The sequence below is a fragment of the Serratia sp. CY76391 genome (genome assembly GCF_052166695.1).
Taxonomy (GTDB): Bacteria; Pseudomonadota; Gammaproteobacteria; order Enterobacterales; family Enterobacteriaceae; genus Serratia; species Serratia nematodiphila.
In genome coordinates, this window is the sequence record NZ_JBJNOJ010000009.1 from 1 (window position 1) to 56429 (window position 56429).

54 protein-coding genes (1 of these 54 running past the window's edge) are annotated in these 56429 nt (G+C 60.6%); 13 read left to right on the top strand and 41 right to left on the bottom strand.

Annotation, left to right across the window (positions count from 1 at the left end):
* Nucleotides 1–171: 171 nt before the first annotated feature.
* The 5 genes from hemG to ACJ8PN_RS17170 form a co-directional block, all read right to left on the bottom strand.
* Nucleotides 172–705, bottom strand: a complete 534-nt coding sequence (hemG, locus tag ACJ8PN_RS17150; RefSeq protein ID WP_004934493.1) for a menaquinone-dependent protoporphyrinogen IX dehydrogenase — start codon at nucleotides 703–705, stop codon at nucleotides 172–174.
* Nucleotides 706–726: 21 nt separating this feature from the next.
* On the bottom strand, nucleotides 727–2178 hold the full coding sequence (gene trkH, locus ACJ8PN_RS17155; protein WP_004934492.1) for a Trk system potassium transporter TrkH: 1452 nt from the start codon (nucleotides 2176–2178) through the stop codon (nucleotides 727–729).
* A 35-nt stretch (nucleotides 2179–2213) separates the two neighbouring features.
* Entirely contained in the window at nucleotides 2214–2828 is a 615-nt protein-coding gene (locus tag ACJ8PN_RS17160) for an IMPACT family protein (protein ID WP_004934489.1), read from the bottom strand.
* A complete protein-coding gene (gene pepQ / locus ACJ8PN_RS17165; protein ID WP_004934485.1) occupies nucleotides 2828–4159 on the bottom strand; it encodes a Xaa-Pro dipeptidase in 1332 nt (443 codons plus the stop codon). The genes ACJ8PN_RS17160 and pepQ overlap by 1 nt, the downstream gene beginning before the upstream one ends.
* A gap of 112 nt (nucleotides 4160–4271) precedes the next feature.
* Nucleotides 4272–5468 carry an MFS transporter gene (locus tag ACJ8PN_RS17170; protein ID WP_442535114.1) on the bottom strand — a complete coding sequence of 399 codons (1197 nt, stop codon included), beginning with the start codon at nucleotides 5466–5468 and terminating at the stop codon, nucleotides 4272–4274.
* Between the two features lie 233 nt (nucleotides 5469–5701).
* On the opposite strand from ACJ8PN_RS17170, the gene fadB reads away from it, so the two are divergent.
* Both fadB and fadA read left to right on the top strand, forming a co-directional pair.
* On the top strand, nucleotides 5702–7891 hold the full coding sequence (gene fadB / locus ACJ8PN_RS17175) for a fatty acid oxidation complex subunit alpha FadB (protein ID WP_075685260.1): 2190 nt from the start codon (nucleotides 5702–5704) through the stop codon (nucleotides 7889–7891).
* A gap of 10 nt (nucleotides 7892–7901) precedes the next feature.
* Nucleotides 7902–9065, top strand: coding sequence for an acetyl-CoA C-acyltransferase FadA (gene fadA, locus ACJ8PN_RS17180; RefSeq protein ID WP_004934476.1), 1164 nt, complete (start codon nucleotides 7902–7904; stop codon nucleotides 9063–9065).
* 172 nt (nucleotides 9066–9237) lie between these two features.
* Here fadA and fre read toward each other — a convergent pair whose 3' ends face one another.
* The 3 genes from fre to pepE all read right to left on the bottom strand — a co-directional run bounded on the left by fre (nucleotide 9238) and on the right by pepE (nucleotide 12298).
* Nucleotides 9238–9939: an NAD(P)H-flavin reductase gene (gene fre, locus ACJ8PN_RS17185; protein ID WP_004934474.1), complete on the bottom strand. Its 702-nt coding sequence runs from the start codon at nucleotides 9937–9939 to the stop codon at nucleotides 9238–9240.
* 50 nt (nucleotides 9940–9989) lie between these two features.
* Nucleotides 9990–11510 carry a 4-hydroxy-3-polyprenylbenzoate decarboxylase gene (gene ubiD, locus ACJ8PN_RS17190; protein ID WP_048326642.1) on the bottom strand — a complete coding sequence of 507 codons (1521 nt, stop codon included), beginning with the start codon at nucleotides 11508–11510 and terminating at the stop codon, nucleotides 9990–9992.
* 62 nt (nucleotides 11511–11572) lie between these two features.
* Nucleotides 11573–12298 carry a dipeptidase PepE gene (gene pepE / locus ACJ8PN_RS17195; RefSeq protein ID WP_033631520.1) on the bottom strand — a complete coding sequence of 242 codons (726 nt, stop codon included), beginning with the start codon at nucleotides 12296–12298 and terminating at the stop codon, nucleotides 11573–11575.
* A 244-nt stretch (nucleotides 12299–12542) separates the two neighbouring features.
* On the opposite strand from pepE, the gene rfaH reads away from it, so the two are divergent.
* On the top strand, nucleotides 12543–13031 hold the full coding sequence (gene rfaH / locus ACJ8PN_RS17200) for a transcription/translation regulatory transformer protein RfaH (protein WP_004934466.1): 489 nt from the start codon (nucleotides 12543–12545) through the stop codon (nucleotides 13029–13031).
* 45 nt (nucleotides 13032–13076) lie between these two features.
* Here rfaH and hemB read toward each other — a convergent pair whose 3' ends face one another.
* The 12 genes from hemB to udp all read right to left on the bottom strand — a co-directional run bounded on the left by hemB (nucleotide 13077) and on the right by udp (nucleotide 23843).
* Nucleotides 13077–14099, bottom strand: coding sequence for a porphobilinogen synthase (gene hemB, locus ACJ8PN_RS17205; RefSeq protein ID WP_351107938.1), 1023 nt, complete (start codon nucleotides 14097–14099; stop codon nucleotides 13077–13079).
* 14 nt (nucleotides 14100–14113) lie between these two features.
* Nucleotides 14114–14896, bottom strand: a complete 783-nt coding sequence (gene tatD / locus ACJ8PN_RS17210) for a 3'-5' ssDNA/RNA exonuclease TatD (RefSeq protein WP_351107941.1) — start codon at nucleotides 14894–14896, stop codon at nucleotides 14114–14116.
* 53 nt (nucleotides 14897–14949) lie between these two features.
* Nucleotides 14950–15720 carry a Sec-independent protein translocase subunit TatC gene (tatC, locus tag ACJ8PN_RS17215; protein ID WP_351107944.1) on the bottom strand — a complete coding sequence of 257 codons (771 nt, stop codon included), beginning with the start codon at nucleotides 15718–15720 and terminating at the stop codon, nucleotides 14950–14952.
* Between the two features lie 3 nt (nucleotides 15721–15723).
* Nucleotides 15724–16275, bottom strand: coding sequence for a Sec-independent protein translocase protein TatB (gene tatB / locus ACJ8PN_RS17220; protein ID WP_049276958.1), 552 nt, complete (start codon nucleotides 16273–16275; stop codon nucleotides 15724–15726).
* A 3-nt stretch (nucleotides 16276–16278) separates the two neighbouring features.
* Complete coding sequence (gene tatA, locus ACJ8PN_RS17225; protein WP_004934452.1) at nucleotides 16279–16542, bottom strand: Sec-independent protein translocase subunit TatA; 264 nt, start codon at nucleotides 16540–16542, stop codon at nucleotides 16279–16281.
* A gap of 80 nt (nucleotides 16543–16622) precedes the next feature.
* The gene (gene ubiB, locus ACJ8PN_RS17230) at nucleotides 16623–18254 is read right to left on the bottom strand and encodes a ubiquinone biosynthesis regulatory protein kinase UbiB (protein WP_004934451.1); all 1632 of its coding nucleotides are present in this window, start codon (nucleotides 18252–18254) and stop codon (nucleotides 16623–16625) included.
* Nucleotides 18251–18859: a ubiquinone biosynthesis protein UbiJ gene (ubiJ, locus tag ACJ8PN_RS17235; protein WP_351107947.1), complete on the bottom strand. Its 609-nt coding sequence runs from the start codon at nucleotides 18857–18859 to the stop codon at nucleotides 18251–18253. Before ubiJ ends, ubiB begins: the two co-directional genes overlap by 4 nt.
* A 13-nt stretch (nucleotides 18860–18872) precedes the next feature.
* Complete coding sequence (gene ubiE, locus ACJ8PN_RS17240) at nucleotides 18873–19628, bottom strand: bifunctional demethylmenaquinone methyltransferase/2-methoxy-6-polyprenyl-1,4-benzoquinol methylase UbiE (RefSeq protein ID WP_171453175.1); 756 nt, start codon at nucleotides 19626–19628, stop codon at nucleotides 18873–18875.
* Nucleotides 19629–19706: 78 nt separating this feature from the next.
* Nucleotides 19707–21254, bottom strand: coding sequence for a DNA recombination protein RmuC (gene rmuC, locus ACJ8PN_RS17245; protein WP_351107952.1), 1548 nt, complete (start codon nucleotides 21252–21254; stop codon nucleotides 19707–19709).
* Between the two features lie 140 nt (nucleotides 21255–21394).
* Entirely contained in the window at nucleotides 21395–21925 is a 531-nt protein-coding gene (locus tag ACJ8PN_RS17250; RefSeq protein WP_004934438.1) for a DedA family protein, read from the bottom strand.
* A gap of 79 nt (nucleotides 21926–22004) precedes the next feature.
* On the bottom strand, nucleotides 22005–22787 hold the full coding sequence (locus ACJ8PN_RS17255; protein ID WP_004934435.1) for a tyrosine-protein phosphatase: 783 nt from the start codon (nucleotides 22785–22787) through the stop codon (nucleotides 22005–22007).
* A 294-nt stretch (nucleotides 22788–23081) separates the two neighbouring features.
* Nucleotides 23082–23843: a uridine phosphorylase gene (udp, locus tag ACJ8PN_RS17260; RefSeq protein WP_004934432.1), complete on the bottom strand. Its 762-nt coding sequence runs from the start codon at nucleotides 23841–23843 to the stop codon at nucleotides 23082–23084.
* A gap of 494 nt (nucleotides 23844–24337) precedes the next feature.
* Between udp and ACJ8PN_RS17265 the strand changes: the two genes are divergently transcribed.
* Nucleotides 24338–25165, top strand: a complete 828-nt coding sequence (locus ACJ8PN_RS17265) for a dienelactone hydrolase family protein (RefSeq protein WP_171453172.1) — start codon at nucleotides 24338–24340, stop codon at nucleotides 25163–25165.
* An 86-nt stretch (nucleotides 25166–25251) separates the two neighbouring features.
* Here ACJ8PN_RS17265 and metE read toward each other — a convergent pair whose 3' ends face one another.
* Nucleotides 25252–27540 carry a 5-methyltetrahydropteroyltriglutamate--homocysteine S-methyltransferase gene (gene metE, locus ACJ8PN_RS17270; RefSeq protein WP_351107956.1) on the bottom strand — a complete coding sequence of 763 codons (2289 nt, stop codon included), beginning with the start codon at nucleotides 27538–27540 and terminating at the stop codon, nucleotides 25252–25254.
* Between the two features lie 90 nt (nucleotides 27541–27630).
* Here metE and metR point away from each other — a divergent pair, with 90 nt between their 5' ends.
* Nucleotides 27631–28575, top strand: a complete 945-nt coding sequence (gene metR / locus ACJ8PN_RS17275; RefSeq protein ID WP_171453170.1) for an HTH-type transcriptional regulator MetR — start codon at nucleotides 27631–27633, stop codon at nucleotides 28573–28575.
* A gap of 15 nt (nucleotides 28576–28590) precedes the next feature.
* On the opposite strand, the gene ACJ8PN_RS17280 is transcribed toward metR, so the two are convergent.
* The gene (locus ACJ8PN_RS17280) at nucleotides 28591–29451 is read right to left on the bottom strand and encodes a carboxylate/amino acid/amine transporter (protein WP_042783467.1); all 861 of its coding nucleotides are present in this window, start codon (nucleotides 29449–29451) and stop codon (nucleotides 28591–28593) included.
* Between the two features lie 151 nt (nucleotides 29452–29602).
* Between ACJ8PN_RS17280 and ACJ8PN_RS17285 the strand changes: the two genes are divergently transcribed.
* Nucleotides 29603–29932, top strand: a complete 330-nt coding sequence (locus ACJ8PN_RS17285; RefSeq protein ID WP_440484743.1) for a hypothetical protein — start codon at nucleotides 29603–29605, stop codon at nucleotides 29930–29932.
* On the opposite strand, the gene ACJ8PN_RS17290 is transcribed toward ACJ8PN_RS17285, so the two are convergent.
* The 12 genes from ACJ8PN_RS17290 to ACJ8PN_RS17345 all read right to left on the bottom strand — a co-directional run bounded on the left by ACJ8PN_RS17290 (nucleotide 29913) and on the right by ACJ8PN_RS17345 (nucleotide 42322).
* Nucleotides 29913–30869: an AEC family transporter gene (locus ACJ8PN_RS17290; RefSeq protein ID WP_033631513.1), complete on the bottom strand. Its 957-nt coding sequence runs from the start codon at nucleotides 30867–30869 to the stop codon at nucleotides 29913–29915. The two genes, ACJ8PN_RS17285 and ACJ8PN_RS17290, sit on opposite strands and share 20 nt — an antisense overlap.
* A gap of 60 nt (nucleotides 30870–30929) precedes the next feature.
* Nucleotides 30930–31667 (bottom strand): glycerophosphodiester phosphodiesterase, encoded by a 738-nt coding sequence (gene ugpQ / locus ACJ8PN_RS17295; protein WP_049186115.1) that lies wholly within the window; start codon nucleotides 31665–31667, stop codon nucleotides 30930–30932.
* Nucleotides 31667–32737: a sn-glycerol-3-phosphate import ATP-binding protein UgpC gene (locus ACJ8PN_RS17300; protein ID WP_442535115.1), complete on the bottom strand. Its 1071-nt coding sequence runs from the start codon at nucleotides 32735–32737 to the stop codon at nucleotides 31667–31669. The genes ugpQ and ACJ8PN_RS17300 overlap by 1 nt, the downstream gene beginning before the upstream one ends.
* 5 nt (nucleotides 32738–32742) lie before the next feature.
* Nucleotides 32743–33588 carry a sn-glycerol-3-phosphate ABC transporter permease UgpE gene (gene ugpE, locus ACJ8PN_RS17305; RefSeq protein ID WP_442535116.1) on the bottom strand — a complete coding sequence of 282 codons (846 nt, stop codon included), beginning with the start codon at nucleotides 33586–33588 and terminating at the stop codon, nucleotides 32743–32745.
* Entirely contained in the window at nucleotides 33585–34472 is an 888-nt protein-coding gene (ugpA, locus tag ACJ8PN_RS17310) for a sn-glycerol-3-phosphate ABC transporter permease UgpA (protein ID WP_015376293.1), read from the bottom strand. The genes ugpE and ugpA overlap by 4 nt, the downstream gene beginning before the upstream one ends.
* Nucleotides 34473–34550: 78 nt before the next feature.
* Nucleotides 34551–35870 carry a sn-glycerol-3-phosphate ABC transporter substrate-binding protein UgpB gene (ugpB, locus tag ACJ8PN_RS17315; RefSeq protein WP_004934396.1) on the bottom strand — a complete coding sequence of 440 codons (1320 nt, stop codon included), beginning with the start codon at nucleotides 35868–35870 and terminating at the stop codon, nucleotides 34551–34553.
* A 310-nt stretch (nucleotides 35871–36180) separates the two neighbouring features.
* Nucleotides 36181–37368, bottom strand: a complete 1188-nt coding sequence (locus ACJ8PN_RS17320; protein ID WP_351107966.1) for an aminotransferase-like domain-containing protein — start codon at nucleotides 37366–37368, stop codon at nucleotides 36181–36183.
* Nucleotides 37369–37412: 44 nt separating this feature from the next.
* Nucleotides 37413–38114: a high-affinity branched-chain amino acid ABC transporter ATP-binding protein LivF gene (gene livF / locus ACJ8PN_RS17325; protein ID WP_004934391.1), complete on the bottom strand. Its 702-nt coding sequence runs from the start codon at nucleotides 38112–38114 to the stop codon at nucleotides 37413–37415.
* 1 nt (nucleotide 38115) lies between these two features.
* Complete coding sequence (livG, locus tag ACJ8PN_RS17330; protein ID WP_015376291.1) at nucleotides 38116–38886, bottom strand: high-affinity branched-chain amino acid ABC transporter ATP-binding protein LivG; 771 nt, start codon at nucleotides 38884–38886, stop codon at nucleotides 38116–38118.
* On the bottom strand, nucleotides 38883–40166 hold the full coding sequence (locus tag ACJ8PN_RS17335; RefSeq protein ID WP_049241602.1) for a high-affinity branched-chain amino acid ABC transporter permease LivM: 1284 nt from the start codon (nucleotides 40164–40166) through the stop codon (nucleotides 38883–38885). The genes livG and ACJ8PN_RS17335 overlap by 4 nt, the downstream gene beginning before the upstream one ends.
* A complete protein-coding gene (livH, locus tag ACJ8PN_RS17340) occupies nucleotides 40163–41089 on the bottom strand; it encodes a high-affinity branched-chain amino acid ABC transporter permease LivH (RefSeq protein ID WP_015376290.1) in 927 nt (308 codons plus the stop codon). The genes ACJ8PN_RS17335 and livH overlap by 4 nt, the downstream gene beginning before the upstream one ends.
* Before the next feature lie 117 nt (nucleotides 41090–41206).
* Nucleotides 41207–42322 (bottom strand): branched-chain amino acid ABC transporter substrate-binding protein, encoded by a 1116-nt coding sequence (locus ACJ8PN_RS17345; RefSeq protein WP_442535117.1) that lies wholly within the window; start codon nucleotides 42320–42322, stop codon nucleotides 41207–41209.
* 405 nt (nucleotides 42323–42727) lie between these two features.
* Between ACJ8PN_RS17345 and panM the strand changes: the two genes are divergently transcribed.
* The 3 genes from panM to ACJ8PN_RS17360 are packed head-to-tail and all read left to right on the top strand — an operon-like array spanning nucleotide 42728 to nucleotide 46396.
* Entirely contained in the window at nucleotides 42728–43120 is a 393-nt protein-coding gene (gene panM / locus ACJ8PN_RS17350; RefSeq protein WP_015376288.1) for an aspartate 1-decarboxylase autocleavage activator PanM, read from the top strand.
* The gene (locus tag ACJ8PN_RS17355) at nucleotides 43117–44334 is read left to right on the top strand and encodes a DUF3142 domain-containing protein (RefSeq protein ID WP_442535118.1); all 1218 of its coding nucleotides are present in this window, start codon (nucleotides 43117–43119) and stop codon (nucleotides 44332–44334) included. The genes panM and ACJ8PN_RS17355 overlap by 4 nt, the downstream gene beginning before the upstream one ends.
* Nucleotides 44335–44377: 43 nt before the next feature.
* A complete protein-coding gene (locus tag ACJ8PN_RS17360; protein ID WP_442535139.1) occupies nucleotides 44378–46396 on the top strand; it encodes a hypothetical protein in 2019 nt (672 codons plus the stop codon).
* 63 nt (nucleotides 46397–46459) lie between these two features.
* On the opposite strand, the gene rpoH is transcribed toward ACJ8PN_RS17360, so the two are convergent.
* From rpoH to ftsY, 4 genes are all read right to left on the bottom strand, one after another.
* A complete protein-coding gene (gene rpoH, locus ACJ8PN_RS17365) occupies nucleotides 46460–47317 on the bottom strand; it encodes an RNA polymerase sigma factor RpoH (RefSeq protein WP_004934345.1) in 858 nt (285 codons plus the stop codon).
* A gap of 317 nt (nucleotides 47318–47634) precedes the next feature.
* Nucleotides 47635–48588, bottom strand: a complete 954-nt coding sequence (ftsX, locus tag ACJ8PN_RS17370) for a permease-like cell division protein FtsX (protein WP_004934340.1) — start codon at nucleotides 48586–48588, stop codon at nucleotides 47635–47637.
* Nucleotides 48578–49249, bottom strand: coding sequence for a cell division ATP-binding protein FtsE (gene ftsE / locus ACJ8PN_RS17375; RefSeq protein ID WP_004934337.1), 672 nt, complete (start codon nucleotides 49247–49249; stop codon nucleotides 48578–48580). Before ftsE ends, ftsX begins: the two co-directional genes overlap by 11 nt.
* A gap of 5 nt (nucleotides 49250–49254) precedes the next feature.
* Nucleotides 49255–50742, bottom strand: coding sequence for a signal recognition particle-docking protein FtsY (ftsY, locus tag ACJ8PN_RS17380; RefSeq protein WP_442535119.1), 1488 nt, complete (start codon nucleotides 50740–50742; stop codon nucleotides 49255–49257).
* 242 nt (nucleotides 50743–50984) lie between these two features.
* On the opposite strand from ftsY, the gene rsmD reads away from it, so the two are divergent.
* Nucleotides 50985–51605 (top strand): 16S rRNA (guanine(966)-N(2))-methyltransferase, encoded by a 621-nt coding sequence (rsmD, locus tag ACJ8PN_RS17385; protein ID WP_015376284.1) that lies wholly within the window; start codon nucleotides 50985–50987, stop codon nucleotides 51603–51605.
* Nucleotides 51595–51867, top strand: a complete 273-nt coding sequence (locus ACJ8PN_RS17390; protein ID WP_004934327.1) for a DUF1145 family protein — start codon at nucleotides 51595–51597, stop codon at nucleotides 51865–51867. The genes rsmD and ACJ8PN_RS17390 overlap by 11 nt, the downstream gene beginning before the upstream one ends.
* 3 nt (nucleotides 51868–51870) lie before the next feature.
* On the opposite strand, the gene ACJ8PN_RS17395 is transcribed toward ACJ8PN_RS17390, so the two are convergent.
* Nucleotides 51871–52227: a DUF2500 domain-containing protein gene (locus ACJ8PN_RS17395; protein WP_004934324.1), complete on the bottom strand. Its 357-nt coding sequence runs from the start codon at nucleotides 52225–52227 to the stop codon at nucleotides 51871–51873.
* A gap of 159 nt (nucleotides 52228–52386) precedes the next feature.
* Here ACJ8PN_RS17395 and ACJ8PN_RS17400 point away from each other — a divergent pair, with 159 nt between their 5' ends.
* Nucleotides 52387–53013, top strand: a complete 627-nt coding sequence (locus tag ACJ8PN_RS17400) for a lysoplasmalogenase (RefSeq protein WP_351107979.1) — start codon at nucleotides 52387–52389, stop codon at nucleotides 53011–53013.
* Nucleotides 53014–53053: 40 nt separating this feature from the next.
* Here the strand turns inward: ACJ8PN_RS17400 and ACJ8PN_RS17405 are convergent, their stop codons facing one another.
* Together ACJ8PN_RS17405 and ACJ8PN_RS17410 are read right to left on the bottom strand one after the other, a co-directional pair.
* Entirely contained in the window at nucleotides 53054–53431 is a 378-nt protein-coding gene (locus ACJ8PN_RS17405) for an AprI/Inh family metalloprotease inhibitor (protein ID WP_004934320.1), read from the bottom strand.
* Nucleotides 53432–53486: 55 nt separating this feature from the next.
* On the bottom strand, nucleotides 53487–54950 hold the full coding sequence (locus ACJ8PN_RS17410) for a serralysin family metalloprotease (RefSeq protein ID WP_004934318.1): 1464 nt from the start codon (nucleotides 54948–54950) through the stop codon (nucleotides 53487–53489).
* 682 nt (nucleotides 54951–55632) lie between these two features.
* Here ACJ8PN_RS17410 and ACJ8PN_RS17415 point away from each other — a divergent pair.
* Nucleotides 55633–56429: the 5' end (the start) of a zinc/cadmium/mercury/lead-transporting ATPase gene (locus ACJ8PN_RS17415; RefSeq protein ID WP_442535120.1), read on the top strand. The gene runs 1522 nt beyond the window's last position; 797 of the gene's 2319 nt are visible here — the first part of the coding sequence; its start codon is at nucleotides 55633–55635; its stop codon lies off the right edge, out of view.

Sequence of the window (56429 nt, forward strand, 5' to 3'; positions counted from 1 at the left end):
GTCAAGCGTTTATTTCGCTTTCTTCTCGCTGACCCGGCGGCTTGTCAGTCGTTGTTCCCGGTCAGTGGAGGCGCATTATAGGGAGTTCTCGGCAGGCCGCAACCCCTAATTGCAAAAAACTTTTCAAGCGCGGATTTTTTCGGCAAAACGCTGGCCAAACCCGCGTTTTTGTCACTTTTCGTACTGGATCTGGCTAAATTCCTGGGCGAAACGATCGACCTGCTGCCAATCTGTGTACTCCACTTCCTTACTGGTATCCGTTTCACCGCCCGTCATACGCATAATAAATTGAATCATGATGCGGTCGAACCAACGATAGCGCGGATACCGCAATGCGCCGGCAAACACCGCGCACTGTTTTGGCTGCCACGGCGAGGCCAGCAGGAACTTGCGGGTATAAGCGTTGGTTTGCGGCGAGCGCTTTTCCGGTTTACGCGCGGTCAGGTTCACGGCGAAGAAGGCGCTCGGCATCCTATTCAGCTGTTCGGCATGGCGCTTAACGAATTTATCCAGTACCGGATTAAAGTGCCCGTAACGGATAGAAGCACCGATCATCACCTGCTGGTACTGACTAAGGTCGACCTGTTCCGCCTGCAGCAGATCAATCACCTCACAACGCAGCGTGTCCTGCAACTTGCTTGCTATATAAGAAGCGATAGCACGTGTTTGCCCGTCACGGCTCGAATAAAGTATCAATGCCTTCATGGCATACTCCTTATATCAGGCTCACTCACGCCAAAAAGTTGGCGTGAACAGCACCAGCAATGTAAACACTTCCAGGCGCCCGAACAGCATCGTCACCACCAGGATCCACTTGGCCGCCGCCGGCATCGTGGTGAAGTTATCTGCCACCACGCCCAGGCCGGGGCCAAGGTTATTGAGTGTTGCCGTCACTGCGGCGAACGCGGAAAAATCGTCAACGCCGGTGGCAATGATCGCCAGCATGCTGACGATAAACACCAGCGCATAGGCGGAGAAGAATCCCCACACCGCTTCCAGAATACGTTCCGGCAGTGCGCGATTGCCCAATTTGATGGTATAGACCGCGTTGGGGTGCACCAACCTCTTCAACTCTCGCGAGCCCTGCAGGTACAGAAGCAGAATACGGATCACCTTCAGGCCGCCGCCGGTCGAGCCGGCACAACCGCCGATGAACGCCGAGCACAGCAACAACATCGGCAGGAACAGCGGCCACTTGGCGATGCTGTCGGTCGTAAAACCGGCCGTGGTCGCCATCGATACCACCTGGAAGAACGCCTGATTGAGCGTTTCCATACCGCTCTTATAGACGCCATGTCCCCAGAGCACCAACGTGCATACCACCACCAGCGTCAACTGAACGAAGATGAACATGCGGAATTCAGGATCGCGCCCGTACACCTTCAGACTACGGCCGCTTAGCAAAGCGAAGTGCAGGCCGTAGTTACAGCCGGAAATCAGCAGGAACACGGCGATGATGGTGTTGATAGTCGGACTGGCGTAATAACCGATACTGGCGTCGTGGGTAGAAAACCCGCCAATGGCGATGGTCGAGAAACTGTGGCCGATGGCGTCGAACACCGACATCCCGGCCCCCCAGAGCGCCAGCGCACAGGCGACGGTCAGCAACACATAGATTAGCCACAGGGTTTTGGCTGTTTCGGCGATGCGTGGACGCATCTTGTTATCTTTCAGCGGCCCGGGCATTTCCGCTCGATACAGCTGCATGCCGCCGACGCCAAGTATCGGCAGTATCGCCACCGCCAACACGATGATCCCCATCCCGCCCATCCATTGCAGCATTTGGCGATAGAACAGGATGGCCTTCGGCAACGAGTCCAGCCCCACCAGCGTCGTTGCGCCGGTAGTCGTCAATCCCGAGAAGGATTCAAAGAAGGCGTCGGTCAGCGACAAGTTGGGCCGTTCCGAAAACAGGAACGGCAATGCCCCCACGCTGCCCAGCACGGTCCAGAACAGCACGACAATCAGGAAGCCTTCACGGGGCTTCAGCTCGTGTTTCTGTTTGCGGTTCGGCCACCACAGCATCAGCCCGATGGTCAACGCCACGAAGAAGGTTTGGCTGAACGCGCGCCCCGCCCCATCGCGGTAAATCAATGCCACCAGGCCGGGAATAAACATCGTCCCGGAGAACAGGATGACCAGCAGACCAACGATACGGGTTATGGCGCGAAAATGCATTTCAGCACGATCCTTAGCAATTCAATTGGGAGGAATTATTGCGAAATGGGGGTTAATTGCAAATTACCGCGACTGAGATCACGCAATTTATTCCCAAACAGTTCGACCTCGGTGGCCGGCAACGCCAGATGCAGCACGACGGCGGCGCCGTATTCGCCCTGCAGGATCCGACCTGCGGTTTGCTGCAGCAAGTTCTCCACCAACGCCAACTGCGCATAGTCGCACTGCAAGATATATTCGGCTTCCGGCACCTTTTGTGCCAACGCCAACTGCTTCAACGCCTGTTGAACACCGTTGCCATAGGCTTTCACCAGCCCGCCGGTGCCCAGCTTGACGCCGCCATAGTAACGAACGACCACGGCGGTCACTTCACCGATGCCGCTCCCCATCAGCTGCGCGAGGATCGGTTTGCCGGCGGTGCCCGACGGCTCTCCGTCGTCTGAGAACCCCAGTTGCTGCGAGTCATCGGGGCTGCCGGCGACGAAAGCCCAACAATGGTGTCGCGCCGCCGGATGCTCATCCCGCACCTGCTGAATAAACGCCTTTGCCGCTTCTACCCCGCTGGTCGGCGCCAGCAGGGTGATAAAACGGCTCTTCTTTATTTCTTCGGTAAAGCAGGTGGCTTCCGCCGGTATCGGGTAAGGCCGCATCAGGCCAGGTTCAGATCGCGCGTCATGTTCTCGATGCGCTTTTCGTGGATCACGATGTTGTCTTCGATACGGATGCCGCCATACGGCTTCAGCGCATCGATGCGATCCCAGGCGAAGTGCTGCTTGAATTCACCGCTGCGCCACGGTGCCAACAGAGACTCGATGAAGTACAGACCTGGCTCAATGGTCAACACCATGCCCGGCTGCAACACGCGGGTGCAACGCAGGAATGGATACTTGGACGGCGCCGGCAGATGGGTGCCTTGCTCGTCCTGCATAAAGCCGGCGGCGTCGTGCACCTGAAGGCCCAGCGGATGGCCCAGCCCGTGCGGCAGGAACGGCGTGGTAATACCCGTTTCAACCATCGCCTCTTCGCTGAGGCCGTTCACCAACTTGTGATTCTTGAGCAGCTTGGCGATGCGCTGATGCATTTGCACATGGTAGTCGGTATAGCGCACGCCGGGCTTGATGGTGTCGATCAGCGCCAGCTGTTCACCATTGAGATCTTTCACCAGGTGGGCGAACTCGCTGCCGCTTTGCGCCGCGTAGGTGCGGGTCAGATCGGCGGCATAGCCGTTATATTCCGCGCCGGCGTCGATAAGGAAACTCAGGGGTTCGGCCGGCGGCTGATGATCCAGCTTGGTGTAGTGCAGTACCGAAGCGTGTTCGTTCAGCGCTACGATGTTGTCGTAAGGCACGTCGGTATCGCGGTGGCCTGTCGCCGTCAGGTAGGCCAGGTTGATGTCGAACTCGCTCATACCGGAGAGGAACGCCTCATGCGCCGCACGATGGCCGGTTACCGCCGTCTTCTGCGCTTCGCGCATGCAGGCCAGCTCGTAGCCGGTTTTGATAGAACGGTGGAAATCCAGGTAGTTCAACACCGCTTTCGGGTTGATGTTTTCAGAAGAAATGCCGAGATCGCGTGCGCGCTGTTGCGCATAACCGATATAGCCCACGCGCTCGCGCTGCGGCGGAAGCTGCTGGGCGATGGCGTCGGCGTTGGCCAACGGCATCAATTCAAGGGATTTGGTCCAGAAACTGTCCGGCAGCGGCTCTACGCTGTGCCAGTAGTCGACCGGGGAGTAGAACCACAGCTTCGGCTTATTGACACCGTCGATCCACAACCAGCAGTTCGGCACCGACGTCACCGGCACCCAGGCTTTGAAATGCGCGTTCACTTTGAACGGATAGCTATGGTCGTCCAAAAATACCTTTTGCAGCTCACCGGAGTGAATCAGCAGCGCATCCAACTTGTTGCGCTCCAGCACTTCGCGCGCGCGTTTTTGCAGCTCTGCCAGGTGGTCGTTATACAAAGAAGCCAGCGTTTCCATCACAGTACCCTTATGCCTTAGCACGAAAGAAGTCATCTTAACACAGCGCTCCGGCGCACCAACCTTATCGCGTTGGGCATGCGGAGCAGCTCGCAATTCCCTGCAAATGCCGTTACATCCGCAGTTTAACCATTAGCCAGCCGGCCAGGCCGAGCAACGCTATCGCCAGCGCCCACAGGCCATGGTGTTCCAACAACACCGCGCCGGCCGCGGCAACGCCCGCCAGACACTGCTGCAGAAAGCCGCACAGCGCCATCGCATAGGCGCCGTGCTCTTTGGCGTCGCTGACCGCCATCGCCATGCTGTTGGGAAACAACACCGCCTGGCCAAAAATGGTCAGGCAATACAGCGCGATGAACAACGCCATACCGGAAAGGCCGGCCAGAATGCCGCTCCACCACAACAGCAGGATCGCCGCCGTCGCCAGCGCCACGATACCGCTGCCGGTTTGCATCAGTGTTTTCCCGCCGACACGCGCCACCGTGCGGTTCACTGTCAGCGCCCCGCTGAAGTAGGCGACGCCGATCACCAGCCCCAGGGCACCGAACGCCGTGACGTTGAGACCAAAACCCTGCTGCATGACGAACGGACTCACCTCCTGCAATGTCACCGTGGTGGCGAAGCCCAATCCGCCGACGCAGGCCGGCCAGAAGAACCCCGGCCGCCGCAGGATGGCAAAGTAGGTTGCCGCCATCGCCGGGCTCACGCCCCCTGCCCGTCCCGCCTCCAGCGGCAGCGTCGCCATCAGCGCCAGAATGATCAAACCGGTGGCGCCCATCAGGACGAAGCCCATCTGCCAGTGCGAATATTGGCTGAGCAGGCCGCCGATAAACTGCCCCCCGCCCAGCGCGGTGATGAAAGCGATGGAGAGCACCGACAGACGGCGCGCCAGCTCATCACCGCTCCAGTTATCCCGCACGATGATACGCGCAATGATCGCCGCACCACCGGCACCCACACCTTGCAGCGCACGCAGCGCCAGTAATTGGGTACCGTTGCTGCACAGCGCCAACAGTCCGCTGCAGCCAATGAAAAGCAGCAGGGAAAGCGTCAGCGGCGCTCGGCGGCCAAAGCGATCGGCAGCCGCGCCCCAGAACAGCACCGGTAAGGCAGCGCCGATGACGAAGATCGAAATGGACAGCTCGGTGGCGCGCCGGCTCATCGCCAGCTCGCGCATCACCGTCGGCAGCGAAGGCAGATACACGGTCGTCGCCATCTGCGCCATAAACACCAACAGACACGCCAGCGTCATGGTTCTGGCGGGAATGCTCCATAAGCCGCTGCGTTTGACACAAACCGCCTTAGTCATGCCTAACCTCGTCTGAATGATCAATCGCTGCAGGCAAGTGTATGAGGGCCGACAACCACCAGCAAATGCCGATAGCACATAAAATATAACTCCGTTTTAAATCAAAACACTAACTTGGTGAGATGTGATCAGACCAGCAAATATGCAATCTCTCATTTGCATATTTTTAACATAAAAACCACACTCCTCTTCATCTGGTCATACCAGATCATACGCTGATTCAGGAGATAGACATGCTCTACCAAGGCGAAACATTACAACTGCACTGGCTCGATAACGGCATTGCCGAGCTGGTGTTCAACGCATCAGGCTCGGTCAACAAGCTGGACACCCGCACCGTCGCCAGCCTGGGCGAGGCGCTCACCGTGCTGGAAAACCAGCCTGAGCTCAAGGGGCTGCTGCTGCGCTCCACCAAAGCCGCATTTATCGTCGGCGCCGATATCACCGAATTCCTTTCTCTGTTTGCCGCACCGGCTGAAAAGCTGCACGAGTGGCTGGTATTCGCCAACAACGTCTTTAACCGGCTGGAAGATTTGCCGGTACCGACCATTTCGGCCATTAACGGCTATGCGCTCGGCGGCGGTTGCGAATGCATTCTGGCGACCGATTTCCGCGTCGCCTCGCCGGACGCGCGCATCGGCCTGCCGGAAACCAAATTGGGCATCATGCCGGGCTTCGGCGGTTCCGTCCGTCTGCCACGCCTGCTGGGTAACGACAGCGCGCTGGAAATCATCGCCGCCGGCAAAGACGTCAGCGCCAAAGACGCGTTGAAAGTCGGCCTGGTCGATGCGGTAGTGGCGCCGGAAAAACTGGCCGAAGCGGCGCTCAACATGCTGCAACAGGCGATCGACGGCAAGCTGGACTGGCGCGCCGCGCGTCAACCTAAGCTGGAGCCGCTGAAACTCAGCCCGATTGAAGCGGCGATGAGCTTCACCACCGCCAAAGGCATGGTACTGCAGACCGCCGGTAAACATTACCCGGCGCCGATGACCGCGGTGAAGACCATTGAAGCCGCCGCCAAGCTGGGCCGCGATGAAGCGCTGAAACTGGAAACCGCCAGCTTCGTGCCATTGGCCCGCTCCAACGAAGCGCGCGCGCTGGTCGGCATCTTCCTTAACGATCAGTTCGTGAAGGGCCAGGCGAAAAAGCTGGCCAAGAATGTGGATGCGCCAAAACAGGCGGCGGTGCTAGGCGCCGGCATCATGGGCGGCGGTATCGCTTACCAATCGGCGCTGAAAGGCGTACCGGTGATCATGAAGGACATCAGCGACAAGTCGCTGACGCTGGGCATGAGCGAAGCGGCCAAGCTGCTCAACAAGCAGCTGGAGCGCGGCAAGCTGGATGGCCTGAAAATGGCGCAGGTGCTGTCGACCATTCAGCCGACGCTGGACTATGCCGGCATCGAGCGCGCGCAGGTGATCGTTGAGGCGGTCGTCGAGAATCCGAAAGTCAAAGCCGCCGTGCTGTCGGAAGTGGAAGGCCTGATCGGTGAGGACACCGTTCTGGCGTCGAACACCTCAACCATTCCGATTAATCACCTGGCAAAATCGCTGAAGCGCCCGCAAAACTTCTGCGGCATGCACTTCTTTAACCCGGTGCACCGCATGCCGCTGGTTGAAATCATCCGCGGCGAACAGACCAGCGATGACACCATCGCCAAAGTGGTGGCCTACGCCAGCCGCATGGGCAAAACGCCGATCGTGGTGAACGATTGCCCGGGCTTCTTCGTCAACCGCGTGCTGTTCCCGTACTTCGCCGGCTTCAGCCTGCTGCTGCGCGACGGCGCCGACTTCCGTCAAATCGATAAAGTGATGGAAAAACAGTTCGGCTGGCCGATGGGCCCGGCCTACCTGCTCGACGTCGTGGGCATCGACACCGCGCACCACGCGCAGGCCGTGATGGCCGCCGGCTTCCCGGATCGCATGAGCAAAGACTACCGCGACGCCATTGACGTGATGTTCGACAACCAGCGCTTCGGTCAGAAAAATCAACTGGGCTTCTACCGCTACAGCCAGGACAGCAAAGGCAAGCCGCGCAAGGACAACGATGAGCAGACCGATGCGCTGCTGGCCGAAGTGAGCCAACCGCGCCAGACCATCAGCGACGAAGAAATCATCGCGCGCATGATGATCCCGATGATCAACGAAGTGGTGCGTTGCCTGGAAGAAAATATCGTCGCCAGCCCGGCCGAAGCCGATATGGCGTTGGTCTACGGCATCGGTTTCCCTCCGTTCCACGGCGGCGCGTTCCGCTACCTGGATACGCTCGGCACCGCCAACTACGTTGAGCTGGCCCAGCGTTACGCACACCTCGGCGCCCTGTACCAGGTGCCGGCCGGTCTGCGCGCCAAGGCCGAACGCAATGAAAGCTACTACCCGGTGGCGACACCGCTGTCCGACGTCGCTACCCGCCAACCGGCATGAGGTCATAAAGATGGAAAACGTAGTTATTGTTGATGCCGTACGCACGCCGATGGGCCGCTCCAAGGGCGGCGCATTCCGCCAGGTACGCGCCGAAGATCTCTCCGCTCACCTGATGCGTGAAGTGCTGAGCCGCAATCCGGCGCTGGACGCCGCCGAGATTGATGACATTTACTGGGGCTGCGTGCAGCAGACGCTGGAACAAGGCTTCAACATCGCCCGCAACGCCGCGCTGCTGGCCGAGATCCCGCACCGCGTGCCGGCGGTGACCGTCAACCGCCTGTGCGGCTCTTCGATGCAGGCGCTGCACGACGCGGCACGCGCCATCATGGTGGGCGACGCGCACATCAGCCTGATCGGCGGCGTGGAACACATGGGCCATGTGCCGATGAATCACGGCGTGGATTTCCATCCGGGCCTGAGCCGCAGCGTGGCCAAGGCCGCCGGGATGATGGGGCTGACCGCCGAAATGCTGGCCAAGATGCACAACATCAGTCGCCAGATGCAGGATGAATTTGCCGCCCGCTCCCACCAGCGCGCGCATGCAGCAACGCTGGCCGGTTACTTTAAAAACGAGATCATACCGACCAACGGCCACGACGCCGACGGCGTGCTGACCCGTTACGATTTCGATGAAGTCATTCGCCCGGAGACCACCGTCGAAAGCCTGTCGGCCCTGCGCCCGGCGTTCGATCCGGTCAACGGCACCGTCACCGCCGGCAGCTCCTCCGCCCTGTCGGACGGTGCTTCCGCCATGCTGCTGATGAGCGAATCGCGCGCCAAAGCGCTCGGTTTGAAGGCCCGCGCCCGCATCCGCTCGATGGCGGTCGTCGGCTGCGATCCGTCCATCATGGGCTACGGCCCGGTGCCGGCCAGCAAGCTGGCGCTGAAACGCGCCGGTCTGAGCGTGCAGGACATCGATCTGTTCGAGCTGAACGAAGCGTTCGCCGCCCAGTCGCTGCCGTGCATCAAGGATCTGGGGCTGATGGACAGCATCGACGACAAGATTAACCTGAACGGCGGCGCCATCGCGCTCGGCCACCCGCTGGGGTGTTCCGGCTCCCGCATCTCGACCACCCTGTTGAACAACATGGAACGTCGCGACGCGCAGTTCGGCCTGGCGACCATGTGCATCGGCCTGGGCCAGGGTATCGCCACCGTGTTTGAACGCGTTTAGCTGTGTCTATCTTGGGATGACCGCGTCACCACTTCAAATCGCGGCATCCCGCCAAGTTTAGTTGCCGTTCTTCCCGCCTGTCAGGGGCGGGTTTTTTATGCCTGAAATTTGCCGACGCCCAAATAAAAACGGGGCGACCCTCGGCCACCCCGTTCACTGCGCATCGCCTGTGTCAGATAAACGAAAACGCGTCGCCAAACATATGCGCTTCCAGCGCGCCGCGCTCGGCGCAGAAACGCTCGCGGGCGATTTTCGCCATCTCGAAACGCCCGGCGATGTAAATGTCATGCTCCGCCAGCGTGCCGAAATCCTGCAGCACCGCGCTAAGCACGGTGCCGCTGCGGCCACGCCATTCAGCCTCCGGCTGCTCGACCACCGGGATCACCTTCAGATTCGGATGCTGCAACGACAGCGCTTCCAGCTCGCTCAAATCGTACAGGTGCTTCAGCTCACGCCCGCCCCAGTAGATTGAAATGTCGCGATCCGGCTGCTGCTCCAGCGCGGTCAACAGGATTGAACGCGCGTAAGAGAAACCGGTGCCGCCGGCGATCAGCACCAACGGACGGCTGCCCTCTTCCCGCAGCCAGGCGTCGCCATGCGGCACGTCAACGGTGATCGCCTGCTCTTTCAGGATGCGATCCATCACCGCCATGGCGTACAGATTCAGCTCCGAAGCGCCGATATGCAGCTCGATGTAATCTTGCTGCGTCGGGGTTGATGCCAGTGAGAACGGGCGCTTGTCGCGCTCATCCATCACCACCATCAGATATTGCCCTGCCTTGAAAGAAAACGGCTGTTCGGGCACCAGACGTACCCGATAAACCGTATCGGTAATGGCCTCTACCGAGGTCACTTTACAGCTCAATATTGTCATGCGTTCCCTCTGTCGGGTCATCAATGCAAAGCTGAGAACAGGGCCTGACGCTATAACGTCGGTTCCCTGTCACTGAAGATTGCGAGCTCATCCCAGATTTCGTCGACGCGCGCACGTACCTTTTCATCCATCTGAATCGGACGGCCCCATTCGCGATCGGTTTCACCCGGCCATTTATTGGTGGCGTCCAGCCCCATCTTCGAACCCAGGCCGGAAACCGGCGAGGCGAAGTCCAGATAGTCGATCGGCGTATTCTCCACCAGAACAGTATCCCTTGCCGGATCCATTCGTGTGGTGATCGCCCAAATCACGTCGTTCCAGTCGCGCGCATTGACGTCATCGTCACAGACGATAACAAATTTGGTGTACATAAACTGCCGCAGGAACGACCAGACGCCCATCATCACGCGTTTCGCGTGGCCGGCGTACTGTTTTTTCATGGTCACTACCGCCAGGCGGTACGAGCACCCTTCCGGCGGCAGATAGAAATCGACGATTTCCGGGAACTGCTTTTGCAGGATCGGCACGAACACTTCATTCAGCGCCACGCCCAGGATCGCCGGCTCATCCGGCGGCCGGCCGGTGTAGGTCGAGTGGTAGATCGCGTTGCGGCGCTGGGTGATGTGGGTGACGGTGAACACCGGGAACTGGTCGATTTCATTGTAGTAACCGGTGTGGTCGCCGTAGGGGCCTTCCGGCGCCATTTCACCCGGCTCGATATAGCCTTCAAGCACGATTTCGGCGCTGGCGGGCACTTCCAGATCGTTGGAAAGGCACTTGACCACTTCGGTTTTGTTGCCGCGCAGCAGCCCGGCAAAGGCATATTCAGACAGGGTATCCGGCACCGGCGTGACCGCACCGAGGATGGTAGCGGGATCGGCACCCAGCGCCACCGCGACCGGGAAACGCTCGCCCGGGTGCGCCTGGCACCACTCCTGATAATCCAGCGCGCCACCGCGATGCGACAGCCAGCGCATGATCACTTTGTTCTTGCCCAGCACCTGCTGGCGATAGATGCCGAGGTTTTGCCGTTCCTTATGCGGGCCGCGGGTCACCGTCAGCCCCCAGGTGATCAGCGGCGCAGCGTCTTCCGGCCAGCAGTGCATCACCGGAATACGGCCCAGATCGACATCGTCACCCTGCCATACCTGCTCCTGACAAGGCGCGGATCCCAGCACCTTGGTCGGCATGTTCAGTACCTGCTTGAACTTTGGCATTTTATCGAACAGATCGCGGAAGCCTTTCGGCGGCTCCGGTTCTTTGAGGAACGCCAGCAGTTTGCCGACTTCGCGCAGCGCGCTGATGTCTTCCTGCCCCATGCCCATCGCCACGCGATTGGCAGTGCCGAACAGGTTACAGAGCACCGGCATGTCATACCCTTTCGGGTTTTCAAACAGCAGTGCCGGACCGCCCGCTCGCAGGGTGCGATCGGCAATCTCCGTCATTTCCAGGTAAGGATCGATCGGCTGGCTGATGCGTTTTAGTTCCCCTCTCTTCTCCAGCAACGAGAGGAAATCGCGTAAGTCACGGTATTTCATGCTGATCATTATAACGGCCAGTGGGGAGGGCATTATAAGCCCTCTTCACGGTTGTTGCTGCAATTTTGTTAACGCCGCCCGCCGCCGGGTGGCCCTCAGCCGCAGTTGAACGGCACCAGCGCAGCCAGCGCGCGCGTATCCTGATATTCACGCGTCTCCTCACCGTGGCGGAACACCTTGAAGCCCTGCCCATTAGCGCTGAAGTAACGCAGCGCATTGCCTTCAACGTGCAGCAGGCTACCTTCACGCAGCGCCACCACCGACTCGCTTGGGTTGACCGCGCAGAACTCCGCCAAGCGCTCGTCACGGGTTTCGCCCATGTGGCCGCTGATATGCGCGTCGATGTAGTGCGGGTTGATCTGCACCGGGAACAGCCCCAGCGCCGGCAGCACCACGCTGCAGCGCACCGGCATGTCATTGGTAGTGCGAATGCTCGGCGTGGCCACGTTGCAACCGGCGCTCCAGCCGACGTAAGGCACTTCACGCTCGCGCACCGCGCGCTGGATGGGCACGATCAGGCCTTGCTCGTGCAGCATTTGGTTCAGCAACCAGGTATTGCCGCCGCTGACCAAAATGCATTCCGCCTGCGCGATCGCCGCCGCCGGCGAAGCGGCGTGGTGGATGCTGGTGACTTCGATGCCCAGCGTTTGCGCCAGTTCCTGCGCACGCTGGTCGTAGTCGTAACGGATCAGGGCGTAAGGGATAAAGACGGCGGATTTGATGCCGCGACGCGCAATCATCGCCAGCAGTTGGCTTTTGGCGTACCCCAGCAGCTCGGCTTCGCCAGACAGCTTGCCGTTGCTCAACAGAAACAGCTCCATTTCTTTCCCTCTCGGTCAAAACGATGAATAGCGTCACAGCCGGCGGCGCAGCGCTTGCCATACTGTGACGGTAACAAATTTTTAGCCCTCTGTTATACCAGCACCGTATCGATAAGTGTGTGACCCCTCGCTAATAGCCGCAGATTCATAGAGATAGGTGATGTTACACACTGAAACTTGCATCACTATGTATCCGGAATAGCTTTTGATATGCTTACCGGCTGGCAGAAAGGCATGTGAAATTATGGAATCCTGGTATCTACTTTATTGCAAACGCGGTCAGTTGTTGCGGGCGCAGGAACATCTGGAGCGGCAGCAGGTAAACTGCCTCAGCCCGATCATCACGCTGGAAAAGATCGTGCGTGGTAAGCGTATCGCAGTCAGCGAACCCCTGTTTCCCAACTATCTGTTTGTGGAGTTCGATCCGGAGCGCATTCACACCACCACCATCAGCGCCACCCGTGGCGTCAGCCACTTCGTGCGTTTCGGCGCGTTGCCTAGCGTCATCCCGAGCAAGGTGATCGATGAGCTGCGCACGCACGCCAGCGAAACCTATGTCGATCCGGAAACCCCACAGCCGGGGGATACCGTTCTGATCGTCGACGGCGTGTTCGAAGGGCTGCAGGCTATCTACACCGAACCGGACGGCGAGGCGCGTTCCATGTTGTTGCTGAACCTGATCAACAAGCAGGTCAGTCAAAGCATCGACAACCGACAGTTCCAGAAGATGTAATGCAAAAGGCGCCCTCAGGCGCCTTTTTGTTGGCTCATTTTGCGCTTAGCGACGCATCGCATCGTCGTGCAGCCACTGCGCGACACGCTTGGCGAAGTAGGTCAGCACGCCGTCGGCGCCGGCGCGTTTGAAGCACATCAACGATTCCATCACCGCAGGTTGCTCCTGCAGCCAGCCGTTCTGAATCGCCGCCATATGCATGGCGTACTCGCCGGACACCTGATAAGCGAAGGTTGGCACACCGAAGGTATCCTTCACGCGGCGCACGACGTCGAGGTACGGCATACCCGGTTTCACCATCACCATGTCCGCACCTTCCTGCAGATCCTGCGCAATCTCCTGCAGCGCTTCATCGCTGTTGGCCGGATCCATCTGATAGGTCTTCTTGTTGCCGCCCTTCAGGTTGCCGCTGGAGCCCAACGCATCGCGGAACGGGCCGTAGTAGCAGGAAGCATACTTGGCGGAGTAGGCCATGATTTGGGTATTCACCAGACCCTGCAGTTCCAGACGATCGCGGATCGCCCCGATGCGGCCGTCCATCATGTCGCTCGGCGCCACGATTTCCGCGCCCGCTTCGGCATGGGACAGCGCCTGACGCACCAGAATGTCTTTGGTCACGTCGTTAATCACATAACCCTGCTCATCGATCACCCCGTCCTGCCCATGCGTGGTGTAGGGATCGAGCGCCACGTCGGTCAGAATGCCCAGTTCAGGCACCGCGTCTTTCAGCGCGCGCACCGTGCGCTGTACCAACCCTTCCTGGTTATAGGCTTCTTCCGCATGCAGCGATTTCAGGCTCGGTTCGATAACCGGGAACAGGGAAATCACCGGCACGCCAAGTTTGGCGATGGTTTCCGCTTCCTTCACCAGCAGATCGATCGTCATGCGCGATACGCCCGGCATCGAGGCCACTTCTTCCTGGCGGTTGCTGCCCTCCATGACAAACACCGGATAAATCAGGTCATTGACCGTCAGTTGATTCTCGGCCACCAGGCGGCGGCTGAAGTCGTGACGGCGCACGCGGCGCATACGGCGACCAGGGAAGGTGCCCGGAAATGCATAGCTCATAGTTTTCTCCTAGCTCAAACCAGCCGGAATAGCCGGCGGGCGTTCTCATCGGTTTTTTGCCCCAGCCATTGCGGCTCTTCCTGTCGCCAGACGGCGACCTGATGCACGATATGGGGCAGGAAACAGGGTTCGTTGCGGCGAGATGCGGGTTTAGGCTGTAAATCCCGGGGCAACAGATAAGGGGCGTCCGTTTCCAGCAGCAGACGCTCGGCCGGGATCTGCGGTAACAGGGCGCGCAATTCCAGGCCGCGCCGCTCGTCGCAGACCCAACCGGTAATCCCGATCGACAGACCCAGCGACAGGCAGCTTGTTAATTCTTCGGCGGTGCCGGTGAAGCAGTGCACCACGGCCGCGGGCAGTTTATCCAACCACGGCGTCAGTAGCTCGGCAAAACGTGCGTGTGCGTCGCGGCAATGGAGAAACACCGGCAGTGCCAACTCCGCTGCCAGCGCCAGCTGCGCGGTGAACGCCCTTTCCTGCTGTATGGGCGTCGAGAAGTTGCGATTAAAATCCAGACCGCATTCGCCGATCGCCACCACTTCGGAGCGGGCGGCCAGGGCATAAATCTGCTCGGCGGTTTGTTCATCCCAACTGCTGGCGTAGTGCGGATGCACGCCGGCGGTAGACCAACAATAGCCCGGATGTTGCTGCGCCAATTCCGCCGCTTCGCGGCTCTCTGCCAGATCGGTGCCGGTAATCAATATCCCGGTAACGCCCGCGGCACGGGCGCGTTCCACCACCGCCTGGCGGTCTTTGGCGAATTGGCTGCTGGTGAGATTAACGCCGATATCAAACATGGTTTTTTCCAAAGCAAAAGCCGCCCAATGGGCGGCTTCGTAATCAAGATGGATCAGGGAGCTGGCGTTTCGTCACCCTCGTCTTCTTCTTCCGCCTGCGGACGACGTTTGCCGGTATAGAAGCGAGCGAAGAACACCCCCACTTCAAACAGCAGATACATCGGTATCGCCAACAGGGTTTGCGAGAACACGTCCGGCGGCGTCAACAGCATGCCGACCACAAACGCGCCGACCAACACATACGGCCGTTTCTTCTTCAGATCTTCCGGCGAGGTGACGCCACTCCAGCACAGCAGAATGATGGCGACCGGCACTTCGAAAGCGACACCGAACGCCATAAACAGCGCCATGACGAAATCGAGGTAGTTTTTGATGTCGGTGGCAATGGTCACCCCCATCGGCGCGGTCTTGGCAAAGAAGCCGAAGGCCAGCGGGAACACGATGAAGTAGGCGAAAGCCATGCCGAGGTAGAACAGCAGGCTGCTGGACACCAGCAGCGGCATCATCAGGCGGCGTTCATGCTTGTACAGCGCCGGCGCGATGAATGCCCACACCTGATACAAAATCATCGGCGCGGAGACGAACACCGAGACGATCATGGTCAATTTGATCGGCGTAAAGAACGGTGACGCCACGTCGGTAGCGATCATGCTCGCCCCGGCCGGCAGCTGCTTGAGCAGCGGCGCAGAGACCAACTGGTAGATGTCGTTGGCGAAAAACACCAGCACCACGAACACCGCCAGCACGCAAATAATCGAGTTCAACAGCCGCTTGCGCAGCTCTATCAGATGACTGATAAGGGGTTGGGTATCTTCAACAGCCATGTATTAACGATCGCCACTAGGTTGGTGAGACGCTGGGGTTTTATCCGCAACAGGTTCGACAGGTACCGGCGCGGTTTCCGCCGGCGCTTTAGCCGGTTGCGCCGCCACTGGCGCGACGGCTTCAGGTTCCGCTGCCGGTTTTGGCGCGGCGGCGGGCGCACTCGCGCGGGTTGCCGCTTCCGCCGGCGTCACGCCGTCGTGCAAGGCTTCCGGATCGGTGATCTGCGGGTTATGAATGGTGTTCGCCAGCTCTTCTTTCTCGCCCTGGTAGGTGCGTTTCAATGATTCCGCCGCGTCTTTCAGCTCATCCATCGACGCCTTCAGTTCCGGCGTCAGGTTCTGCAGGCCGGCCTGTTCCGCTTTTTTCAGGCTGTCCTGCAGCTCCTGCAGCTTCAGCTCCTGAGACAGTTCGTGCTGCACCGAGGCCGCCAGCGAGCGCAGCGCGCGGATCCAGCCCGATACTGTTCTGACCGCGACCGGCAAGCGTTCCGGCCCCAGAACAACCAGGCCGATCACCAGCACCAGCAGCAGCTCACTAAACCCAATGTCAAACACGGTTTATACCTGCTCTTTGTTCTTCGACTCTTCCGGTTTCACTTCCGGCTGCTTATCGGTAATAGGCTTGGCCGAGAAGTCAGCGTCATCCAGGCTGCTTTTCTCAGCCGTGTTGGGGGTCGACGGCGTATCGTCGCCGATCGCCTTCTTGAAGCCCTTGATCGAGGCGCCGAGATCGGAGCCCAGCGTGCGCAGTTTTTTGGTACCGAACAACAGCACCACGATCACTGCGATGATCAACAATTGCGTAATACTAATACCGCCCATTTTAATTACCTCTAATTTTAAAGGGTCTTTTAAAGCCAGCCCGCATTATAGAGCCGACTTTACCAGAGTAACGAATTAAATCAGGTGGTTCGCTTCCAGCCAATCACCCAGCATACGATGCCGGCGGCCATCATCCAGGCGGGAAACACCTCGATTTGCCCCAGCAGCAACAGCGTGCCGCTTACCAACAGTGTAGCGCCAACGCCGAACAAATAACGTGACTGCCCCTGACGAACCCGCTGAGCCTGCATCTGGTTGGTCAGCTTATCAACGCTTTGTTGCAACAGTTTATGCTGCTGCAGGCTGTCGTAAAACAGCTCGGGCAGTTCCGGCAGCTTCTCCGCCCAGAACGGCGCTTTCTCTTTCAGCGCACGCACCACGGCGGGAATGCCGACCTGATCGCGCAGCCAGCTCTCGAGGAACGGCTTGGCGGTGGTCCACAGATCCAGCTGCGGATAGAGCTGACGCCCCAGTCCTTCAACATACAGCAAGGTCTTCTGCAATAACACCAGCTGCGGCTGCACTTCCATATTGAAACGTCGCGCAGTATTGAACAGGTTCAACAGCACGTTGCCGAAGGAAATCTCCGCCAGCGGCTTCTCGAAAATCGGCTCGCACACGGTGCGGATGGCGAATTCGAAGTCTTCCACGTTGGTGTCGCGCGGCACCCATCCGGAGTCGACGTGCAGTTCCGCCACCTTGCGGTAATCGCGGTTGAAGAAGGCGATGAAGTTTTCCGCCAGGTAGCGTTTATCATCCTTGTTCAGCGAACCGACGATGCCGCAGTCGATGCCGATGTAGCAAGGATCTTCCGGATGTTCGTAGCTGACGAAAATATTACCGGGATGCATGTCCGCATGGAAGAAGCTGTCGCGGAAGACCTGGGTAAAGAACACCTGGACGCCGCGTTCCGCCAACAGTTTCATGTTGGTGCCCTGCTGTTCCAGCGTGGCGATGTCCGAGACCGGAATGCCGTAAATGCGCTCCATCACCAATACGCTTTCGCGGCAGTAGTCGGAATAAACTTCCGGTACGTACAGCATTGGGCTGCCGTCGAAATTGCGGCGCAGCTGAATGGCGTTAGCCGCTTCGCGCAGCAGGTTCAATTCGTCCAGCAGAGTTTTCTCGTACTCGCGTACCACTTCGCGCGGGCGCAGACGGCGGCCGTCCGGCAACAGCTTCGGCACCCAGCCTGCCAGCCGGTACATCAAGCGCACGTCGGCCTTGATGATCGGCCCGATATCCGGCCGGATCACCTTCAGCACCACTTCCTGGCCGGTGGTTTTCAACCGCGCGGTATGCACCTGCGCGATCGAGGCAGAGGCCAGCGGCTGCTGATCGAAGTCATCGAACCAGGTCTCCAGCGGGCCGCCCATCGCCAGCTCGATATGCTTACGCGCCAACGCACCATCGAAAGGCGCCACCCGATCCTGCAGCAGCGTCAGCTGATCGGCAATGTGCGGCGGAAACAGATCGCGGCGGGTCGACATCATTTGGCCGAACTTGATCCAGACCGGCCCCAGTTCCTGCAGCGCCAGCCGCAGACGTTCACCCAGCGGCTTGTCCTTGTGCCGATTCGGCATCCAGAACAGCAGCCGGCGGCCAAAGCGCAGCGGCAGCGTCAAACGCATTTTAGGGATCAGCTCATCCAGCCCATAGCTGAGAAAAACGCGGACGATAAAATACAAACGGCGCAGTTCGCCTGGGGTCATCGCTTGCCCTCCAACTTGTCCATGCGGGCAGACAGCGCTTCCGCGCTGCGGGCGAGTGCGTCAACTTCTTCGTTGAACCACACCACTTCCAGCGGCCCCGGCGCCAGGCGCCACTCTTCTGTCAACGCCTCCGCCATCCCCTGCTGCTGGCGCATAAAGCCGGCTTTCAGCAGCGAGGCGCCTTTTCCCAGCGCCTGTGTAATGCCTTGGGCGGCGATATCGCCGATGTAGGGCGCCAGCCACTCCGCCGGATCCCACTCCGCCAGATCGAGCAGGCCAACCAGCTGTTGCACCACCTGAATATCGCCTTCCACCGTCAATTCGCCGCTGCGCATCAGCACCGGCAACTGCTGGCGATCGCGCAGCTTCAGCAAGGAGGGAATGCGGCTACGCACGGTGCAATCGGCGCTGTCTTCAGACTGCCCCAGCACATCCACGCGCAGTTCGCTGAACACCAGCACCAGCGGCGAAGCCAACTCTTCCAGTTCGATGCGCAGCACCTTGCCCACCAGGCGTTGGCGGGCGGCTTTCATGCTGCGATCGCGAAACAGCAGGTTATTCAGCGAGGTTTCCAGCGCACCGGTCAGCAGAGGGGTAAACAGCATCGGCATCTCCCTCTCAGAACTTGAAGCCGCGATGCAGGGCGACAATCCCACCGGTCAGGTTGAAATAGGTGACGTTTTCAAAACCGGCGTTGCTCATCATGCCCTTCAGGGTTTCCTGATCGGGGTGCATGCGGATCGATTCCGCCAAGTAGCGGTAGCTGTCCGGATCTTTCACCACCAGCTCGCCGATCTTCGGCAGCACGTGGAAAGAGTAGGCGTCATAGGCTTTGCTCAGCGGCGCCAGCAGCGGCTTGGAGAATTCCAGCACCAGCAGACGGCCGCCCGGCTTCAGCACGCGGAACATCGAGCGCAGCGCTTTGTCTTTGTCGGTGACGTTACGCAGGCCAAAGGAGATGGTGATGCAATCGAAGTAATTGTCCGGGAACGGCAGCGCTTCGGCGTTGGCCTGCACGTAATTGATGTTGCCGACGATGCCGCGATCGCGCAGCTTCTCGCGCCCCATCTTGAGCATCGAATCGTTGATGTCCGCCAGCACCACCTGCCCCTGCTCGCCCACCATGCGGGAGAACTTGGCGGCCAGGTCGCCGGTACCGCCGGCCAGATCCAGCACGCGCTGCCCGCGGCGCACGCCGCTGCAGTCAATGGTGAAACGCTTCCAGATACGGTGAATACCGAACGACATCAGGTCGTTCATCACGTCATACTTTGCCGCTACCGAATGGAAAACGTCCGCCACCATGGCCTGTTTTTCGTCTCTAGCGACGGTGCGAAAACCGAAATCGGTGGTTTCCTGCGATTGATCTGCCATTGTCCTGCCTGCTATTCAGTCAATTTTGTGTGGATGAGTGTACCAGAAGCCCGGTGAATACCCCACCTCGCCACGGCCTCAGCCGTGCGAAACGAAGCCCGATCCCCCGGCGGTATCGTCATCGTCGTTCGTCTGCGGCAGCGCGGCGACATCATCGTCGTTCGCCTCTTCCGCTTCATCGTGTTGCGCGCCGGCTTGCTGCGCCAGCAGCGGGTTTATCGGCCGTTTGACCTCAACCCCCAACGCGCGGAAACCTTCAATTTGGCCGATAAGATTACCACGGCCTTCGCTCAGTTTGTTCATCGCCTGACGATAACTGCCCTGCGCCTTGTCCAGGCTCTGCCCCAACGCGGACATATCGTCCACGAACAGCCGCATCTTGTCATACAGTTTCGCCGCGCGATCGGCGATGCGCTGGGCGTTCTGGCTCTGATGCTCATAGCGCCACAGGTTGGTGATGGTACGCAGCGCCACCAGCAACGTGGTCGGGCTGACCAGCATAATGTTGTGCTTGAGCGCTTCGCTGATCAGCTCCGGCTCGCGATCGATAGCCAGCAGGAAGGCGGGCTCGACCGGAATGAACATCAGCACATAATCCAGCGAACGCAGCCCCGGCAGCTGCTGATAGTCCTTGCGGCCCAGCATGCGGATGTGGCCGCGCAGCGAGGCGATATGTTCGCTCAGCGCCGCTTCGCGCTCCGCCTCATCCTCGCCGTTGAAATAGCGCTCGTAGGCGATCAGCGACATCTTGGCGTCAATCACGACATCCTTGCCCTGCGGCAGGCGCACGATCACATCGGGCTGCATGCGGCTCTGATGATCTACCCGCACGTTGACCTGCGTTTCATACTCATGCCCTTCGCGCAGGCCGGAGGCCTCCAGCACCCGGCTCAGCACCACCTCGCCCCAGTTGCCCTGCGTTTTGTTGTCGCCTTTCAGCGCCTTGGTGAGGTTGATCGCCTCGCGCGCCATCTGCGCGTTCAACTGCTGCAGATTGCGTATCTCGTGCGTCAGCGTATGGCGCTCCCGCGCTTCCTGGCCAAAGCTGTCCTGCACCTGACGGCGGAAACCGTCCAGCTGTTCGCGCAGCGGCAGCAGTAACCGATCCAAACTTTGCTTATTTTGCTCGTCCACCTTGCGGCCGCTGTGTTCAAAAATGCGGTTGGCGAGGTTTTCAAACTGGGTGGTGAGGCGCTGTTCGCTGTTGATCAGCAGACGCTGCTTCTCCTCCGCCGCCATGCGCGTCTCTTCCAGACGGATGGTGACTTCGCGCAGCTCGGCCTCCTGCGCGCTGTTCACCTCGCGCTGGGCGCGCAGCTCTTGGTTGAGCAGCTCGCATTCGTTGCGCCAATGGTTGAGCTGTTGCAGTTTTTCATGCCCGGCCGCCAGCTGGCTGTGCAGATTGCGCAGCTCCAGCTCGCTCTGGCGCGACTGCTGTTCGTGACGCAGCAGGGCCTCCTGCCGCACGGCCGTCTCCTGCTGCGCCTGCTGCAACGCTTGCTCCAGCAACCGCAGTTCGGTTTCATGTTGCGCGTTCGTCTGCTGCACTCGCAGACTGGCGATCAGCCACCCCAACAGCATGCCGATCGCGACGCCGCCAATCCCATAAATCAGACTGGTATCCACCCTGCCTCCTGTTGCACCTTGCCGTTCCGGCGTTTCGCACGCCCATTGCCCGTCACGTTAAGGGGAGGCTGTATGGATGTCCAGCCTGATTTTGCCCGCCGCGCACAATATTGCGCTGCGCTGCGCAATTTAGCGAGAAATCAGCCCAGCCACTGGCTGAGCCACTTGATGCCGAACGCCCCCGGCGCCAGAATGCCGAACGCCCAGATCATCGCCGACGTGACGTTGGCCAGTTGGAAATAGCGCTGCGGCATGCCGCAAATGCCGCCCACCAACGGCACCACGGCGCGCAGCGGGCCGAAGAAGCGGCCGATGAAAATGCCCAGCACGCCCCAGCGTTCAAAGAAGGCGTGGCCGCGCGCCAGCAGCTGCGGATTGCGCGACAGCGGCCACATATGGGCCACGCGATCCTGATAGTGATAGCCGATCCAGTAAGAGAGCCAGTCGCCGAAAAACGCCCCGGCGGCGGCGGCGGCCCAAATCGGCCAAAAGGCGATGCCGCTTTCGCCGATCAGCGCGCCCAGCGCCAGCAGGATCACCGTGGCCGGCAGCAGCAGCGACAAAAACGCCAGCGACTCGCCGAACGCCAGGAAGAAGATGATGGGAATGGCCCAGCCTTCGTGCTGACGCACGACGTCGCTGACCCAGTTGATAACGTCATTGAGGCTCAATACGGGGCTCCTGATACGCGATGGTTCGCCGCCTAGGATAAGCCGGGGCGAGTTAAACCCCGGTTAAACACGCGGCGATTTACTCGAGGTAGAACGCCTGCAGCGCTTCGCGCTGGGCCGCGCCCAGACCGTATTCCGCTTCCAGCCAGCGGTCGGTGGAGCCGTATTGTTGGCGGATGCAGCCCAGCGCCGTCATCAGGAACTCCTCGCGCGCGCTGAGCACGTAGGCGAATTGCTCCAGCGCCGCCGCATTCAGCTTGATAGAGAGCTGATCCAGCATCTGCTCGCGGAAAGTGGCCAGCGTGGTTTCAGTCAGCAGATAGTCTTCCAGCACCGTCGCTTCGTCGGCACCCAGCGCGAACAGCACCAGCGCCGAGCCGACCCCGGTGCGATCCTTGCCGACCGCGCAGTGCTGCACGATTGCGCCGCCGCCGGGATTGCTCAGCAGCTGCGCCAACCGCTGATAGGCTGCATTGCCGAACGGCAGGCGGCGATACAGTTCCAGCATGAACGCGCGGGCGTCGAAAGCGGCCAACGTTTCGTTGGTGAGCTTCTCCAGGTTGGCGTTGACTTCGCTGCTCAGCGGGTTGGCCGGCACGTGATGATAGTCGGCGCCATTCCACAGAATATCCGGTTTGGCCTGCACTTCGTCGGCATCGCGGTAGTCCAGCACCGAACGCACCGGCACGCCGGCGAGAAAGGCGCAGTCGTTTTCCGTCAGCCGCTCGAGGGAACCGGAGCGAAACAGCAGGCCGCGCTTGATGCGGCGCCCGTCGGCCACGCCGTTGCCGCCGAAGTCACGGAAGTTAATGCCGCCGTCGAGCGGCGCAAGCGAAGGATGAAGCAGGATCTGGGCGGTCATAAACGTCCTCATTGTTTTTGTTCTGACAACGCGCGGCGGCCATCGGCGCAGCGCTGAGGAGTATCACCGTAACAGATTAGTCGCGAATGGAAAAACGGGCCGCGTCGGCGGCCCGTTCAGTCCGTTGACAAAGGAGGAAAAAGCGTGGTTTTTCCTCCTTTGTGGTTATCAGCCGAAAATCAATAAATTGATTTTCCCTGTTTGTTATCCGCTGCTTTCTGCAAACCGGGCAATGGCATGAGGTTTGTCATCAATCTCAACGGACCGCGTCGGCGGCCCGTTGAGGGAAGGCGATTACAGCAGACGGCGGGCGGCGTCCACCACGATCTGCACCGCTTTGCTTTCGGTGTTTTTCATGGTCTCGGCGTTCGGGATCTCTTGCTGGGTGCGGTTAACGATCACCCCAGCCACCATGCCGGCACGCAGCCCCTGGCTGGCGCACATGGTCAGCAGCGTGGCGGACTCCATTTCATAGTTCATCACGCCCATCGCCTGCCACTCTTCCATCGAGCCTTTAAAACGGCTAACCACGCGGCCGGAGTAGGTGTCGTAACGTTCCTGGCCCGGGTAAAAGGTATCGGAAGAGGCGGTTACGCCAATGTGGGTGGTCGCGCCGCTGGCTTTGGCCGCTTCCACCAGCGCGGTGGTGCAGGCGAAGTCCGCAACCGCCGGGAACTCCATCGGCGCAAAGTGCAGGCTGGCGCCGTCGAGGCGTACCGCCGCCGTAGTCACCAGTACGTCACCGACGTTGATATTGGCCTGAATGGCGCCGGTGGTGCCGATGCGCAGGAAAGTGCGAATACCCAGCTGCGCCAGCTCTTCCACCGCGATAGAGGTAGACGGGCCGCCAATACCGGTGGAGCAGACGATCACCGCCTTGCCGTCCAGCTCTGCGCGCCAGGTGGTGAATTCACGATGGGAGGCCAGATGCACCGGATTTTCCATCAGCTTGGCAATCTTCTCTACGCGCTGCGGATCGCCCGGCACGATGGCAAGCTGGGCCCCTTGTAAATCGTTCTTGGTGAGGCCGAGATGAAAAACGTCAGACTGAGACATACGAGACTCCTCTATGGATCATGTTTATTGGGAGGAACAAAAAAGCACTCTACTGAAAATCGCCGCTTAATTTCGTGACGACAGTCACTATGAAAAGAGAAACAAATTACATGCTACATATTTTTTGTGATTTTTATCACAAAAAAGCACTATTACTATAAGGCATCCAGAATGCACCGCTAAACCTCAGTCTAGCCGACAAACCTTGCAGCTCCCTGCCCGTTGGTTGCCGGCTGAAACTATTTAGCTCATCAATCCGAAATAACTCCATCTTATCGGTTGCTTAGGGGCAAAAAAGCCCTCTAACGCACCTTATGGCACTTACGCGGGCCAAAACGCGTAATAACATGATAAAAAGCGCTTAAAAATGCCGCAAAGCCAGATAATTAGCCGTTTTTTATCGACTTGTCCGAAAGTGCGCCACGCAGCGCCAATAATGGGTAATCTTTCCTATAGTTAATCTCAGCGCTTTTTTCTATTGCACGGAGACCGCAATGAAAACCGAACATGTGATGACATTAGAACAGGCTCAGGGGGGATTCGCCCCGGCCGCCGCGCCGTTGGCCGCCTCCGCGATTATCACCGATGAACAGGGCATTCATGCCGGGCAAACGACCATCCCTTCTCAGGGCGACGCGTTGCCGGCCTACGTCGCCAAACCCGCCGATCAGAGCGGCCCCTTCCCCATCGTGCTGGTGGTGCAAGAAATCTTCGGCGTCCATGAGCACATTCAGGATCTGTGCCGTCGCCTGGCCAAGCAGGGCTATCTGGCGATCGCGCCCGAGCTCTATTTCCGCCAGGGCGATGCCAACGACTACAGCGATATCGGCGAGCTGTTCCAGCAGTTGGTGACCAGGGTGCCGGATCGTCAGGTGCTGTCGGATCTGGATCACGCCGCGCACTGGGCTATCCGCCACGGCGGCGACGCCGGCAAGCTGGCGATCACCGGCTTCTGCTGGGGCGGCCGCATTACCTGGCTGTACGCGGCGCACAATCCGCAGTTGAAGGCGGCGGTCGCCTGGTACGGCAAACTGGTCGGCGAGAAAACGCTGAATTCACCGAAGCATCCGGTCGATGTCGCCACCCACCTGTCGGCGCCGGTACTGGGGCTGTATGGCGGGCAGGACAGCGGCATTCCGCTGGAGACGGTGGAAACCATGCGCCAGGCGATCCGCGCCGCCAACGCCGAGGCCGAAATCGTGGTGTACCCCGAGGTCGGGCATGCGTTCAACGCCGATTATCGTCCCAGCTACAACGCCGAAGCGGCGGAGGACGGCTGGCAACGCATGCTGGCGTGGTTCGCCCAGCACGGCGTCAAGTAACCTCCCCCGCATAAAAAAGGGCGCCGAAGCGCCCAATCATCACACCAGTCAATCTGTAAGCGGCGGAGCTCATCCGCCGCACGGCATCACGCGTGCTCACGCAGGCGCTGCGCCGCCAATACCATGTTGGCCAGCGACTGCCGGGTTTCCGGCCAGCCGCGGGTTTTCAGGCCGCAGTCCGGGTTAACCCACAGGCGTTCCGCCGGGATGTTCTGCGCCGCTTTACGCAGCAGCGCTTCGATCCATTCCACGCTCGGCACGTTCGGCGAGTGGATATCGTAGACGCCCGGCCCGATTTCGTTCGGGTATTCGAACTCTTTGAAGGCTTCCAGCAGATCCATATCGGAACGCGAGGTCTCGATGGTGATCACGTCAGCGTCCAGCGCGGCGATGGAGTCCATGATGTCGTTGAACTCGCAGTAACACATGTGGGTGTGGATCTGGGTGTCGTCCCGCGCCACGGCGGCGTTCAATTTGAAGGCGTCCACCGCCCAGTTCAGGTAGGCGGCCCAGTCGGATTGACGCAGCGGCAGCCCCTCGCGCAGCGCAGGTTCGTCGATCTGAATGATGCCGATGCCGGCTTTTTCCAGATCTTCCACCTCGTCGCGCAGCGCCAGCGCAATCTGCTTGGCAATCACTTCACGGGTCACGTCTTCACGCGGGAACGACCAGCACAGGATGGTCACCGGCCCGGTCAACATGCCTTTTACCGGCTTGTCGGTCAGCGACTGGGCGAATTTGGCCCATTCGACGGTGATGGCTTCCGGGCGGCTGACGTCACCGATGATCACCGGCGGCTTCACGCAGCGGGAACCGTAGCTCTGCACCCAGCCGTTCTGGGTAAACACGAAACCGTCGAGGTTCTCGCCGAAATATTCCACCATGTCGTTGCGCTCGGCTTCACCGTGTACCAGCACGTCCAGCCCGAGGCGCTCCTGTTCGACGATCGCCTGTTTGATGTGCTCTCCAATGCTGGTGCGGTAGTTGTTGCCGTCCAAACGGCCCTGTTTGAAGTCCAGACGCAGGCCGCGGATCTCGGTGGTCTGGGGGAACGAACCGATGGTGGTGGTCGGCCAGGCCGGCAGGTTGAAACGCTCGCGCTGCGCCCTGGCGCGCTCGGCGTAAGCGCTGTGGCGTTCGCTGTCCTGTGCGGTGATCGCGGCCAGGCGGCGCTCAACCTGTGGGTTATGCACACGGCTCGACTGACGGCGGGCGCGGATCGGTGCGCTGTAGGCGTCCAGTTCGGCTTGCTTCGCCGCGTCAGGCGCGTTCAGCGCCGCAGCCAGCAGCGCTAACTCGGCGCATTTTTGCAGCGCGAAGGCGAACCAGCTCTTCACTTCTTCATCCAGACGGCTTTCCACGCTCAGATCGATCGGGCTGTGCAGCAGTGAACAGGAGGAGCCAATCCACAACGGGCGGCTGCCCACCAGCGGTTGCAGCCGTTCGAACCAGCGGCTCAGATCGGCACGCCAAACGTTGCGGCCGTTGATCACGCCCAGCGACAGCAGCCAGTCTTGCGGCAATGCGGCGCTCAGCGCGGCGATATCGTCGTGACCGGCGACCAGATCGACGTGCAGCCCCTGCACCGGCAGCGTACGAACCGTATCGAGGTTGTGGCCGACGCTGTCGAAATAGGTGGTCAACAGCAGTTTAACCTGCCCCTGCAGCGCGTCATATGCCGGTTTGAAGGCGTCCAACCAGGCTTGCGGCAGCTCCAGCACCAGCGCAGGCTCGTCAATTTGCACCCACTCGACGCCGCGTTTCGCCAGCTCGGCCAGCACCTGTTGGTAAACCGGCAGGATATCTTTCAACAGCGACAGGCGATCGAACGGCTCGCCCTTCACTTTACCCAGCCACAGATAGGTCACCGGGCCCAGCAGCACCGGTTTGATGCGGTGACCAAGCGCCAGCGCTTCGTCCACTTCATCCAGCAGTTGGGTCCAACCCAGCTTGAACTGCTGGCCTTGTTGGAACTCGGGCACCATGTAGTGGTAGTTGGTGTTGAACCATTTGGTCATTTCCGCCGCGGCCGCCGGCTCGCCGGTCGGTGCGCGGCCACGGCCGATGCGGAACAGCGTGTCCAGATCGATCGAGCCATCCGCATTCTGATGACGCGCCGGCACGTTGCCCAGCAGCAGGCTGGTGGTCAACACATGATCGTACCAGGCGAAATCGCCGACCGGCACCAAATCCACCCCGGCCTGCTGTTGCTGTTGCCAATGGCGAGCGCGCAGCTCGCGGCCAACCGCCAACAGTTCTTCCTGCGTTGAGTTGCCGGCCCAGTAGCTTTCCTGAGCTTTTTTCAGCTCACGTCGTAGCCCAACGCGAGGAAAACCCAGTGTGTGATTCAAAATTGCCATCGTCATATTCCCCATTTAGCCGTCCAGATGTTTACACATCCATAATCAGCAGGTACTGTATTAACCACAAGCGCAATTTATTCACTGTCAATGTGAAGGACTCTCATGATCGAACTGAAACATTTACGGACGCTGCAGGCCCTGCGCAGCAGCGGTTCGCTGGCGGGGGCGGCGGCCCAACTTCATCAGACGCAGTCTGCCCTGTCGCACCAGTTCAGCGATCTTGAGCAACGTCTGGGCTTCAAGCTGTTCGTGCGCAAGAGCCAACCGCTGCGCTTCACCGCCCAGGGCGAGATCTTGCTGCAGCTGGCGGAGCAGGTGCTGCCGCAAATCTCACAGGCGCTGCAGGCCTGCCACGAGCCGCACCAGACCACGCTGCGCATCGCCATCGAATGCCACAGCTGCATTCAGTGGCTGACGCCGGCGCTGGACAATTTCCGCCGGCGTTTCCCACAGGTGGTGATGGACTTCACTTCCGGCGTGACTTTCGATCCGCAGCCGGCCCTGCAACAGGGCGAGCTGGATCTGGTGATGACGTCGGATATTCTGCCGCGCAGCGGCCTGCACTATTCGCCGATGTTCGATTTTGAGGTGCGTCTGGTGCTGGCGCCGGATCATCCGCTGGCCGGCAAGCCGCACATCGAGCCGGCAGACTTGAGCGATGAAACGCTGTTGATTTATCCGGTGCAGCGCCAGCGGCTGGATATCTGGCGGCATTTCCTGCAGCCGGCGGGCGTCAACCCGGCATTGAAGAACGTCGATAACACGCTGCTGCTGATCCAGATGGTATCGGCGCGGATGGGGATTGCGGCGCTGCCGCATTGGGTGGTGGAGAGTTTCGAACGGCAGGGGCTGGTGGTGACCAAAACCCTGGGTGACGGCCTGTGGAGCCGCCTGTACGCCGCCGTGCGCGACGGCGAACAGCGCCAGGCGGTGACCGAAGCCTTTATCCGCTCGGCCCGCCAGCACGCCTGCGATCATCTACCGTTCGTGCGCGACGCGGCACGCCCCGGCGCGACCGGCGCCAAAGCGTTGGCGGCCGGCGTATAAACTGCCGGCCCCCGTTTAGCCGAGCTGTTTCGGCGCCACCCAGCGGCGGTGCACCCACAGCGAAGCGACGATCACCGCCCCGCCGAGGATAAAGCTCGGCCAGTGTGGCTGCTGCTGCCAGATAGCCAGGTTGACCAACAAGCCGGCCGGCACATGCATGTTGTTCATGATGCCGAGCGTGCCGGCATCCACCTGCGTCGCGCCGTAGTTCCACATGAAATAGCCCAGCCCAGACGCCACCACGCCCAGCCAGATCAGCACGCCCCACTGCAGGTTGGTCGTCGGCAGCTGCTGCGGATTGCCCCACAGGAACCAGGCCACCACCGCCACCGCCGCCGCCCCCAGGTAGAACCAGGAAAAAGCGGTGTGCTGCGGCAAGGGGTGCACTTCCATCAGGCGCTTATAGCCGACCATGCCGATGGCGAAGCTGATGTTCGCCGCCTGCACTAAAAGCAGCCCCCACCAGAAGTGTTCGCTTAGTTGGTGATAGCGAATGATCGCCGCGCCCAGCACCGCCAGCAGCGCGCTGAACACATAGCCCCAGCGTAAACGTCGGCCGCTCAGTAAGTCGTAGATCAGCGTGATGTACAGTGGCGTCAACACGGTGAACAGCAGGAATTCGGGTACCGTCAGGTAGAGATAGGCGCGGAAGCTGAACAGATACATGATGCCCAGCTGGAAGGCGCCCACCAGCATATACAGCAGGATCACCCTGGGCTTGATATTGCGCCAACGCAGGAACGGCAGGAACACCAGCGCCGCCAGCCCGATGCGCACCAGCGCCGAAAACCCGCTGTCGACCTGACCCGCCAAATACTCGCCGATCAGGCTGAAAGAAAACGCCCACAGAATGGTGGTTATAACCAAAAGCAGCACGATGGGTTCACCCTAAAAAGACCGAAAGGGCGATTGTAACGGAAGATGGGCACCGCGTTGGCGAAAAGGCGGTTTACATTTGAACAAAATACAAACTACCAGCAAAATTTCACCGCTGGGTTAGGCTTAATAAAAAAGCGAGGTAACCATCATGAAAACGTCTCACATCCTGTTCACTCTGCTGTTGCTGCCCGGCCTGGCTGCAGCGGCCAACGGCGTAACCGATCTGCGTTCACAGCAGCAGCTTCTCAACCAAAACAGCCAACAGGCGCAGCAACAGCGCTTGTTGAACAACCGGCAGATGGATCAACGCCGCCTGCAACAGCAGCGCCAGTTCGACAATCAACGGCAACAGCTGTTGCAAACCACGCCGAACGGCGGCCAGCTGCTGCCTAACGGTAACCAGCCGCGCGATCCGTTCAACCGCACCGCGCCGGCGGTGCCGCGGGCCCCGCTGCCGGCTACGCCCGCACGCCCATAACGGTGAGGATCAGCGGCGTGGTGATCGCCGCCAGCACGGTGGACATCACCAGGCTGGTGGCGGCCGGGCCGGTGAGCGTATTGAACTGGCGCGACATCAGGTAGACATTCACCCCCACCGCCATTGAGCCCAACAGCACCACCACGCGGGTCTCCATCGGCGGCAGATCCATCATCCAGGCCAGCAGCCAAATCACCAACGGCTGCACCAGCAGCTTCAGCACGCAGATGGCGCTGCTCAGCTGCCAGCCTTCGCTGATGCGGTACTCGGCGAGCCCCATGCCGAGCACCACCAGCGACAGCGGCGCCGCCACCTGGCCGAGCATGCTGACCGGCCGATCGACGAAGTCCGGCAGCGGCAAGCCGGTCAGGCTAAACAGCGTGCCGGACAAAATGCCGACGATCAGCGGGTTGGTCAGCACGCTGCGCGCGGTTTTAGCAAAGCCCCCCAGCGTCGGCGAGCCGTTGCGCGCCCATTCGATCGACACCGTGACCAGCGTCCACAGGATCAGGCCGTTGAACACCAGCACCAGCGCCACCGACGGGATCGCCGCCTGCCCCAGCATCACGCTGGCGATCGGTAAACCGAGCATCACGTTATTGGAGAAAATACCGCCCAGCGCAAACACCGATCCGGCGACGCCATCCAGCCGGAAGAGGTGCCGGGCAACCAGGCGGCCGAGCACGAACACGATCAGGCAACTGCCGAAGAACGCGATCAACAACCGGGCATCGACCGCCGGGCGCTGCGAGAAGTCGCACATCATGCGAAACAGCATGGCGGGCAAGGCGAGGGAAAACACAAAGCGCGTCAGGCCATCGGTGATGCTGGAAGGCCATTTCCCCCAGCGAATCAGCCCATAACCCAACGCGATCAGGACGAACAGCGGTAATGACAGCACCATCTGGTGCCACAGTGACAGGATAAAGCCAGGCATCGCATTCCTTCCGGTGGTGCGGCGGCAAGGCTTGTCGTCGCAGGATTCATCGGCGCCGGATTAGAACTCCGGGCCAATCAAATCTATCCGGTCGGTGCAAATGCAGTCAACGCCCCAGTCGAGCAGCAGGCGCGCGCGATCCGGCTGGTTAACGGTATACACCAGAATGCGCAGCCCGGCGTCTTTCAACGCTGTCACCCGTTCGGCAGTCAGCGCCTTGTGGTCAATATGCAGCGAGACGCAGTCCAGGCGTTCCGTCAGCTCGCGCCAGTTGTCGTCCCAGTCCTCCAGCAGCAAGCCGCGCGGCAAATCCGGCACGGTGCGCTGCGCCGCCGCCAGCGCTTCCACCGAGAAGGAGGAGAGCAGCGGGTCGGTCTGCCCTTGCCACAGCAGCCGCGCCGCCAACGCCACCACCCGGCCGGTTTCGTCGTCGCTGCCGGTGGTCGGTTTGATCTCGATATTGGCCATCAGGCCGTGTTCCCGGCAGCGTTCCGCCACCTCCGACAGCAGCGGCAGCCGCTCGCCCTTGAAGGCCGAGCTGTACCAGTTGCCGGCGTCCAACTGCACCAGCTTATCCCACGGCAGCTCGCCCGCCACGCCCCAGCCGTTGCTGGTGCGATCCAGCGTATCATCATGCAGCAGGAAAATTTGCCCGTCCTGCGCCAGCTTGGCGTCGAACTCGATCATCTTGTGGCCGTGGCGCGCGCCGACGTCGATCGCCGCCAGGGTGTTTTCCGGCGCCAGAGAACCGCCGCCGCGGTGGGCGACAATATGAGGGTAAGGCCAGGGTCTCGTCATCAATCCATCCGTAATCCGCTGTGGGTGTCAAAGAAGTGCAGCGCCTGAGCAGGCAGCTGCAAATATAGCGTACTGCCCGCCGCCGGCAAGGTTTCATGCGACAGCCGCGCGATCACCCCGTGACCGCCCCACTGGCCGTGCGCCAGATTGTCGGCCCCCAGCAGTTCCAGCGTCTGCAGCTGCAGCGGCACGCCCTGGCTTTGCGCCACCCGCTGAATATGCTCCGGCCGAATGCCCAGCGTCAACTGCCGCCCCGCCCACTGCGGCTTGGCCGCCGGCAACGGCAGCGCCATGCCGTCCGCCAGCAGCAGCTGGCCGCCGTCGGCGCTCAGGGTGCCGGGCAGCAGGTTCATCGCCGGCGAGCCGATAAAGCCGGCGACGAACAGCGAAGCCGGCCGCTGATATACCTCGCTCGGGGTGCCGATCTGCTCCGCCACGCCCTTGTTCATCACGATCACCCGCTGCGCCAGCGTCATCGCCTCCACCTGATCGTGGGTCACGTACAGGCTGGTGGTTTTCAGGCGTCGGTGCAGCTGTTGCAGCTCCAGGCGCATCTGCACCCGCAGTTTGGCGTCCAGGTTGGACAGCGGCTCGTCGAACAGGAATACCGCCGGTTCGCGCACGATGGCGCGCCCCATCGCCACGCGCTGGCGCTGGCCGCCGGATAGCTCGCGCGGTTTGCGCTTGAGCAGCGGCTCCAGCTCCAGAATGCGCGCCGCCTCTTCCACCCGCTGGCGGATATGATCCTTGCCGAAACCGCGGATCTTGAGGCCGTAGGCCATGTTGTCGTACACGCTCATGTGCGGATAGAGCGCGTAGTTCTGGAACACCATCGCGATGCCGCGATCCTTGGGCTCCAGATCGGTCACGCGCCGGGTATCGATATAAATATCGCCGCTGGTGGTGTGTTCCAGCCCGGCCACCATGCGCAGCAGCGTGGACTTGCCGCAGCCGGACGGGCCGACCATCACGATGAATTCGCCGTCCGCCACATCGAGATCGATCTGTTTGATCACCGGCGTTTTACCGTCGTAAGACTTGGTGACCGCCTGTAGTTTTAATCCTGCCATCGTCGTTATTTCTCGCTATCAACCAGACCGCGCACAAACCAGCGCTGCATCAGAAGCACCACCGCCAGCGGTGGCAATAAAGTCAGAATCATCGCCGCCATCACCTGGTTCCACTGGGTCGGCGCGCCAGAAGTGGAGATCATGCTCTTGATGCCCGCCACCGCGGTGCCCATCGAGGCGTCGCTGGTGATCAGGATCGGCCACAGGTATTGGTTCCAACCGTAGATAAAGGTGATGACGAACAGCGCCGCCAGATTGGTTTTCGACAGCGGCAGCACGATGTCCCAGAAGAAACGCATCGGCCCGGCGCCGTCGATGCGCGCCGCCTCCAGCAGCTCATCCGGCAACGTCATGAAGAACTGGCGCAGCAGGAAGGTGGCGGTGGCCGAGGCCATCAGCGGCAGCGTCAGGCCGGTATAGCTGTCCAGCAGGTTGAGGTTGGAGATAACCTCCACCGTCGGGAAAATGCGCACCTCCACCGGCAACATCAGGGTGAGGAAAATCAGCCAGAAGAACAGGCTGCGCAGCGGGAAACGGAAATATACGATGGCGTAAGCCGACAGCACCGACACCGCGATCTTGCCGCAGGTGATCGCCAGCGCCATGATCACGCTGTTCAGCAGCAGCAACGAGAACGGCACTTTGAGGTTGCCCACGCCGCCCTGCCAGATATTGCGGATGTTCTCCCACAGGTGGCCGCTGGGCACCAGCGTCATCGGCACCTGAAACACCTGTTTGTCGTCCAGCGTGGCGGCGACAAAGGCCACATACAGCGGGAACAGCACCACCAGCACGCCGATAATCAGCATCACATGGCTGAAGATGTCCAGCCCGCGTCGATTCTCAATCATTGGTAGCGCACCTTACGTTCAACGAAGCGGAACTGGATCACCGTCAGGCCGATCACCAGCAACATCAGGATCACCGACTGCGCGGCGGAGCTGGAGAGATCCAACCCGGCGAAGCCTTCGCGGTAGATCTTGTAGATCAACGTGGTGGTGGACTGCACCGGCCCGCCCCCGGTGGCGGCGTCGATCACCGGGAAGGTATCGAAGAAGGCGTACACCAGATTGACCACCAGCAGGAAGAAGCTCACCGGCGCGATCAGCGGTAGCACCAGATGGAAGAAGCGGCGTACCGGGCCGGCGCCGTCGATGGCCGCCGCCTCCACCAGCGAACGCGGGATCGACTGCAGCGCCGCGAGGAAAAACAGGAAGTTATAGCTTATCTGCTGCCATACCGAGGCCAGCACCACCAGGAACATCGCCTGGCCGCTGTTTTGCGCATGGTTCCAGTTATAGCCCAGCCCATTGAGGAAGTGGGTGATCAACCCGAGACCGGGGTTGAACAGAAAGATCCACAGCACCGCCGCCACCGCCGGCGCTACCGCGTAGGGCAGGATCATCAGCGTGCGATAGAGGCGGCTGCCGCGCAGCACGTAGTCCACCAGCGCAGCGAAGAACAGCGAGACCGCCAGCCCGATGCCCGCCACCAGGAAGCTGAAGATCAGCGTGGTGTAGAACGAGTCGAGGTAGTAAGGATCCTGGAACAGCTGCTTAAAGTTATCCAGCCCGACAAACTGGCTGGACAGGCCGAACGGATCGAGACTCTGCACCGAATACCACAGCGCCTCGCCGGCGGGCCATAAAAAGAAGACGGCGGTAATCAGCAGCTGCGGCAGCACCAATGCATAGGGCAACCAGCTGCAGCCGAAACCGGGACGGGAAGATGACATAGCAGTTAAACCATTAATCGGGCACGGAAGGATCGGCGTGAAGACGCGAGCCCGGTCCGCCGGGCCCGCGACGCAGGGTTATTTGGTTGATGCTTCGAAGCGACGCAGCAGTACGTCACCGCGCTGCACGGCTGCGTCCAACGCCTGCTGAGGCGTTTTCTTGCCGGTCCACACGCCTTCCAGCTCCTCATCCACCACGCTGCGGATCTGCGGCATGTTGCCCAGGCGCAGGCCCTTGGTGAACGGCAACGGCGGCTTGTTCAGCATCTGGCGAGTGGCGACGTCGGCGCCCGGGTTCTTGTCATAGAAGCCCTGCTGCTTGGTCAGGTCGTAAGCCGCGGTGGTGATCGGCAGATAGCCGGTCTTCTGGTGCCATTCGGCGGCGATTTCCGGCTGCGCCAGGTACTGCAGGAATTCGGCCACGCCCTTGTAGGTGGCGGCGTCTTTGCCGTTCATCACCCACAGGCTGGCCCCGCCAATGATGGCGTTCTGCGGCGCGTTTTTCGCGTCAGCGTCGTACGGCATCATGCCGACGCCGTAGTTGAATTTGGCGTAGTGCTTGATGTCCGCCAGCGAACCGGAAGAGGCGGTGGTGATGGCGCAATCGCCGTTGTAGAACTTCTCGGTGGATTCGTCTTTGCGGCCGAAGTAGGTGAAATCACCCTTCTTGTTCATCGCTTCGAGCAGCGCGATATGCTTGACCTGCAGCGGTTGGTTGAACTCCAGCTTGGCACTGGTGCCGCCGAAGCCGTTGTTTTCACTGGCGAACGGCACGCCGTGCCAGGCGCTGAAGTTCTCCAGTTGGATCCAACCCTGCCAGCCGCTGGCGTAACCGCACTTCATGCCGGCTTCGCGCAGCTTGGCGGTATCCGCCGCCAGCTCCTGCCAGGTTTTCGGCGGCTGATCCGGGTTCAGACCGGCCTTCTTGAAGGCGTCTTTGTTGTAGTACAGCACCGGCGTGGAGCTGTTGAACGGCTGCGACAGCAGATGTCCGCTCTTGTTGTCGGTGTAATAGCCGGCCACCGTCGGCACGAACACCGATTCGTCGAAGTTGATGCCGGCCTCTTTAAACACTTCGTAGACCGGCTTGATGGCTTTGCTGGCCATCATGGTGGCGGTGCCCACCTCGTAAACCTGCAGGATCGCCGGCGCCTTGCCGGAGCGGTAAGCGGCGATACCCGCCGCCAGGCTCTGTTCGTAGTTGCCTTTATAAACCGGCACAATCTTGACGTCGCTGTGCGACTGGTTAAAGCGATCCGCCAGAGAGTCCACTTCCTTACCCAGTTCGCCTTCCATCGAATGCCAGAACGGGATTTCTGTCGCCGCCAGCGCCTGGGCGCTGACCGCCAGGGTCAATGCGACGCACAGCGTGGTTTTGCGAATAGCGTAGGTGAGCATGCCTAACTCCTGAAAAAGCTGGTGTAAAAGCGCGTGAGCGAAAAGAATCAATTCTTAATGAGGGAGTGCCCCTATAGCTTTCGAGTTGCAGCTAGGCGGCAACCTGCTGGCTCCCTGGAGCTTAGCTAACTAAGTGACAGGGGGGCAGCCGGGCAGCCAACAACGCTGCGGCTCGAAAGATGACGGGGGATAACATGCCATGCGCGGATGACAGAAAAATAACCGTTACATGACAGCCACATGACGACAAGGTGAAGTGAAGATGGCGGTTTGATGTCGGCGGCGGGCATCGGCTCCGCCGCCGCGAGGCTTACAGCGAACGGCGCAGGCGCGCGACCGCTTCTTGCATCTGCTGCTCGGTGGCGGTGGCGAACGACAGGCGGAAGGTCGAACGATCCGGGTTGTCGGAGAAGAAGTATTCCCCCGGCACGAACACCACGCCCTGCTGCAGCGTGGTGTTCAGCCATTCGGTGGCGTTGAACGGCTGGCGGAAACGCGCCCACAGAAACATGCCGCCCTTCGGTTTATCGAAGGTGATGTAGTCGCCCAGCTCCTGCTCCACCAAACCGGCCAGGATCTCGCCCTTCTGTTTGTAGGCGGCGCGGATCTTGTCGATCTGAGCCGGCAGGCGATCCAGGCCGAGATAGCATTCGACGATGCTCTGCGACAGGGCGCTGGCGTGCAGATCCGCCGCCTGTTTGATGATCGCCACTTTATGCAGCAGGAACGGCGGCAGGATCGCCCAGCCCAGGCGCAGGCCCGGCGCCAGGATCTTGGAGAAGGTCGAGGTATAGATGATGTGGTCGGTGTTGCCCAGCACCCGCTGCGACACCTGATGCAGCGTCGGGTGGCGCTCTTCGGTGAAACGCAGCTCGCCGTACGGATCGTCTTCGATGATCAGGAAGTTATGTTCGACGGCCAACTTCACCAGCAGTTCGCGGCGCGCGGCGCTGAGGGTGATGCCGCTCGGGTTGCCGAAGTTCGGCACCACGTACACGCCCTTGATACGCTGGGTTTTCAGCAGCTCGGCCAGCTCTTCCACCACCATGCCGTCGCTGTCGGACGAGACCGACATGATGTTGGCTTCCGCCAGTTCCAGCGTTTGCAGCGCCGCCAGGTAGGTCGGGCGCTCCACCACGAACACGTCGCCCGGGTTGACGATGGCGCGCATCACCAAATCCAGTGCCTGCTGAGAACCGGCGGTGACCATCACCTCTTCCGCGCGAGCGGTGACGCCGCGCTCGGCGCACAGCGCGCAAATGCGCTCACGCAGCAGCGGGCTGCCCTCGGTCAGGCCATACTGGAACGCGCTTTTCGGCTGTTCGGTGATCGCCTGCTGGGTGGCAATGCTCAATCCTTCGAAATCGAACAGCGCATCAGAGGGGATGCCGCCCGCCAGCGAAATGACGTGTTCCATCTTGCTGTGCTTAAGCAATTCACGGATGGCCGAACTTTTTACGTTAACGATGCGCTGCGCGAGTAACCCTTCTGTCTTCATTTCTTCTTCTCGTACCTGATTATTTTAATTCGTAGGGGGGCGGATTAACCGCCCAGATACGCCGACCTCACTGCTTCGTTGGCTAACAATGCAGCCCCCGTATCTTCCAACACCACGCGGCCGTTTTCCAGCACATAACCGCGGTCCGCCAATTTCAGCGCCTGATTGGCGTTTTGCTCCACCAGGAAGATGGTCATGCCCTCTTCCCGCAGTTGCTGAATGATGTCGAAAATCTGCTGGATGATGATGGGCGCCAGCCCAAGCGAAGGTTCGTCGAGCAGCAGCAGCTTCGGCTGGCTCATCAGCGCGCGGCCGATGGCCAGCATTTGCTGTTCGCCGCCGGACATGGTACCGGCGCGCTGGCTTCGGCGCTCCAGCAGGCGCGGGAACAGCGTGAACACCCGTTCGATGCGCTGTTGATACTGCTGGCGATCGGCGAAGAAGCCGCCCATCGCCAGGTTTTCTTCCACCGTCATGCGCGAGAAGACGCGCCGCCCTTCCGGTACGATCGCCACCGCTTCACGCATGATGCGCGAGGTTTGCCACTGGGTGATGTCCTGGCCCTGAAAGACGATGCTGCCTTCGCTGGCGCGCGGTTCGCCGCACAGGGTGCCGAGCAGCGTGGTTTTACCGGCGCCGTTGGCGCCGATTAACGTCACGATTTCGCCCTGACTTATCGTGAGACTGACCTGATGCAGCGCCTGAATTTTGCCGTAATGGGCGGATACCTGATTGAATGACAACATATTATTCTTCGCCCAAATAAGCCCGAATCACGTCCGGGTTGTTACGGATCTCCGCCGGTGTGCCCTGCGCCAGCGGCGTGCCCTGATTCACCACGTAAATGCGATCGGAAATGCCCATCACCAGCTTCATGTCGTGCTCGATCAGCAACACCGAGACCTTATGCCGATCGCGCAGCTCGACGATCAGATGATCCAGCTCGTCGGTCTCTTTCGGGTTGAGGCCGGCGGCCGGTTCGTCCAGCATCAGCAGCTCCGGTCGGGTCACCATGCAGCGGGCGATCTCCAGCCGACGCTGCTGCCCGTAGGCCAGGTTGCCCGCCGAACGGTTGGCCATCGATAGCAGGCCGACGCGCTCCAGCCACTCCGCCGCGCGCGCCAGCGCCTCGGCTTCGGCGCGGCGGAAGGCCGGGGTTTTCAGCAACCCGGCGAACACGCCGCTTTTCAGGTGCTGATGCTGCGCCACCAGCAGGTTCTCAATCACCGTCATTTCACGGAACAGCCGCACATGCTGGAAGGTGCGTACCACGCCCATACGGGCAATGGCCTGCCCCGCCAGCCCTTCCAGATGGCGATCGCGCAATTTGATGGTGCCGCCGCTCGGGCGGTAAAAACCGGTCAGGCAGTTGAATACCGTAGTTTTACCGGCGCCGTTGGGGCCGATCAGCGACACGATTTCGCCTTCGTTCAGCGTCAACGCCACATTGTTGACCGCCAGCAGCCCGCCGAAACGCATCGACAGGCCTTCCACCTGAAGTAAAGGTTGAACGCTCATGCCTGTTCCCCCTTGCCCGCGTGAATGTCCGCCGCCTGCAGCTTCAGCTGCGGCCGTTTCATCGGCAACAGCCCCTGCGGCCGCCAAATCATCATCAGCACCATCAGCGCACCCAGCAGCAACATGCTGTATTCATTCAGATCGCGCATCAGCTCGCGCGACACCACCAGCAGGATCGCCGCCAGAATGACCGCGAACTGCGAGCCCATGCCCCCCAACACCACGATCGCCAATACGAAGGCCGACTCGACGAAGGTGAAGGATTCCGGGCTGACGAAACCCTGGCGCGCGGCGAACAGCGTGCCGGCAAACCCGGCGAAGGCGGCGCTGATGGTAAAGGCGGTCAGCTTGATGCGCGTCGGGCTGAGGCCCAGCGAGCGGCAGGCGATCTCGTCTTCACGCAGCGCTTCCCAGGCGCGCCCGAGCGGCATGCGCAGCAGGCGGTTGATGACGAACAGCGTCAGCACCACCAGCAGCAGCGCCACCAGGTACAGGAACACGATGCGATCGCTCGGATCGTATTTCAGGCCGAAGAAGTTATGGAAGGTATCCCAACCGCCGTCGCGCACGCTGCGGTTAAATTCCAGGCCGAAAAAGGTCGGTTTCGGGATCTGGCTGATGCCGTTCGGCCCGCCGGTGATCTCGGTATTGTTCAGCAGCAGAATGCGCACGATCTCGCCGAAGCCGAGCGTCACGATCGCCAGATAGTCGCCGCGCAGCCGCAGCACCGGGAAACCGAGCAGGAAGCCGAAGGCGGCGGTGACGATACCCGCCAGCGGCAGGCTCTCCCAAAAACCGAAACCGTAATAGTGATTCAGCAGCGCGTAAGTGTAGGCGCCGATGGCGTAGAAACCGCCGTAGCCGAGCACCAGCAGACCGGACAGGCCCACCACCACGTTGAGGCCGAGGCCCAGCATCACGTAGATCAGCGTCAGGGTGGCGATATCCACCGTGCCGCGCGACACCAGGAACGGCCAGGCGACCGCCGCGACGATGAGCAGAGCCGCCAGCAGCTTTTGCCGCGGCGTGGTGCCGTCGAAGCTCGGCAGCACGAACGCCGGGCCGGAGACCTTTTTCAGGCCCTGCTGCAGCAGCGGGCGCAACAGCTGGAAGAAAAAGACGATGACGCAGCCGATGCCGATCCACATCCAGCGCACTTCCGCCGCGCCGTGCACCACCAGTTTGGTGCCGTCCAGGCTGAGCTGCATGCCCATCAGGAACGACGCCATCACGAACAGCACCGCCGTGGCGATCAGCGCATTAAGCAGATTGAGTTTCATACTTTCTCAACCTCCGGACGCCCAAGAATGCCGGTCGGCATGATCAGCAGCACCACGATCAGCAACGCGAACGACACCACGTCTTTGTATTCGGTGCTCAAATAAGCGGAGGTCAGCGCTTCCGCCACGCCCAGCACCAGGCCGCCGATCATCGCGCCGGGAATGCTGCCGATGCCACCCAGAACCGCGGCGGTGAAGGCTTTCATACCGGCCATAAAGCCGATGTAAGGGTTGATGACGCCGTAGAACTGGCCGAGCAACACCCCGGCCACCGCCGCCATCACCGCACCGATGACGAAGGTCAGCGAGATCACCCGGTCGGTGTTGATGCCCAGCAGGCTGGCCATCTTCAGATCTTCCGCACAGGCGCGGCAGGCACGGCCCATGCGCGAATAGCGGATAAACAGCGTCAGCGCCAGCATCGCCAGGAAGGTCACGAGCCAGATGGTCAGCTGCATGGTGCTGATGGTGGCGGCGAAGCCGTTGCTTTCCCCCAGCACCCACTGGCCGGTGACCAGACTGGGCAGCGCCAGATCGCGTGAGCCCTGCGTCAGGCTGACGTAGTTTTGCAGAAATATCGACATGCCGATGGCCGAGATCAGCGCAATCAGGCGCTTGGAGTTGCGCACCGGCTTGTAGGCCACCCGCTCGATGCTCCAGCCGTAGGCGCTGGCGATGACGATCGAGACCAGGAACGCGGCGCCGATCAGCAGCCAGCCGACGTCGATGCCGAGCATCATCAGGGCGGCGATAACGATAAAGGAGACATAGCTGCCGATCATGTACACCTCGCCGTGGGCGAAGTTGATCATGCCGATGATGCCGTAAACCATGGTGTAACCGATGGCGATCAATGCATAGGTGCTGCCCAACGTTAAGCCGTTGAACATCTGCTGCAGAAAATAGAGGAGCTGCTCTGACATACTCTGAACCCTTGGCTGCGAAACCCGCCGGCGGAGAACCGGCGGGTAAAGGGAGACGGGGCCGGCAAGCCGACCCGCCGGGCGCAGCACGCTGCGCCCCACCCTAATCATTATGGCTTATTTGATCGGTGTGGACGTGCCGTTGGCATGCCACTCGAACACGCCGAACTCGAAGCCTTTCAGATCGCCCTTGTCATCCCAGGTCAGCGGCCCCATCACGGTGTCCACCGGTTTGCCGGTTTTCAGATCCTTAACGATGTCCGCCGGCTCCTGGCTGCCGCTGCGCTCCATCCCGGTGGTCAGCGACTGCAGCGCGGCATAGGTGGTCCAGACGAACGGGCCGGTCGGATCCAGCTTCTTGGCTTTCAGCGCATCGACGATCGGCTGGTTGGCGGGCACCTGATCGTAGCGTTTCGGCAGCGTCACCAGCATGCCTTCCGAGGCGGCGCCGGCGATGTTGGACAGCGAGGAGTTACCCACGCCTTCCGGCCCCATGAAGCGGGTTGTCAACCCGGCCTGTTTGGCCTGACGCAGGATCTGGCCCATTTCCGGGTAGTAACCGCCGAAATACACGAAATCGATATTCTCTTTCTTCAGGCGCGCCACCAGGGTGGAGAAGTCTTTGTCGCCGGCGGTGATGCCTTCGAACATCGCCACTTCGGTGCCCTGTTTTTTCAGGCTGTCGCGCACCGAGCGCGCCAGACCTTCGCCGTATTGCTGCTTGTCGTGCACCACGGCAATGCGCTTCGGCTTGATGTCGCTGAGAATGTATTTGGCGGCGGTCGGGCCCTGATCCGAATCCAGACCGGTGGTGCGCAGGATCATCTTGTAGCCGCGGGTGGTCAGATCGGCGTTGGTGGCCGCCGGGGTAATCATGATCACGCCTTCGTCTTCATAGATATCGGACGCCGGTTGGGTGGACGAGGAGCACAGGTGGCCGATCACGTAGCGAATGCCGTCGTTGATCACCTTGTTGGCGACCGCAACCGCCTGTTTCGGATCGCAGGCGTCGTCGTATTCCACGCCGACCAGCTTGTCGCCCTTGATGCCGCCCTTGGCGTTGATGTCGGCAATCGCCTGGCGCGCGCCGGTAAACTCCATGTCGCCATACTGCGCGACCGGGCCGGACATCGCCCCGACGATCGCCACCTTGATGTCTTTCGCCATAACCGCCTGGCTCATGGCCATCGCAATGCAACCCGCCAGCAGTGCCTTACCTGTTGTTAATTTCATCCGCAAATCCCCATCTGTCGTTGTGAACGTACCTGTTGTGTTTGCCTGCGCCCGATCGTTATTGACCGCTTTTGTTATAAGTAATAATGATTTAGGCGCTTTGTCGGCATTATTTTCTAATAAGACTTTATTTTTCATGCCATTAAACAGGAATTTTCTGCTGCAAATCAACTTCATCAGGCAGAAACAAGCGGTGTAAACAGGATAAAATTCGAATTAAATCTGCGCCGTTTACCTTGAGGCGTAGCGCGTTGTGCTGGTTAACAATCCCTTTACTAACTATTTACTCGGAAAATGCCCCGTGCAAAAAACATATTGCACAGTAATCGTACAGAAAAACTTACACAACGCTCTGCACAAGATCTATTACACTGTCGGCATCATTTAACTGCGCGGAAATTCTGCATGAAACTGACCATCGAGCGCCTGACCGCGCTGTCCCCGCAAGACCTTATCGATCTCGGTAAAATTTGGCCGCATCAGCAGCCGGAACAGTGGCAGAGCTGGTTGAGCGGCGGCAAGGCGCTGTTTGCCGCCCGCTTCAACGAGCGTCTGCTGGGCGCGGTGAAAATTGCGCTGCAGGATGACCGCGCCGAGCTGCAGGACTTGCTGGTGCGCGAAGTGACGCGCCGCCGCGGCGTCGGTCTTTACCTGGTGCAGGATGCGCAGCGTCAGCTGCCGCAGGTCGCTCACTGGCAGCTGTCGACCGCCGGCCTGGCACCGCGCGAACGCGGGGAAGTCGAGAACTTCATGCGCGCCTGCGGCTTCGCACCGCAGGGCGATCTCTGGCAAAAATGAAACGCCGGTTGGCGGCGCTGGTCTTGATTGCGCTGGGGCTGGCGGCCGCGTTCCTCGGGCGCCAGCAGGCGCTGCGCCTGGCCTCAGACTGGGATCAGCAGGTTTATGTCTGGCAGCGGGTCTGGACGCCGCAGCACGCCGATGCGCTGGCGCACAGCCGCGATCTGTTCGCCGGGCTGCGGGTGCTGGCGCTGCAGGTGCATCCACGCGAGGGCTGGCGGGAAATCCCGGCCGACCTGCGCTTATTGCAACAGGATGGCCGCCCGCTCTGGCTGGTGGCGCGCCTCGACGGCCAGCTGCCGCAGCTGGACCAAGAAGCCATTATCCAGCGGCTGCTGGCGCTCGCCCAACGCTGGCAGGCGGCCGGGCTGCACGTCACCGGCGTCGAGATCGATCATGACGCCGCCACCGCCCGCCTGCCGGGCTACCAACGCTTTCTGCAGCGGCTACGCCAACGGCTGCCCGCCGCTTTGCAACTCGGCATCACCGCCCTGCCCGCCTGGATCGGTTCACCCGGCCTGCCCGGCGTACTGCAACAGGCCGACAGTTCCGTCCTGCAGGTGCATGCGGTGCTCTCGCCGCAGCAGGGGCTGTTTGACGGCTCCTTGGCGCTGCGCTGGGTGCGGCAGTACGCCGCCGTCACACCGAAGCCGTTTCGCGTCGCGCTGCCGGCCTATGGCATGGCGCTGCTGGGATTTGATGCGCAGGGCGCGCAGGTGGAGAGCGAATCCTCGCTGCGCGTGGCCGGCAACGGCCGCGAACTGGCGGTCGCGCCGCAGCAGATCGCCGATTTTCTGCAAACGCTGGCGCAGCAAACGCCGCCCCGGCTGCGCGGCATTATCTGGTTCCGCTTGCCGCTGGCGGACGATCGGCGCGCCTGGTCGCTCGCCACGCTGCGAGCGGTGATCGAACGGCTGCCGCTGAATGTCGACTGGCAGGTAAAATTTAGGCCTCAGCCACAGCAAAACGGGCTGTATGATCTGATAATTCATAACAACGGGCCGGTGGACGCCCCGCTGCCGCAAGAAGTCATCATCCGCGCCGACGACTGCCTGGCGGCGGACGCGGTCGGCAACTACCGGCTGGAATCCGCACCGCAACGGCAACGCTTTATTCGCATCAGCGGCGATCAGCTGCGCGCCGGGCAATCCCGGCCGCTGGGCTGGCTGCGCTGCCAACAACTGACGCCAGGAGGCACCCTTGTCACACCTTGATACGCGCGCGGCACGGAACACCCGCCGCCTTCTTCCGCTGGCCATGCTGATCGGCGCCGCGCTGGCGCTGCCGCTGAACGGCTATGCCTGCGGCCCGGATTTTCCTAACCGGCTGCTGATCGACCGTAACGGCACCCTGCTGTATATGCCGGAGGGCAATTTCGCCTTCGAAGCCGGCCGGCTGGTGCCGGCGGACAGTCAGTTGCCGCACTGGCAGGCTCCGCCGCCGCCGATGCCGCCGAAACCGATGCCGCAATCGCCGGAAACGATAGCGATCGGCAAAATGCGCACCGCCAAAACGGTAGAAGAGGCTGACGCCGTCAATACGCAAGGGTTGTCCAACGCTGCGCGTCTCTATCAACTGGGCGCCGTGGCTTTCGCCAGCCACGATCCGCGCGCCGCAGACTATTTCCAGCAGGTGCTGAAGCTACCGGCCGCCGAGCAGGGCGATTGGGGGCTGCGGGCGCAGTATTCGCTGGGGCGCGTACTGATGGCGGACCACGGAACGCCGGTGAATGAATCCGGTGAAACAGCCCCCGCCGCCGAGCACCCGCCAAAAGCTGCGCTCGAACAGGCGCTGGCTGCATTCCAGCAGGTGATCGAACGGGTGAAAAACGGTACCGCCGATCCCGATCAGCTGGCGCTGAGCAGCCTTGGGCAGCAGGCGCGTATCCACCTGTGGCTGGGTGAGGTCGCCCCCGCCGCCCACCTGTACGCACAGCAGGCGGCGCAGGGCGATCCGAGCGGCGGGCAGTCGCTGCAGTACGTCTCCAGCTTCCTGGTCAATCCCGACCATTTGGACACGCTGAAGCAGGTTATCGGCGATCCGTTGATCCAACAGCTGGTGACCATTGAGCTGTTCGCCCGCAGCGGCAACCTGCAAATGGCGGATACCGACGGCAACGGCCGCTCCGCACAAATCATCAACCAGATCCTGACGCTGCTGGACGGCTCAGTGAAAAGCGGCTTCGCCGGCAGCGATCGGCTGGCGGCATTGGCTTACCGTTCGGGGCAGTACCCGATGGCGGCAAGCCTGCTGAAGAACGCCGGTGACAGCGGCCTCGCATGGTGGCTGCGCGCGAAAATGGCGCTGCGCGACGGCGACCTGAAGGCCGCCACCGCCGCCTACGCCAAGGCGGCAAGCGCGTTCCCCGCCGACGAAAGCTGGGGTGAACAGCGCAACGCCGACTTCGTTGCGGAAACCATCGTGCCCGAATGCCGGGTGGCCGGCGAACAGGCCATCCTGGCGCTGAACCGCGGCGACTATCTGCAGGCGATGGACCTGCTGTATCGCGGCAAGGCGCTCTATTGGGCCGACGTGGCCGACGTGGCAGAGCGGGTGCTGACCGTCGATGAGTTGAAAGGCTTTGTCGATAAGCACGCCCCGGCGCCGACAACACCGCTCAAGCCGATAAACCCGGACGACTACGGCGGCCAGCAGATCACGCCGGAGGTGCAGCTGCGCGAACTGCTGGCGCGGCGGCTGATGCGCGTCGGAAGAGCACCGGAGGCGCTGGCCTACTTCGATATCCCCAACTACCGGCAGGCGGCGCAGCAGTATGCCGACGAGCTGAAGGCCGCCAAGGACAAATCCGCCACACCGCTGGCGCGTGCGCAGGCTTACTATCGCGCCGCCAACCTGCTGCGTTCCCAGGGGCTGGAGTTTACCGGCTACGAAATGACGCCGGACTACGCCATCTATGGCGCCGGCTATTCCTATCTGGGGGATGCGTTCGATACTCGCGAGCTGAAGCACAAAAGTTGGATCGACAGCGCGGAAGCGGCACGCGCCAAGGCGGCGCTACCGGCGGAAGACAACCGTTTCCTGCACTATCGCTGGCAGGCGGTTGGGCTGGCGCAGCAGGCGGCCGATCTGCTGCCGCCGAAGAGCCAGGCCTATGCCGCCGTGCTGTGTAACGCCGCCAGCTGGGTTATCAAGCGCGACGCCAAAACCGGCCGGGCGCTTTATCAGCGCTACATCAACACCGGCACCCGCTACCCGTGGGCGGCGAAATTCGGCTACGACTGCCCAGCGCCAGACTTTGCCGCCGTGGCGCCATAGCGCCGAATTTCAGGCACTAAAAAGCCCGGCTTGCCGGGCTTTTTTATCGAATCTCGCATCGACTCAGGCTTCGATCGCCATTTTCAGTTTCTTCATGGCGTTCTTTTCCAACTGGCGCACGCGCTCGGCGGAAACGCCGTACTGATCGGCCAGCTCCTGCAGCGTCGACTTGTTGTCGTCGTCCAGCCAACGGGCACGAATGATATGCTGGCTGCGCTCGTCCAAACCTTCCAGCGCATAGGCCAGTTTGTCTGCGGCGTTGCTTTCCCAGTTATCTTCCTCGATGCCTTCGGCGAAGTCCGAGCTCTTGTCCTGCAGGTACAGCACCGGCGCCATCGACTGGCCGTCGCGGGCCTCGTCGTCCGGAGTCGGATCGAACGTCATGTCCTGCGCCGCCATGCGAGATTCCATCTCGCGCACGTCTTTGCTGGTTACGCCCAGCTCACGGGCCACCAGTTCCACTTCGTCCTGGTTGAACCAGCCCAAACGCTGTTTGGTTTTGCGCAGGTTAAAGAACAGCTTGCGCTGCGCTTTGGTGGTCGCCACTTTCACGATGCGCCAGTTGCGCAATACGTACTCGTGGATTTCCGCCTTAATCCAATGCACCGCAAAGGAAACCAGACGCACGCCGACTTCAGGGTTGAAGCGGCGAACGGCTTTCATCAGGCCGATATTGCCTTCCTGAATCAGATCCGCCTGCGGCAGACCATAGCCTGAATAGTTGCGGGCAATATGAGCGACAAAGCGCAGGTGAGACAGGATGAGCTGCTTAGCGGCATCCAGATCGCCCTGATAATGCAGCCGTTCAGCCAGCTCCCGCTCTTCCTCTGCCGTCAGCATCGGATAGGCGTTGGCTGCCCGGATATAGGCTTCCAAGCTACCTTGGGGTACTAAGGCTAAAGTTTGCATTTCTTTGGTCATTCAAACCCTCTCTATGAGAATACAAAATCATGCAGGTGATTATTACAGCGGGGAAATGATTGATTCTACGGCAGTTGCTGAAGCAAAAGCGGTTCCACACGCCGGGCACCTTAACATTTGCTGCAATTTTTGACCGTACTCCGCCCCAGAAGTTCACCCTTTTTTGCAAGCATTGTTGCTGACAATACGTGATGAGGGTGCAGGCCGATAGGGAATTTGTGCGCTAAGAAGAGAGGGATGGTGCTGACTTCGCTTGAGGTCACTCTTCTCCCGCAACGCGATCAAAAGCAGCAGGAGAAGAGTATACCAAAAAAATCTTACTGTGGTGTAAATCGGCGTAAATGTTGCACCGTCGCCAGCCAGGCGGCGATCCAGCCGATCATCGCGGAGATGATCAGCAGCAGCAGCGCCTCATCCCAGCCCAGCCCGTGCAGGGTGAAGGTGGTGCCGAATACCTTGGCTACCCCGGCGACCACCGACTCCAGCTGCCACACCAGCGCCCCGGACAGCACCAGCGACAGCAGCGCGCCGGCAAAGCCCAGCATCGCCCCGCCGTTGAGGAACGGCCGCAGGATAAAACCGTCGGTGGCGCCGATCAGTTTCATCACGTTGATGGTGTCGCGGCGGCTGAAGATGCTCAGACGCACGCTGTTGCCGATCACCAGGAACACCGCCACGATCATCAGCACGCCGATGATCGCCGCGATCTGGCCCGCCAGCCCGGTCAGCGCCGCCAGGCGGGCAAACCAGCTGTCATCCATACGCACTTCTTCGACGCCCTGCACCGCCGCCACGCGATCGCGCAGGGTGTTGAGGGTGTCCGAACTCTGGAAGCTCAGCTTCGGCGTGACGATCGCCACCGCCGGCAGCGGGTTCTCTTCCAGCATGTCCAGCGCGCCGCCAAAGCCCGACCAGTTGCGGAACTCGCCGCGCGCTTCTTCACGCGACAGGTAATTGACCTTCTCCACGCCGGCTTCCGCCTTGATGGCGTCGAGCACTTTCAGCGCGGCGTCGTCATCGAGCGATTTATCCAGATAGACGGTCAGCTGCGGCGTTGGATACCACTGGCTGGCCGCAGTGCTGACGTTTTTCCACACGATATAGCACACGCTCGGCAGCGTCAGGGAAATAGCGATCACCATCACCGTCAGCAGCGTCGCCAACGGCTGACGCAGCATGTCTTTGATGGCGTTCATCCAGGCGTAACGCCACTGTTCGCGCCAGCCGCCGCGCAGCGCCTTGCTCTTGGCGGTTTTTGCGTTATTGGCCATGGTGAGCGCCTCCTTGCATGCGGCCCTGGCTCAGCGTCAGGATGCGGTAATTGCGGCGGGCGATAAGCCCGGTGTCGTGCGTCGCCATCAGAACGGTCACGCCGACGCGGTTGAATTCTTCAAACAGGCGCAAAATGCCTTCCGACAACGCATCGTCCAGGTTACCGGTCGGTTCATCCGCCAGCAGCACCGCCGGCTTGTTCACCACCGCACGGGCGATGCCCACGCGCTGCTGCTCACCGCCGGACAGCTGAATCGGGAAGTTCTTCGCTTTATCCAGCAAGCCGACCTTGTCCAGCGCGGCGGAAACGCGGCGACGGATGTCTTCGGTGCTGGCGCCGGCGATGATCAGCGGCATCGCCACGTTGTCATACACCGTGCGATCCAGCAGCAGGTGGTGATCCTGGAAGATCATGCCAATCTGCCGGCGCAGGAACGGCACCTCGCGGTTTTTCAAACGGCTGATGTCGTGGCCGCCAAACCAGATGTGGCCGGCGCTGGGCCGTTCGATACCGCAAATCAGTTTCAGCAGGGTACTTTTCCCCGCGCCGGAATGGCCGGTCAGAAACGCCATCTCCGCCGGGCGCAGATGGAAATCAACCCCCTGCAGCGCTTGCCGTCCGCCCAGATAAGCTTTACTGACCTGTTCAAAGCGAATCATCCGTATTAATCCTCTCGGGCAAAAAGTGCCTCAATAAAATCGTCAGCCTTAAATGGCCGCAAATCTTCGATGCCTTCCCCGACGCCGATATAGCGGATCGGGATACCGAACTGATCGGCGATGGCGAAGATCACCCCGCCCTTGGCGGTACCGTCCAGTTTAGTCAGCGTGATGCCGGTTAAGCCCACGGCCTCATTAAATAATTTCGCCTGACTGACGGCATTCTGGCCGGTGCTGGCATCGAGCGTCAGCATAACCTCATGGGGGGCCTGGTCGTCCAGTTTTTTCATGACGCGGACGATCTTCTTCAGCTCTTCCATCAGGTGCGATTTGTTCTGCAGACGGCCGGCGGTATCGGCGATCAACACATCGATGCCGCGCGCCTTGGCGGCCTGCACCGCATCGAAGATCACCGAAGCGGAATCCGCACCGGTATGCTGCGCCACCACCGGAATACGGTTGCGTTCACCCCACACCTGCAGCTGCTCCACCGCCGCGGCGCGGAAGGTGTCCCCCGCCGCCAGCATCACCGACTTGCCTTCCGCCTGGAACTGGCGCGCCAGCTTGCCGATGGTGGTGGTTTTACCCACGCCGTTCACGCCGACCATCAGGATGACATACGGGGTTTTCCCGCTGACATCCAACGGCTGATCGACCTTGGCCAGAATTTCGGACATTTCCTCCTTCAGCTTGCCGTACAGCGCTTCGGCGTCTTTTAGCTGCTTGCGGCTGGCGTGCTGAGTCAGGGAGGTGATGATCTTGCGCGTGGTGTCCACGCCAACGTCGGCGATCAGCAGCTGTTCTTCCAGCTCGTCGAACAGGTCGTCGTCGATCTTTTTACCGCGGAACAGCCCCATAAAGCCGGAGCCGAGGTTCTGCTTGGTCTTCAGCAGGCTGCGCTTCAGGCGCGCGAAAAAGCCCTCTTTGGTCGGGCGCTCTTGCTCTTGCGCAGCGGCCGGCACGACGGGTTCCAGAGGCTCTTCTTCCGCTTCCGGCTCTGGCTCAACGGCCGGCTCAGGCTCAACGACCGGCTCAGGCTCAACAATCGGCTCAGGTTCGACGACCGGCTCAGGCTCAACGACCGGCTCGGGCTCAACGACCGGCTCAGGTTCGACGACCGGCTCGGGTTTGACGACTGGCTCGGGTTCGGTGACAGGTTGCTGCTGCGCCGCCACCTGTTCGGTGACGCTGACGATCTCTTCGGCCAGCGCTTGCGCCGCCGGATGCTCGGCCGCCGCAGGCAGATTTTCCGCGATTTGCTCGCCGGCCTGACCGTTATCCCACTCTCCCGGGGTGTCGACGGAGGCGGCAGGTTCAGATTCCTGGGCGGGGAGCTTGTCGTCCAGCTTGGCGGCGACCGGTTCAGCCGGCGTCTCCGCGGCCTGAGGTTCCGCCTGCTCTACCGACGGCTCAGGTTGCTGTTGCTCTTCTTCCTTCTCCTTCTGGCCAAACCCCAGCCAGGAGAAAAACCCACGTTTCTTATCTTTTGCCATGTTATGACTCTACTCCGTACCGAAGGCTCGCTTACCCTCCATACCTGAAGGATATATGCTGACAATAATCCGCCGAGTCTATCACTTTCCCTCGCCCAGCAACACGCATCCGGCATGCTTTCCGGCGTGAAATCAGACAACAACGTTTTACCGTTCCCCCCGACGCCCGTCACCGGTAGAATAGGGACAACTTTTCGTTAACCTCGGCGGCCCCGCGCCGCGAAAGAAACCAAACAACGCTTATGACAAGACTCTCGCCACGGGCGGCGGCCAAAAAACCGCCCCAGGCCGCAGCCGGACAGATCCGCATCATCGGCGGCCAATGGCGCGGTCGCAAACTCCCGGTGCCGAACAGCCCGGGGCTGCGCCCCACCACCGATCGGGTACGCGAAACCCTGTTCAACTGGCTGGCGCCGGTGATTCAGGGCGCGCGCTGCCTCGACTGTTTCGCCGGCAGCGGCGCATTGGGGCTGGAAGCGCTGTCGCGCTATGCCGGCAGCGCCACGCTGCTCGAATTCGAACGGCCGGTGGCGCAGCAGCTGGAAAAAAATCTGGCGCTGCTGCAGGGCAAAGGGGTGGTTATCAACACCAACGCGCTGAGCTGGCTGGCGGGCGATGGCCAACCGTTCGACGTGGTGTTCCTCGATCCGCCGTTTCGCAAAGGCCTGCTGGCGGAGACCGCCCTGTTGCTGGAGCAACGCGGCTGGCTGGCCGACGAGGCCTGGATCTATGTAGAAGCCGAGGCGGAAAGCGCCGCGGCGGACGTGCCTGCCAGCTGGCAGCTGCACCGGGAGAAGGTCGCCGGCCAGGTGGCCTATCGCCTTTATATTCGTTCGCAAGAGAAAACCGACCATGTTGATTAATCTGGGCCGCCTGCTGATGCTGTGCGTGTGGGGCTTCCTGCTCTCTAACCTGTTCCATCCGTTTCCCAAGCCGCTGAAGTATTTCATCGACGTGGCGCTGTTCTTTATGGTGGTGATGCACGGCCTGCAGCTGGTGCTGTTGAAATCCACCCAGCCGAAGGATCAGCCGATCAGCTACTGGCAAGAGGCCAAGATCTTTATCTTTGGCGTGTTCGAGCTGCTGGCCTGGCAAAAGAAACAGCCGCCCATCAAGAAGAAGTGACCGCTACGGCTGAGCGGTGAACGAGACGAAGCGCGTGCCCTGCATGTTCAACGTGCCCTGCGCGCCCTTTTCTATCGGGTTGTACTGCCATTGCTTCAGCCGCAGCTGGATGTCTTCACCGCCCTGGTTCGGGCTGAACACCACCTCGTAATTCATCGGTTCATTGACCAACGGCTCGCGCTGCGGCGCGCGGGTCTTGGTGACCGGCACCGCGCGTTTGTCGCTCACCGTCACCTGCAGACTGCGCATCGGCGCGCGATCGTTTTCCGCCTCCTGCTGCCGCTGCTTGAAGTAGCGTTGCGTGGCCAGCACGGCGATCAACGCAATCACGGCGACAAAAAATAACGGTGGCTTACTCATCGGTTTCCCATTTCCTTCGCGGCTAAATCAGCGTAAACATAGCATTCTCAAGAAAGCATTGTCGATCGTCGGCAGGCTACCTACACTGAAATGAAGAAGTGACATTGGTGACAGTTTGGAGCCGGTTGTTGCGGCTCCCTCCTACATAAGGAAGACATAATGAGTTGGCCGTTCCTTGCCGTATTCTTTTCCGGTTGGCTGTTTGTCGACGCCTCTTACCGTGGGCCGCGCTGGCAGCGCTGGGTGTTCAAACCCGTCACGCTGCTGCTGCTGTTGCTGTTGGCCTGGCAGGCGCCGGTGCTCGGCGCCGCGGGTTATTTGATCGTACTCGGCCTGCTGGCGACGCTGATCGGCGACGCATTGCTCCTGTTGCCGCGCGAACGGGTGCTGTATGCCATCGGCGCCTTTTTCCTGTCCCACCTGCTGTACACCCTGAGTTTCGCCAGCCAGATGACGTTCAGCCTGTTCTGGCCGCTGCCGCTGGCGCTGCTGGCGATCGGCACACTGCTGCTGGCCACCGTCTGGACCCGGCTGGAAGAGATGCGCTGGCCGATCGTTACCTACGTAGCGATGACGCTGCTGATGGTCTGGCTGGCGGGCGAACAATATTTCCTGCGCAGCACCGATTTCGGCTTCTCGCTGCTGACCGGCACCTCGCTGCTGCTGCTGGCCAACGTGGTTTGGCTGCTCAACCGCTACCGCTTCACCTTCCGCGCGGCGGACGCCATCGTGGCTTTCTGTTACTTCTCCGGCCACTTCCTGATCGTGCGTTCGCTCTACCTGTAGAGACCTACCGCGGGTTCGGCGCGCCGAACCCGTTTCTTCATCAAGCCAGCGCTTTCAACGTCAGAGCATCATCCGCACCCAGCTGATTGCGGTACAGATCGCCGTCGCGCGAGAAGAACGCCAGCGTGCTGCCATCCGCCCGCAGCAGGGCGATGCCGTCCGGAGCCGGGCGCCAGCCCACGACTTCCGCCGCAAACACGCTCTGCAAACACTGTTGCCGATCCACCAGCTGATAGCCGTTGGTCTCGCTTTGTTCATGCGCCAGAAACTCGATTTGGCATTGCCGTTCGCTGTCGGCCACCTGCCATTGCCCCGCCAGCGACTGCGCGGTCGGCAATGCCAAACTGCCGGCCATCACCGCACTCGTCACCATCATGCCACCCGCCGCCAAAGCGGTGCGTGCTAAAGTACCTTTCATACCGGGCTCCTGCATCACGCCCGGCCGAGACTGCGCCGGGCGTTCCGTTGCTGTGTTACACGATAAAGTCCGTGGCGACGTCTACCTGGCCGACGATTTTCACCAGGAAGTCCGGCGCCTGATGCCCGCCGATGTTCACCGACAAATCGGTCACGTTGCTGGACGCGTTGTAGCTCAGCAGCGCCTCACCAGCCGTGCCGCTGAAGTGATCGACGAAGTGGATGAAATCACTGCTATTCGCTTCTTTATTGAAGAACGACAGGTCGATCTTGTCGATCCCTTTCTGGAAGTCGCGGATCCAGTCGGAAGCACCCGGTGCGGAATCGCTGGCGGCAGAGAACACAAAGATGTCTTTGCCGGCACCGCCCCACAGTTCATCCGCCCCGCCGCCGCCGAACAGCACGTCGTTACCCGCGCCGCCTTTCAGCACGTTGTTGGCCGCGTTGCCGACGATCACGTCATTGCCGGAACCGCCAATGGCGTTCTCAATGGTCACACCGGCGGCTATCGAGACGTTGCCCTTCAGGCCGCCCACGTCGGAGAACGATTTCTCATTCAGGTTGATGCGCTGGTTAGCGGTATAACCGGAGAAGTCGAAGGTATCGTTGCCACCCGCATCCCAGGCCGCAAAGATCACTTTCTGCGAATTGCTGGTGGTGCTGAGGAAGTCACGACCGGTATTGGAGTTAAAGCCGTACACGGTGTCGCCGGTGCGGGTCGACAGGTTGGCGCCATACAGATGCTGAATGGCGGCAATGTCATCCAGCAGCGGAGCCGCGGCATAGTGACCGCCGTTGTCGCCACCGGTGTTGGTTTCACTCCAGTAGCTCATCAGGCTGAACTGGCGGGTATCTTCCGCATAGGTGACGTCGTTATAGGTCGGGTTGCCCTCACCGGCGTTATAGTCGCCCGGGTGGCTCAGGCCCAGCGCATGGCCAATCTCATGGGTGAACGTCTGGCGGCCGTAGTCTTCGGTCGCCGGATGCTTCACGTTGGATTGGTTGACGTTGTACCAGGTCTGGCCGCCCAAATCCTGGCCCTGCCAAATGGTGTTCGGCAGGAAGGCGTAGGCCTGGGTACCATAATCATAGTGGCCGGGACGATCCTGGCTGTAATTGCCGAAGGTGATATTGGCCTTTTGACCGGCCGCCACTTCGGTGAAGGTGATATTGGCGACGTCGGCCCAGGACTGCAGCGACAGCTTAGCCTGCTGCTGCTGTTCCGCGCTGAACTTGCTCAGCCCGGTATCGCCGGCGACGTTGGTGGAAGAGAACTTATAGTCCGGGAAGGAGAAGGTTAATTTGACCGGCTGGCCAAATACCTTGTAACCGTTCCAGGTTTGGTTCTCGCGGGTAATAAACAGCCCAGCTTGCTCGTTAGAAAATGAATCCTTGCCATTAATCTGAATCCCGTTACCCCGCTCATGATAATGCAGCAGGTCATCTACAGCATCGTAGCCGGTTGTCGCGGCCGCAAGGCTGGATTCAGTAATTTCAATTGCCTTTTTAGTAGATTGCATTGGTTCGATTCCACTCATTACCTGATTGATATCAATCAGACAGATAGACATAACCTCCCCGTAAGCCACGGTTAATAAACCTTAAGCTTGCTGGAAGGGGCTTATGCGCCGTTACCGGCAGTGTGTTAGGTAGAATTAATGCATATATATCAGCAAATAAGATCACCATTAAAAATGGTAATCGATTCCAATTATAGGCAGGGTCGCAAAACTGCACATAAAATAATCAACCATTTATTATCGCAACGAAAGTTTGTTATGCTGCTTTTTAGGCTTCTTTACAAAGCAAATGAAACTTGATGAGGATAAGTTGGCACCAAACTTCAATAGCAATGCGGCCTGCAGACTCAAGCGAATCATGCTGGCTTTACTCAGGGGAAAAGGTAAATTTCGCTAAAGCGTTATAGATTAATAACTCTTTATTATTAGGTCGGGCGATTTTTTAGTTTCTATAGGAATATTATTTTCTTATTTAAACTAACGGTGGCGAGCCTTTCCCCCCCAATAGGGGATAAGAAAAGCCGATAGATTAAAATCCGCATTATTCATTATTGAATGAATACCCCCTTTCTACGCTTGAACGCCGTTAGCAATAATTCTCATCCGGCGCTTGACTCTGGAGTGGACTCCAGGGTGTAGAGTCAGTTGAGCAAACCCGTTTAACAGCCCGCAGGGGGACGTTATGCACAATCAGCAAAACCATAATCATCAGGAACATCACCACGCCGAAGGCGGATGCGGCTGCAACCACAGCCACAGCAAAACTCAGCACGGCTGCAGCAGCGAGTCGAAAAACGCCGCCGCACAGGCCGAACACGCCCACCATCATCACGATCATGGCGATAGCGGCTGCTGCACCGCCGCGCCCGACGATCCGGACGAGGAAAGCGACAGGCTGGCCGCCGCTCCCCCTTCCGGCAGCCAACGTTTCAGCTGGAAAGTTACCGGCATGGACTGCCCCAGCTGCGCCAAGAAAATCGAAAATGCCGTCACCGCACTCCCCGGCGTCGACAGCGCGCGCGTGTTGTTCGCCACCGAGAAACTGGTGGTCGACGCGCAGTCCGACCTCAGCCTGCGGATCCAGGACGCGGTCGCCCAGGCCGGCTTTACCCTGCTCGGCGCTCAGACCGCCAAAGCCGCCGCGCCGAAAACCTCACGCTTCGGCGAATTCGCGCCGCTGCTGCTGTTAACCACCCTGATGGTGGTCAGTTGGGTGCTGGATCGGGTTAACCCGGAGCTGGGCCGCATCGCCTTTATCGCCACCACGCTGGTCGGGTTGGCGCCGGTCGCCGCCAAGGCGCTGCGTTTGATTCGTTCCGGCACGCCGTTTGCCATCGAAACGCTGATGAGCGTGGCGGCCATCGGCGCGCTGTTCATCGGCGCCACCGCCGAAGCGGCGATGGTGCTGCTGCTGTTTATGGTCGGCGAACTGCTGGAATCCTACGCCGCCAACCGCGCACGGCGCGGGGTGAAGGCGCT

Coding starts and splice junctions, on each gene's coding strand:
- ACJ8PN_RS17410 (WP_004934318.1), bottom strand. CDS start 54,950: ATGCAATCTACTAAAAAGGCAATTGAAATTACTGAATCCAGCCTTGCG.
- ubiB (WP_004934451.1), bottom strand. CDS start 18,254: ATGACCCCAGGCGAACTGCGCCGTTTGTATTTTATCGTCCGCGTTTTT.
- hemG (WP_004934493.1), bottom strand. CDS start 705: ATGAAGGCATTGATACTTTATTCGAGCCGTGACGGGCAAACACGTGCT.
- ACJ8PN_RS17390 (WP_004934327.1), top strand. CDS start 51,595: ATGTTGATTAATCTGGGCCGCCTGCTGATGCTGTGCGTGTGGGGCTTC.
- ACJ8PN_RS17345 (WP_442535117.1), bottom strand. CDS start 42,322: ATGAAATTAACAACAGGTAAGGCACTGCTGGCGGGTTGCATTGCGATG.
- metR (WP_171453170.1), top strand. CDS start 27,631: ATGATCGAACTGAAACATTTACGGACGCTGCAGGCCCTGCGCAGCAGC.
- ACJ8PN_RS17285 (WP_440484743.1), top strand. CDS start 29,603: ATGAAAACGTCTCACATCCTGTTCACTCTGCTGTTGCTGCCCGGCCTG.
- ftsY (WP_442535119.1), bottom strand. CDS start 50,742: ATGGCAAAAGATAAGAAACGTGGGTTTTTCTCCTGGCTGGGGTTTGGC.
- pepQ (WP_004934485.1), bottom strand. CDS start 4,159: ATGGAAACGCTGGCTTCTTTGTATAACGACCACCTGGCAGAGCTGCAA.
- tatD (WP_351107941.1), bottom strand. CDS start 14,896: ATGTTTGATATCGGCGTTAATCTCACCAGCAGCCAATTCGCCAAAGAC.
- livF (WP_004934391.1), bottom strand. CDS start 38,114: ATGTTGTCATTCAATCAGGTATCCGCCCATTACGGCAAAATTCAGGCG.
- tatC (WP_351107944.1), bottom strand. CDS start 15,720: ATGGCTGTTGAAGATACCCAACCCCTTATCAGTCATCTGATAGAGCTG.
- ACJ8PN_RS17320 (WP_351107966.1), bottom strand. CDS start 37,368: ATGAAGACAGAAGGGTTACTCGCGCAGCGCATCGTTAACGTAAAAAGT.
- ftsE (WP_004934337.1), bottom strand. CDS start 49,249: ATGATTCGCTTTGAACAGGTCAGTAAAGCTTATCTGGGCGGACGGCAA.
- udp (WP_004934432.1), bottom strand. CDS start 23,843: ATGTCTCAGTCTGACGTTTTTCATCTCGGCCTCACCAAGAACGATTTA.
- fre (WP_004934474.1), bottom strand. CDS start 9,939: ATGACAATATTGAGCTGTAAAGTGACCTCGGTAGAGGCCATTACCGAT.
- panM (WP_015376288.1), top strand. CDS start 42,728: ATGAAACTGACCATCGAGCGCCTGACCGCGCTGTCCCCGCAAGACCTT.
- ugpA (WP_015376293.1), bottom strand. CDS start 34,472: ATGTCATCTTCCCGTCCCGGTTTCGGCTGCAGCTGGTTGCCCTATGCA.
- tatA (WP_004934452.1), bottom strand. CDS start 16,542: ATGGGCGGTATTAGTATTACGCAATTGTTGATCATCGCAGTGATCGTG.
- ACJ8PN_RS17290 (WP_033631513.1), bottom strand. CDS start 30,869: ATGCCTGGCTTTATCCTGTCACTGTGGCACCAGATGGTGCTGTCATTA.
- fadA (WP_004934476.1), top strand. CDS start 7,902: ATGGAAAACGTAGTTATTGTTGATGCCGTACGCACGCCGATGGGCCGC.
- ACJ8PN_RS17405 (WP_004934320.1), bottom strand. CDS start 53,431: ATGAAAGGTACTTTAGCACGCACCGCTTTGGCGGCGGGTGGCATGATG.
- ACJ8PN_RS17265 (WP_171453172.1), top strand. CDS start 24,338: ATGAAAACCGAACATGTGATGACATTAGAACAGGCTCAGGGGGGATTC.
- ugpE (WP_442535116.1), bottom strand. CDS start 33,588: ATGATTGAGAATCGACGCGGGCTGGACATCTTCAGCCATGTGATGCTG.
- ACJ8PN_RS17395 (WP_004934324.1), bottom strand. CDS start 52,227: ATGAGTAAGCCACCGTTATTTTTTGTCGCCGTGATTGCGTTGATCGCC.
- ugpQ (WP_049186115.1), bottom strand. CDS start 31,667: ATGACGAGACCCTGGCCTTACCCTCATATTGTCGCCCACCGCGGCGGC.
- livH (WP_015376290.1), bottom strand. CDS start 41,089: ATGTCAGAGCAGCTCCTCTATTTTCTGCAGCAGATGTTCAACGGCTTA.
- ACJ8PN_RS17300 (WP_442535115.1), bottom strand. CDS start 32,737: ATGGCAGGATTAAAACTACAGGCGGTCACCAAGTCTTACGACGGTAAA.
- rfaH (WP_004934466.1), top strand. CDS start 12,543: ATGGAATCCTGGTATCTACTTTATTGCAAACGCGGTCAGTTGTTGCGG.
- ACJ8PN_RS17355 (WP_442535118.1), top strand. CDS start 43,117: ATGAAACGCCGGTTGGCGGCGCTGGTCTTGATTGCGCTGGGGCTGGCG.
- ubiE (WP_171453175.1), bottom strand. CDS start 19,628: ATGGCAGATCAATCGCAGGAAACCACCGATTTCGGTTTTCGCACCGTC.
- ACJ8PN_RS17360 (WP_442535139.1), top strand. CDS start 44,378: ATGCTGATCGGCGCCGCGCTGGCGCTGCCGCTGAACGGCTATGCCTGC.
- rpoH (WP_004934345.1), bottom strand. CDS start 47,317: ATGACCAAAGAAATGCAAACTTTAGCCTTAGTACCCCAAGGTAGCTTG.
- pepE (WP_033631520.1), bottom strand. CDS start 12,298: ATGGAGCTGTTTCTGTTGAGCAACGGCAAGCTGTCTGGCGAAGCCGAG.
- ugpB (WP_004934396.1), bottom strand. CDS start 35,870: ATGCTCACCTACGCTATTCGCAAAACCACGCTGTGCGTCGCATTGACC.
- metE (WP_351107956.1), bottom strand. CDS start 27,540: ATGGGGAATATGACGATGGCAATTTTGAATCACACACTGGGTTTTCCT.
- rsmD (WP_015376284.1), top strand. CDS start 50,985: ATGACAAGACTCTCGCCACGGGCGGCGGCCAAAAAACCGCCCCAGGCC.
- trkH (WP_004934492.1), bottom strand. CDS start 2,178: ATGCATTTTCGCGCCATAACCCGTATCGTTGGTCTGCTGGTCATCCTG.
- livG (WP_015376291.1), bottom strand. CDS start 38,886: ATGAGCGTTCAACCTTTACTTCAGGTGGAAGGCCTGTCGATGCGTTTC.
- hemB (WP_351107938.1), bottom strand. CDS start 14,099: ATGAGCTATGCATTTCCGGGCACCTTCCCTGGTCGCCGTATGCGCCGC.
- fadB (WP_075685260.1), top strand. CDS start 5,702: ATGCTCTACCAAGGCGAAACATTACAACTGCACTGGCTCGATAACGGC.
- ubiD (WP_048326642.1), bottom strand. CDS start 11,510: ATGCCCTCCCCACTGGCCGTTATAATGATCAGCATGAAATACCGTGAC.
- ACJ8PN_RS17255 (WP_004934435.1), bottom strand. CDS start 22,787: ATGACCGCCCAGATCCTGCTTCATCCTTCGCTTGCGCCGCTCGACGGC.
- ACJ8PN_RS17335 (WP_049241602.1), bottom strand. CDS start 40,166: ATGAAACTCAATCTGCTTAATGCGCTGATCGCCACGGCGGTGCTGTTC.
- ubiJ (WP_351107947.1), bottom strand. CDS start 18,859: ATGCTGTTTACCCCTCTGCTGACCGGTGCGCTGGAAACCTCGCTGAAT.
- ftsX (WP_004934340.1), bottom strand. CDS start 48,588: ATGGCCAATAACGCAAAAACCGCCAAGAGCAAGGCGCTGCGCGGCGGC.
- ACJ8PN_RS17170 (WP_442535114.1), bottom strand. CDS start 5,468: ATGACTAAGGCGGTTTGTGTCAAACGCAGCGGCTTATGGAGCATTCCC.
- ACJ8PN_RS17160 (WP_004934489.1), bottom strand. CDS start 2,828: ATGCGGCCTTACCCGATACCGGCGGAAGCCACCTGCTTTACCGAAGAA.
- ACJ8PN_RS17400 (WP_351107979.1), top strand. CDS start 52,387: ATGAGTTGGCCGTTCCTTGCCGTATTCTTTTCCGGTTGGCTGTTTGTC.